At 64.6% G+C, this 57,671-nt stretch carries 46 protein-coding genes, 1 tRNA gene and 1 riboswitch (2 of these 48 running past the window's edge); of the genes, 23 read left to right on the plus strand and 24 right to left on the minus strand.

Going from position 1 to position 57,671, the window contains the following annotated elements; translation table 11 throughout:
- Both ASG57_RS05160 and ASG57_RS05165 read left to right on the plus strand, forming a co-directional pair.
- A protein-coding gene (locus tag ASG57_RS05160) for an ABC transporter permease (RefSeq protein WP_024340259.1) crosses the window boundary here: on the plus strand, positions 1-797 show its 3' portion. 364 nt of this gene lie to the left of the window's left edge; only the last 797 of its 1,161 coding nucleotides appear in the window; the start codon falls outside the window, past its left edge; it ends in the stop codon at positions 795-797.
- Between the two features lie 2 nt (positions 798-799).
- Entirely contained in the window at positions 800-1,966 is a 1,167-nt protein-coding gene (locus ASG57_RS05165) for an ABC transporter permease (RefSeq protein ID WP_024340260.1), read from the plus strand.
- 46 nt (positions 1,967-2,012) lie between these two features.
- Here ASG57_RS05165 and ASG57_RS36500 read toward each other — a convergent pair whose 3' ends face one another.
- From ASG57_RS36500 to ASG57_RS05195, 6 genes are all read right to left on the minus strand, one after another.
- Positions 2,013-2,735, minus strand: a complete 723-nt coding sequence (locus tag ASG57_RS36500) for a hypothetical protein (protein ID WP_155248510.1) — start codon at positions 2,733-2,735, stop codon at positions 2,013-2,015.
- Between the two features lie 758 nt (positions 2,736-3,493).
- A complete protein-coding gene (locus ASG57_RS05175) occupies positions 3,494-4,882 on the minus strand; it encodes a hypothetical protein (protein WP_057195794.1) in 1,389 nt (462 codons plus the stop codon).
- The gene (locus ASG57_RS05180; protein WP_057195795.1) at positions 4,875-6,218 is read right to left on the minus strand and encodes an amino acid adenylation domain-containing protein; all 1,344 of its coding nucleotides are present in this window, start codon (positions 6,216-6,218) and stop codon (positions 4,875-4,877) included. Before ASG57_RS05180 ends, ASG57_RS05175 begins: the two co-directional genes overlap by 8 nt.
- Before the next feature lie 35 nt (positions 6,219-6,253).
- Positions 6,254-7,678, minus strand: a complete 1,425-nt coding sequence (locus ASG57_RS05185; RefSeq protein ID WP_162250037.1) for a condensation domain-containing protein — start codon at positions 7,676-7,678, stop codon at positions 6,254-6,256.
- Positions 7,671-13,946 (minus strand): sulfolipid-1 biosynthesis phthioceranic/hydroxyphthioceranic acid synthase, encoded by a 6,276-nt coding sequence (gene pks2, locus ASG57_RS05190; RefSeq protein WP_200948532.1) that lies wholly within the window; start codon positions 13,944-13,946, stop codon positions 7,671-7,673. Before pks2 ends, ASG57_RS05185 begins: the two co-directional genes overlap by 8 nt.
- Positions 13,947-14,373: 427 nt before the next feature.
- A tRNA-Gln gene (locus ASG57_RS05195) sits at positions 14,374-14,448 on the minus strand.
- Between the two features lie 246 nt (positions 14,449-14,694).
- On the opposite strand from ASG57_RS05195, the gene ASG57_RS05200 reads away from it, so the two are divergent.
- The 8 genes from ASG57_RS05200 (at position 14,695) to ASG57_RS05235 (ending at position 24,849) form a co-directional block, all read left to right on the plus strand.
- Positions 14,695-16,482, plus strand: coding sequence for an acyl-CoA dehydrogenase family protein (locus ASG57_RS05200; protein WP_057195798.1), 1,788 nt, complete (start codon positions 14,695-14,697; stop codon positions 16,480-16,482).
- A gap of 151 nt (positions 16,483-16,633) precedes the next feature.
- The gene (locus ASG57_RS05205; protein ID WP_057195799.1) at positions 16,634-18,295 is read left to right on the plus strand and encodes a bifunctional metallophosphatase/5'-nucleotidase; all 1,662 of its coding nucleotides are present in this window, start codon (positions 16,634-16,636) and stop codon (positions 18,293-18,295) included.
- 122 nt (positions 18,296-18,417) lie between these two features.
- Positions 18,418-19,347, plus strand: a complete 930-nt coding sequence (locus ASG57_RS05210) for a histone deacetylase family protein (protein ID WP_057195800.1) — start codon at positions 18,418-18,420, stop codon at positions 19,345-19,347.
- 72 nt (positions 19,348-19,419) lie between these two features.
- On the plus strand, positions 19,420-19,671 hold the full coding sequence (locus ASG57_RS05215; protein ID WP_008132970.1) for an exodeoxyribonuclease VII small subunit: 252 nt from the start codon (positions 19,420-19,422) through the stop codon (positions 19,669-19,671).
- Positions 19,672-20,270: 599 nt separating this feature from the next.
- Entirely contained in the window at positions 20,271-22,199 is a 1,929-nt protein-coding gene (gene dxs / locus ASG57_RS05220) for a 1-deoxy-D-xylulose-5-phosphate synthase (protein WP_024340268.1), read from the plus strand.
- Positions 22,200-22,294: 95 nt separating this feature from the next.
- Positions 22,295-22,849 carry a nucleoside 2-deoxyribosyltransferase gene (locus ASG57_RS05225; RefSeq protein WP_057195801.1) on the plus strand — a complete coding sequence of 185 codons (555 nt, stop codon included), beginning with the start codon at positions 22,295-22,297 and terminating at the stop codon, positions 22,847-22,849.
- A gap of 25 nt (positions 22,850-22,874) precedes the next feature.
- The gene (locus tag ASG57_RS05230) at positions 22,875-23,609 is read left to right on the plus strand and encodes a TlyA family RNA methyltransferase (protein WP_024340270.1); all 735 of its coding nucleotides are present in this window, start codon (positions 22,875-22,877) and stop codon (positions 23,607-23,609) included.
- Positions 23,602-24,849: a class I SAM-dependent RNA methyltransferase gene (locus ASG57_RS05235; protein ID WP_057195802.1), complete on the plus strand. Its 1,248-nt coding sequence runs from the start codon at positions 23,602-23,604 to the stop codon at positions 24,847-24,849. Before ASG57_RS05230 ends, ASG57_RS05235 begins: the two co-directional genes overlap by 8 nt.
- 23 nt (positions 24,850-24,872) lie before the next feature.
- On the opposite strand, the gene ASG57_RS05240 is transcribed toward ASG57_RS05235, so the two are convergent.
- Positions 24,873-27,347: an autotransporter outer membrane beta-barrel domain-containing protein gene (locus ASG57_RS05240; protein WP_057195803.1), complete on the minus strand. Its 2,475-nt coding sequence runs from the start codon at positions 27,345-27,347 to the stop codon at positions 24,873-24,875.
- 298 nt (positions 27,348-27,645) lie between these two features.
- Here ASG57_RS05240 and ASG57_RS05245 point away from each other — a divergent pair, with 298 nt between their 5' ends.
- Positions 27,646-28,734, plus strand: a complete 1,089-nt coding sequence (locus tag ASG57_RS05245; RefSeq protein ID WP_156402578.1) for an Acg family FMN-binding oxidoreductase — start codon at positions 27,646-27,648, stop codon at positions 28,732-28,734.
- Here ASG57_RS05245 and ASG57_RS05250 read toward each other — a convergent pair.
- The 3 genes from ASG57_RS05250 to ASG57_RS05260 form a co-directional block, all read right to left on the minus strand.
- Positions 28,731-29,333 (minus strand): hypothetical protein, encoded by a 603-nt coding sequence (locus ASG57_RS05250; protein ID WP_057195804.1) that lies wholly within the window; start codon positions 29,331-29,333, stop codon positions 28,731-28,733. The genes ASG57_RS05245 and ASG57_RS05250 overlap by 4 nt on opposite strands.
- Before the next feature lie 355 nt (positions 29,334-29,688).
- Complete coding sequence (locus ASG57_RS05255) at positions 29,689-30,324, minus strand: hypothetical protein (protein ID WP_057195805.1); 636 nt, start codon at positions 30,322-30,324, stop codon at positions 29,689-29,691.
- A 114-nt stretch (positions 30,325-30,438) separates the two neighbouring features.
- Positions 30,439-31,299, minus strand: a complete 861-nt coding sequence (locus ASG57_RS05260) for a DUF1194 domain-containing protein (protein WP_024340276.1) — start codon at positions 31,297-31,299, stop codon at positions 30,439-30,441.
- Between the two features lie 288 nt (positions 31,300-31,587).
- Positions 31,588-31,664: riboswitch (Fluoride riboswitch) on the plus strand.
- 121 nt (positions 31,665-31,785) lie between these two features.
- Between ASG57_RS05260 and ASG57_RS05265 the strand changes: the two genes are divergently transcribed.
- The 3 genes from ASG57_RS05265 (at position 31,786) to clpS (ending at position 33,896) form a co-directional block, all read left to right on the plus strand.
- Entirely contained in the window at positions 31,786-32,988 is a 1,203-nt protein-coding gene (locus ASG57_RS05265) for an MFS transporter (protein WP_057195806.1), read from the plus strand.
- A 28-nt stretch (positions 32,989-33,016) separates the two neighbouring features.
- A complete protein-coding gene (crcB, locus tag ASG57_RS05270) occupies positions 33,017-33,400 on the plus strand; it encodes a fluoride efflux transporter CrcB (RefSeq protein ID WP_057195807.1) in 384 nt (127 codons plus the stop codon).
- 190 nt (positions 33,401-33,590) lie between these two features.
- A complete protein-coding gene (clpS, locus tag ASG57_RS05275) occupies positions 33,591-33,896 on the plus strand; it encodes an ATP-dependent Clp protease adapter ClpS (RefSeq protein WP_024340279.1) in 306 nt (101 codons plus the stop codon).
- On the opposite strand, the gene ASG57_RS05280 is transcribed toward clpS, so the two are convergent.
- The 4 genes from ASG57_RS05280 to fabI form a co-directional block, all read right to left on the minus strand.
- On the minus strand, positions 33,874-35,088 hold the full coding sequence (locus ASG57_RS05280; RefSeq protein WP_057195808.1) for an adenylate/guanylate cyclase domain-containing protein: 1,215 nt from the start codon (positions 35,086-35,088) through the stop codon (positions 33,874-33,876). The two genes, clpS and ASG57_RS05280, sit on opposite strands and share 23 nt — an antisense overlap.
- A gap of 115 nt (positions 35,089-35,203) precedes the next feature.
- A complete protein-coding gene (aroC, locus tag ASG57_RS05285; protein WP_024340281.1) occupies positions 35,204-36,292 on the minus strand; it encodes a chorismate synthase in 1,089 nt (362 codons plus the stop codon).
- 180 nt (positions 36,293-36,472) lie between these two features.
- Positions 36,473-37,072 (minus strand): histidine phosphatase family protein, encoded by a 600-nt coding sequence (locus ASG57_RS05290; RefSeq protein ID WP_057195809.1) that lies wholly within the window; start codon positions 37,070-37,072, stop codon positions 36,473-36,475.
- Positions 37,073-37,085: 13 nt separating this feature from the next.
- The gene (gene fabI, locus ASG57_RS05295) at positions 37,086-37,901 is read right to left on the minus strand and encodes an enoyl-ACP reductase FabI (protein WP_024340283.1); all 816 of its coding nucleotides are present in this window, start codon (positions 37,899-37,901) and stop codon (positions 37,086-37,088) included.
- A gap of 172 nt (positions 37,902-38,073) precedes the next feature.
- Here fabI and ASG57_RS05300 point away from each other — a divergent pair, with 172 nt between their 5' ends.
- Together ASG57_RS05300 and ASG57_RS05305 are read left to right on the plus strand one after the other, a co-directional pair.
- Complete coding sequence (locus ASG57_RS05300; protein ID WP_024340284.1) at positions 38,074-38,562, plus strand: sigma-70 family RNA polymerase sigma factor; 489 nt, start codon at positions 38,074-38,076, stop codon at positions 38,560-38,562.
- A 105-nt stretch (positions 38,563-38,667) separates the two neighbouring features.
- On the plus strand, positions 38,668-39,438 hold the full coding sequence (locus ASG57_RS05305; protein WP_057195810.1) for an anti-sigma factor family protein: 771 nt from the start codon (positions 38,668-38,670) through the stop codon (positions 39,436-39,438).
- Between the two features lie 367 nt (positions 39,439-39,805).
- On the opposite strand, the gene ASG57_RS05310 is transcribed toward ASG57_RS05305, so the two are convergent.
- Complete coding sequence (locus ASG57_RS05310) at positions 39,806-40,768, minus strand: DnaJ C-terminal domain-containing protein (protein ID WP_057195811.1); 963 nt, start codon at positions 40,766-40,768, stop codon at positions 39,806-39,808.
- 108 nt (positions 40,769-40,876) lie between these two features.
- The gene (locus ASG57_RS05315) at positions 40,877-41,284 is read right to left on the minus strand and encodes an RT0821/Lpp0805 family surface protein (RefSeq protein WP_024340287.1); all 408 of its coding nucleotides are present in this window, start codon (positions 41,282-41,284) and stop codon (positions 40,877-40,879) included.
- 113 nt (positions 41,285-41,397) lie between these two features.
- Here ASG57_RS05315 and pdxH point away from each other — a divergent pair, with 113 nt between their 5' ends.
- A complete protein-coding gene (pdxH, locus tag ASG57_RS05320) occupies positions 41,398-42,039 on the plus strand; it encodes a pyridoxamine 5'-phosphate oxidase (RefSeq protein ID WP_024340288.1) in 642 nt (213 codons plus the stop codon).
- A gap of 50 nt (positions 42,040-42,089) precedes the next feature.
- A complete protein-coding gene (locus ASG57_RS05325; RefSeq protein ID WP_024340289.1) occupies positions 42,090-42,842 on the plus strand; it encodes an SDR family NAD(P)-dependent oxidoreductase in 753 nt (250 codons plus the stop codon).
- Between the two features lie 545 nt (positions 42,843-43,387).
- Here the strand turns inward: ASG57_RS05325 and ASG57_RS05335 are convergent.
- Positions 43,388-44,365 carry a magnesium transporter CorA family protein gene (locus tag ASG57_RS05335; RefSeq protein WP_024340291.1) on the minus strand — a complete coding sequence of 326 codons (978 nt, stop codon included), beginning with the start codon at positions 44,363-44,365 and terminating at the stop codon, positions 43,388-43,390.
- 336 nt (positions 44,366-44,701) lie between these two features.
- Between ASG57_RS05335 and ASG57_RS05340 the strand changes: the two genes are divergently transcribed.
- On the plus strand, positions 44,702-45,388 hold the full coding sequence (locus tag ASG57_RS05340; protein WP_024340292.1) for a L,D-transpeptidase: 687 nt from the start codon (positions 44,702-44,704) through the stop codon (positions 45,386-45,388).
- Between the two features lie 33 nt (positions 45,389-45,421).
- Here ASG57_RS05340 and ASG57_RS05345 read toward each other — a convergent pair whose 3' ends face one another.
- The gene (locus ASG57_RS05345; protein WP_057195812.1) at positions 45,422-46,522 is read right to left on the minus strand and encodes an extensin family protein; all 1,101 of its coding nucleotides are present in this window, start codon (positions 46,520-46,522) and stop codon (positions 45,422-45,424) included.
- A gap of 65 nt (positions 46,523-46,587) precedes the next feature.
- Between ASG57_RS05345 and ASG57_RS05350 the strand changes: the two genes are divergently transcribed.
- On the plus strand, positions 46,588-48,216 hold the full coding sequence (locus tag ASG57_RS05350) for a fatty-acid--CoA ligase (protein WP_024340294.1): 1,629 nt from the start codon (positions 46,588-46,590) through the stop codon (positions 48,214-48,216).
- A 203-nt stretch (positions 48,217-48,419) separates the two neighbouring features.
- Positions 48,420-49,274, plus strand: coding sequence for a DUF1499 domain-containing protein (locus ASG57_RS05355; protein ID WP_024340295.1), 855 nt, complete (start codon positions 48,420-48,422; stop codon positions 49,272-49,274).
- Positions 49,275-49,332: 58 nt separating this feature from the next.
- Here ASG57_RS05355 and ASG57_RS05360 read toward each other — a convergent pair whose 3' ends face one another.
- From ASG57_RS05360 to ASG57_RS05375, 4 genes are all read right to left on the minus strand, one after another.
- Positions 49,333-50,250 (minus strand): MBL fold metallo-hydrolase, encoded by a 918-nt coding sequence (locus ASG57_RS05360; protein WP_024340296.1) that lies wholly within the window; start codon positions 50,248-50,250, stop codon positions 49,333-49,335.
- A 173-nt stretch (positions 50,251-50,423) separates the two neighbouring features.
- Positions 50,424-51,638, minus strand: a complete 1,215-nt coding sequence (locus ASG57_RS05365; protein WP_024340297.1) for an acyl-CoA dehydrogenase — start codon at positions 51,636-51,638, stop codon at positions 50,424-50,426.
- A 190-nt stretch (positions 51,639-51,828) separates the two neighbouring features.
- On the minus strand, positions 51,829-52,905 hold the full coding sequence (gene ribB / locus ASG57_RS05370) for a 3,4-dihydroxy-2-butanone-4-phosphate synthase (protein WP_024340298.1): 1,077 nt from the start codon (positions 52,903-52,905) through the stop codon (positions 51,829-51,831).
- A gap of 174 nt (positions 52,906-53,079) precedes the next feature.
- The gene (locus ASG57_RS05375) at positions 53,080-54,810 is read right to left on the minus strand and encodes a cation:proton antiporter (RefSeq protein ID WP_024340299.1); all 1,731 of its coding nucleotides are present in this window, start codon (positions 54,808-54,810) and stop codon (positions 53,080-53,082) included.
- Positions 54,811-54,877: 67 nt separating this feature from the next.
- On the opposite strand from ASG57_RS05375, the gene ASG57_RS05380 reads away from it, so the two are divergent.
- Entirely contained in the window at positions 54,878-55,405 is a 528-nt protein-coding gene (locus ASG57_RS05380; RefSeq protein ID WP_028145928.1) for a DUF3124 domain-containing protein, read from the plus strand.
- Between the two features lie 50 nt (positions 55,406-55,455).
- A complete protein-coding gene (locus ASG57_RS05385; RefSeq protein ID WP_057195813.1) occupies positions 55,456-56,688 on the plus strand; it encodes an aminotransferase-like domain-containing protein in 1,233 nt (410 codons plus the stop codon).
- A 10-nt stretch (positions 56,689-56,698) separates the two neighbouring features.
- Here the strand turns inward: ASG57_RS05385 and hpaD are convergent, their stop codons facing one another.
- Both hpaD and ASG57_RS05395 read right to left on the minus strand, forming a co-directional pair.
- Entirely contained in the window at positions 56,699-57,553 is an 855-nt protein-coding gene (hpaD, locus tag ASG57_RS05390) for a 3,4-dihydroxyphenylacetate 2,3-dioxygenase (RefSeq protein WP_057195949.1), read from the minus strand.
- An 18-nt stretch (positions 57,554-57,571) separates the two neighbouring features.
- A protein-coding gene (locus tag ASG57_RS05395; protein WP_024340303.1) for a helix-turn-helix domain-containing protein crosses the window boundary here: on the minus strand, positions 57,572-57,671 show its final stretch. Its footprint extends 170 nt past the window's final position; the window shows 100 of its 270 coding nt (coding positions 171-270); its start codon lies off the right edge, out of view — the gene reads right to left on this strand; the stop codon is at positions 57,572-57,574.

Raw genomic sequence — 57,671 nt, forward strand, 5'->3', positions numbered from 1 at the left:
ACGAGGTGCGGCGCGCCTTCCTCCGCGACCGCCGCGGCGCAATTGTTGGACGCAGACTCGCCAAGCGCTTCGGCTTCAGGCCGGGCGATGTTGTTCAACTGCGCGGGACGCTTTTCCCCGGCAACTGGGAATTCGTGATCTGCGGCGTCTTCGACGGCCGAGACGCCAAAACCGACACCTCGCAGCTTTTCTTCCGTTGGGACTATTTGAACGAGACGCTACGGGTGCGCTCCAAGGCACAAGCCGACCAGGTCGGCTTCTTCGCCGTGGACGTTGGCAGCATCAATCGGGTCGCGGAAGTCAGTCAGGCGATCGACGAAGTGTTCCGAAACTCGCGCGCCGAGACACTCACCGAGACTGAGCGCGCGTTCCAGATCGGCTTCGTGAAGCAGACCGAGGCGATCCTCATCTCCATTCGCGTGGTCTCGTTCGTGGTCATCTTCATCATCCTGGCGGTCATGGCCAACACCATGGCGATGACGGCGCGCGAGCGACTCCGCGAGTATGCCACGCTGAAGGCCATTGGCTTCAGCCCCGGCTACGTCGCACGCCTGATCCTGGGAGAATCCGTCGCGATCGCATTGGTCGGCGGTGCCATCGCCATCGGGCTGACGCCCCCGGTTGCCTCGCGACTTGCCGAACTCTCCGCGACGCTCTTCCCGTCGCTGATCGTGAGCGTCAACACTGTGTTGCTTCAGGCACTTTCGGCATTGGCGGTCGGGGTCCTCGCGGCGGTCTTGCCGATGCGCCAGGCCGCCCGTGTCAGCATCGTCAACGGTCTTCGGGCGTTGGGCTGATCATGCCGTTGCTGCTCGCCTACAGCCTGCGTAACCTCTACGTCCGCAAACTCACCAATTTGCTCACCGCGGCGGGCATGGCCCTCGTGGTGTTCGTCTACGCCGCCGTGCTCATGCTCGACTCCGGACTCAAGCAGACACTCGTGGCAACCGGCGAGGAAACGAACGTCATCTTCGTACGCCGCTCTGCGGAAGTCGAGATCCAGAGCCTGATCGACCGTCGGCAGGCCAGGATCATCGAAAGCCAGCCCGAGGTCGTCATGGGAGCCGAGGGCGCACCTGTTGTCTCCAAGGAAGCGGCTGTGCTGATCGCCCAGCCCCGGCGCAAGACCAAGCAGGCAAGCAACCTCTTGATCCGGGGCGTTGGTCCAGCCGCTCTGGCCGTCCGCCCGCGGTTGCGGCTGGTCGAGGGACGCATGTTTCGTCTGGGATCGGACGAGATCATCATTGGCCGGGCGCTCGCGGGGCGTTTCGAAGACATCGAGATCGGATCCAGCCTGAAATTTGCGCACCGGGAGTGGAAGATCGTAGGCCGGTTCGACGCGGGCGGCAGCGGGTTCGATTCGGAGATCTGGGCGGACAGCGAACAGCTCATGCAGTCGTTTCGGCGAGACTTCTTCTCTTCCGTCACGGTACGGCTGGCTGATAGCTCAGGCTTCGACGCGCTCAAGGCGCGGCTCGAAGCGGACCCTCGCCTCACCATCGAGGCCAAGCGCGAGCGCGTCTTCTACGAGGAGCAGTCGCGCCTGCTCTCCGGATTCATTCAGCTTCTCGGGATCACGCTCTCGGCGATGTTCTCGCTCGGCGCGGTGATTGGCGCGACGATAACGATGTACGCTGCGGTGGCTAGCCGCATGATGGAGGTGGGGGTTCTGCGCGCACTCGGATTTCGGCGCTCGCGGATCCTCGGTGCTTTCCTCGTAGAGGCGCTGCTGCTCGCGCTCGTCGGCTGGGTCGTTGGGCTTTTGTTCGCATCGCTCATGACGCAGGTGAAGATCACGACGCTGAACTGGACCTCGCTCTCCGAGCTCGCATTCCAGTTCGTGCTGACGCCCGGCATCGTGCTGCGGTCGCTCGTCTTCGCGCTGGTGATGGGCCTCCTCGGGGGTTTTCTGCCGGCGGTACGAGCCGCCCGCATGAACATCGTCGATGCGCTGCGCGTCGCTTGAACGTTCGACAACCGTCTTGGCCGTGCGCTGTGTCGGTCGGTTCTCGTCAACTGAGCGCCCCGCACAGGCCCATATCCGCGAGTGCGTCGCGCACGATCGGTGCCAATTCGGCGCGGGTCGTCACGCGATCTTTGGCGTAGCCGGACACAGTGGCGAACAGCCGTTCGCCGACACGGTGGCACAGGATGAATAGCAGGCCGCCCAGCCGTTCGAGTTCTGCGGCTGTATAGCGCTCCAGAGGGGCAATCTGCAGAAGTGACGCCTCGCCGCAAGGGCGGTGCACGTCGAGCGGCAATTCGCCGGCGAGGCTGCATCCAACAGGCAGGTCCGCCCCGAGTGCCGCCCGCTCCAGATGACGCGCCAGCCACAGCGGCACATACGGAATCAGCGGCAGCACCGGCGACAAGTCATCACCGTGGCGGATCAGCGAGGCCAGGGCAGCCTTCATATCTCGCTGTAAAGCGCGCGGATCGTTGCGGCAGGCATCGGGATCCACCATCACGGTGATCGACCGCAGCGCGTTGCCGCGGCGGTCGCTCGAACGGCGGTCGCTGACCGGCAACACCAGCTTCACGCGCCCCGAAGCATCCACGCGGCCCATCCGGAGAGCGAGCCGTGCCGTGAAGGCCATGATCAGCGTGTTGCTCGCCACACCCAGATCCGACGTTCGCCGTTTCGACGCTGCTGCGTCCATGACCACCCACACAAGCGGCACATCCACTGCCGGCTCAAGCCGGTTGCGACTGCTTCGAGCGCTCGAACGGGACACGCCCGCCCTCCTTTTGTGCGCCCCTCGCAGGAGAGCTACCAGAGCACGCGAGACGTCGGGCAGAGTCCGCAAGCTCTCGACGCTGTCGCACGCCAGCATCACTGGAGACCATCGCCAGGATGGGGCTGGGAATCCATGGTCAAGACATCGACCCGCCACTGCGTCAGCAATGGCCTGACTTGTGGCTTGGGTGTCAGCGATCGTGTGCGAGACCAGCATCATCAGCGCGCAGCCGCCGCCCTCCAGCGGCTGGACTGCCAGTCGCCAGCCTGGTCCGTGCTCGGGATCGAGAGGCAGATCGAGCAGCTCACGTCGCAAATGGGGCAGACGCTCATCCGGGAGCGGGTCACGAAACCACGTCACCGGCCCCGACACAGGATTGGCCACCCAACGGTGCCGCCCCCATGGTAATGGCGAACGCTGCAGGAGACGTCCCAGCAATCCTCTCGTGAGGCGCTCGTTGAACTCCCTCACGGCCGCTTCATCGAGAGCGTGCGGATACAACCAGGTCAGGTGCAGCGCAGGCCCGCGCCCGAGCGCGCGCAATCCGACGAATGAACCCTGGTCCATATAGCACAACACGTCGTCTGCGCCGGGGTCGGTCGCCCCGGAGCAGCGTCGGTAGAGCTTGTTGGCAGACGAATGGCTCACGCTCAAGCCTCCACGATCTTTGCTGCGCGAAGCGACCGTCGCCCCTTGTCCTTCGGCACTTGCAGACGAATGTGGCACGACGCTGAGCGCGGCGCGTTCCCTTGAGATCACGCATCGATGATTGCGTCCAGTCCGAAGTCCGCGAGTGTCCGCGAGACCAGCAGGCGAAGTTCGTCAGGCGTGGTTTGTGTGGGTCCCAGCTGGCAGGCCTCGATGCAGAGGGAAATCGTCTGGCCGTAGCGGGAGGCAACAACCACGAGATGGCCCTGGGAGCGCTCCAGGTCTTGGCGCGTAACGTTGACATCCACAGCTCGTGTCAACACCTGGCGGCACGGCGCGCCGTCGATGCGCGCGAGCCCGTCCGGCAGCATACCAACGTCGGAACAACTCGCCGGCAGCTCACCGGCATAATTGAACAAACGGTCCACGAGCGTCTTCGCGGCGGAGCGCGGCATCCAAGCGATCGCAGGCAGGAACGAAGCCAGTGGACCGGTCTGACTTTTCCTCGCGCCGCGAACCAGTGCCTCCAGCGAGGCATTGACGGGGCGCAGGCTCGTGTCCAAGCCTGCAGGCGCGACATTCATCGTGTGGAAATCAATCGCCAGCGCCCGTTCGTCATCGAGCCCACGCCTCCGGTTTATTGGGACAAGCAGGCTGATGGCGCCGTCGGAGAGACGGCGGCGGCCCAGGCGCGATGCGAGGGACGCGACGAAGCCTGGCAGTAGCGTATTCGAGCTACCGCCAAGCCGCTGCTGGCAGACGAGCCAGGCATCCGATTCAACAGTGACCACAACCGCCGGAAGCTCCACGATCGTCGATGGCTCGTGGCCTGCCTCGGCGACTGCAGCGGCCGACCTCGACACAGGGACTGCGGACTTGTACCAGTTCGCGTGGGCGATCCGGGCGAGCGCGGCGACCGTGCGCGGAGCGTCGGCGAGGACCTGCCACGCGTCCGACACGCACCCGGACAGCCGCCCCCGGGCACCTGCAATTGCGTATGGGCTCGGGAGGCCGATGCCGTTTACGGCCGCCGCGATGGCGCGCACGGCCCCCAGCCCGTCGAGCAGCAGATGCGACCCGACCAGGCTCACGGCCGTGCTGCCGTCGTCGAACGGCTGGATGGCCATTCGCACGGCCGGACCGATCACAGGGTCGATGGGCGCGCGCGCGTGCTGGTTAGCCCAGTGCAGCAGCCGCGATCGTGGCAGCGGGTCCGCACTCTGCTCAAGCGGAATGGCTGTCACGGCCGGCTTCACCCAACGAGGCCTTCCCCACGGCAGGGGCGACGGCTCGATGAGGCGATTGAACGACAGCGCCGCGAACCGCTCCCGTGTTCGCAGTAGCGCGGCGAGGTTCACGTCACGGTCGTAGAGCCACAGGCATTGCATCAATTGGCTTCGACCCGTGGCCCTGAACAATTCGTAAGCCAGTTGGTCCAGCCAGGCGAGGCGGTGCCGCGTGTAGGCGGGGGCGCCGGGCGTGCTCGTCTCAAGCATCGAAGGACTCGCCAACGAGTTCGCAGTCAGCGAAGAGCCGTTCGACGAGCGCGCGAAGATGCTGAGCCTCCGTCACCACGCCAGGCTGATAGGCTACGAAGCTCAGGTTCAGAAAACCGGGTACGGCGCCGGCGAAGACAGTCGCAACACCTTGACGCGCCTCGATCGCGCAGCGCGGGATGGGGCGGTCGATGCCGCGAAAGCAGACTCGATCGGCCGCGCCGCCGTCGATCTGGAGCACGTCCTTCGGCAGGTCGCCCAAATTCGAACAGGTGACCGGCAGGTCGGCGAGCGCGCCAAGTGCCGCATGGTTGGCAGCCGAAGCTGCGCGTCTTGGCACAAACGGCACCAGGGGCAGCAGCGTGGCAAGTCGATTGGGTTCCCGTCTCGTCCGCAGCAGCGTAGCTAGCAGACGCCGCTGCAACGAATGCAGACCTCCGCGCAATTCGTCGACACGCAGCTTCAATGTGGCAAGCGCAACGCCGTTTCCGCCGGTGTGCGACGAACCCTCTCGCTGATTGACGGGAATCAACAAGGTCACCTCTTCGTCGCGGACACGACCGAGTGTCTGGGCAAAAGCCGCGGTTATCGCGGCCAGGAGGGTGATACGGTTTGCACCGAGGCTCTTCGCCCTGGCGTCCCAGACGGACGTGGGTACGCGCATGAAGGCTGACGGAAATACGACTGGCCGGCCATCTGCGCTAGCCTGATTCAACGCGGCGGTGCGGGACGTGGCGCGCGAGGTGTATGCTGTACGGGCCAGCTCGGCGAGCGCCTGGAGCGTTGCCGGCGCGTCCCGCACGATACGTTGCAGTTCGGCACCCAGTGTTGTCGCAGCGCGGAGCGCTGACAAGACTGCCCCTGCGGGATAGGCCGCAGGCCTTCGCTCTCCCCGCACGGCTTCGTTCACGGCTGCTGCGATGGTCAGTCCGTCCGCGATGCAGTGCGACACCACAAGCGAGACCACCGTGGAGTTGTCTGTAAAGGTTTGGATCGTCAATCTCCATGCTGGTCCGCGCACCGGATCTAGTGGAAGCGCCACCTGCGCGTCGGCCCACGCCTGCAGCTGCTCAGGGGCAAGCGGCGCCTCGACGACAGCCAGAGCGGACGAAGGTGGTGGCGCGCTGACCCATTGGTGCCGCGCGAACGGAAGCAGCGCCGGCCGGATCAGCCGCGCCAGATGTCCGTGCGCGAGATTGTCACGGAACCGTGTCAGCGCGTCCAGGTCCACAGGCCGCAGATAGCGCCACAGTACCTGAATGACCGCATGTTGCCCGAGTGAGACATGCGCGAGGTAAATTGCCTGATCCGTAAAGGACAGGAACGGCGGCGACATAGGGTGCGGGTTCTCCGGGTCAGCGATCGCATGCGTCATAGCGAAAGGCCGACATGAGCTTGCGTCGCCATCACTGCGTCGGCCGCCCGGCGGCATGCACCCGCAAAGGCTTTGACATAGCGGTGCATCGAGGCTCGGGCGGTCGCGTTGGCCGGATAAGCCACCGTAAGCGAGAGCCCGCGTTGCGTACGAAACAACCAGAGCGCAACCTGCGCGGCCATGCCTTGGTTAATATAAACGCGCCCATTCGCCTCATGCCATTCGCGCGCAATGTGCGCACTGAGCGGAGGAACGTTCGCATCCATATACGACAGCATGACGCCACCCGTGGCGACGGACCGTACCGCCGGCAGCCCGGCGGCCAGTTCGAGCACGAGCTCGATCGGCACGTTGGCAAGGCAAAGCCGTTCGTCAAAGTTGCGTTGGGCAATGAGGGCAAGTTCGGAAAACGTCAGCTCTTGCACCTCGAAGTCGATGGGCACCACGCCAACGCACCAGCCGGTCGTCCTGAACGCCTGTGGCGATATTCGCGTCGTCGTTGGAGTGACGACGCTGTAGCGCGACCGCCCTGTCATTTCCCGTTCGGTTAGGGCCGCGCAGGCCAAGAGGCCGCCGATTGCCCGCGCGCCGGAAGCATGGCACGCGGACTCGAACGCGGCCATGGCATCATCATCGAAGATGTCGATGTGCACGTACTCGGCCTGATAGCGATCCTCCATCACACCGAGCGGCAACGCGAAAGAGGGCATCCGCCCGCTGTTCCGGTGCAGGAACGCGATCCACTGCTCCACCTCGGGATCCGACAACGTTGTCACGGCGGCCCGCTGGCGCTGACTGGTGCAGTAATCCAGATAGCTGCCCGGCCGTCCGAGTTGAAGCGGCGTCTCCCCGTCGAGCACAGCGCGATACGCCAAGCGGATCTCTGTCATCAGGAACGCGATGACGGTCGCGTCGCCGTGCAAATGGTCAATGCTTGCGAAGCAAGTGAAGCCATTGGTGCGTTGGAGAATGCCGAAGCGAAAGCAATCCCATGCGAACGGTGTCGGGGTTGCGATGATGTGCTTCTGCCAATCCTTAGCGCTCACCTCGCCGAGCGTCGAACACTCCATCTGAATGGCCGCAGGATCGGTCAGTACGTGTCTTACGATCGCTTTGCCGCGCTCCTCGAACCAGCTGTGATAAGTGTCGTGCCTGCGCAGATGCGCGGTCACCACATGGGTCATCGCCCTGAGGTCACATCGCCCGGGTTCATCCCACACAACCACGAGCAGGCGCGCCATCGCCTCTTGCCGCTGCTCGCACGCACGGAAAGCACGCAGATGCTGTTCCTGTTCGTAGCTCGGCAAGGCGGGCGACACCGGCGCGCGTTTGGCGCTTTCTATCGAGGCCGCAGAGGGACACCAGAGAGTCAGCGTCGCAGGAGGCCCTGACCAGTCATGCAGCGGACTCAGATCAGTCACCGGCATCTGCTCCGGCTGGCTGCAATTCTCGCATCGCCTTGCTCAACGTGTCGGCCAGAGCACGCACGGTCGTCACCTCCACGGCGCGCAGCCGGACGCCGGTGTCGGATTCGAGTGCCACCAGCAATTGGAGCGTCCCCAGCGAATCGAGGCCGTAGTCAAAGAATGAGCGGTCGGGATTCACCGTGCGGCGCAAGATGACACCGAGATGCTCGATGATCAGACGCCGCAACAGGGCCGGCCTCTCATCGAGCGGTGCGCGTCTCAGCTCCGCGCGCAGGCGGCGCGCCGGATCGTCCGCGACCGCCGGAGCTTGCGACAAGGCCACAGCGAACGGGCTTCGCGCCGATAGCGACGTCAGCCACGGCGCGCCGCCAAGATCGACATATGCGGCATAGCCGCGGTCGTGCCGCAGCAGCGTCTCGAATGCATAAGCGCCATCGCGTGGGTCAATCATTCGCACATCGCCGCGGGCCGAGAGATGCGCACCCGCGCCGACGTCCGCCCACGCGGCCCAGGCAATTGCCGACGACGGCAGGCCCTGCGCGCGCCGCCACTGCGTGAAGGTGTCAAGCCAACTGTTGGCGGCAGCGTAGGCGGACTGCCCCGGCGAACCAAAGAGCGCTGCGAGCGACGAGAAACAGCAAAACCAGTCGAGCTGTCGCTTCAAGGTTGCCTGATGCAAATGCCAGGCGCCATCCACCTTCGGCGCCCAATTCCGATACAGCCTCTCCTCGGTGACGGAGGGAAGGATACCGTCTGCGACGACGGCTGCGCCGTGCAGGACACCGCGCAGCGAGAGGCCTGTCGCAGTGGCAGCTTCGACAAGGCGCCGCGCGGTCGATGGAGCCGCGATATCCGCACTTATCACCTCGACCTCGGTGCCCCGCGCTCTCATCCCGGCCAACACGCTCGCAGCCGCGTCCGTCGGCCTGGAACGCGCATTGAGGATCACGCGGCCAGCCCCGGCAGCGGACATCGCGTCGGCGATCAGCAGGCCGAGCCCGCCCAGGCCGCCGGTGACGATGTAAGCGCCATCGCTCTTGAACGGCGTGAAGCGCTTCGGCACCTCTGCCACGCGGTAATGGCCGGTCCTTGGAACCGAGAGCACGAGCTTGCCGATGTGACCGGCGCCGCTGACAACGCGAATGGCGCGAGCCGCGTCGGCGAGAGGATAGGCAGCGATGTCTGGCAGGATCCGCCGCTCCTCTCCGGCAAGACGCATGACGCGCGACAGCAATGCCTGCACGCGAGCCGGAGCAGTCATACACATCTGCGCCAGGTCGACCGCGAAGAACGACAGGTTGCGCTTAAACGGAGACAGCTCGACCCACGTGCCCCCATAGATGTCCTTCTTGCCGATCTCGATGAAGCGCCCGCCCGGGGCGAGAAGCTCCAGGCCGGCGCGCTGCGACGCGCCAGTGAGCGAGTTGAGGACGATGTCCACGCCGTAACCCGCCGTGTCTTGCCGGATCTGCTCGGCGAATGCCACGGTTCGGGAGTCGTACACGTGGCCGATGCCGTTGGCGCGCAGCAGTTCTCGCCGCGCCTCGGAGCCCGCGGTCGCGAATATCTCTGCACCGGCCGCGCGCGCAATGGCCACAGCCGCCTGCCCGACTCCACCGGTCGCCGAGTGAATGAGCACCTTGTCGCCGGGACCGATCCGCGCCAGATCCTTGAGGCCGTACCACGCTGTCGCGGTTGTGGCGAGAATGGCGGCGGCTTCGGCATCGGTGAGCGTGCGGGGTATCGCAGCGAGCAGCCGCGCATCGCAAGTGACATACGTGGCCCAAGCTCCCCCGCAGCAGAGCCCGGCCACTCGGTCGCCGACGCGAAACGGCGAAAGGCCCGGCCCGACGGCGGTGACGATGCCGGCAAAGTCCAGGCCGAGATCCTGCGCGCGACCACCGACCGTGGGATAGCGACCAAGGGCAACGAGCACGTCGGCGAAATTGACACTGGTGGCATGGACGGCCACCTCCACCTCGCCCGCGTCCGGCGCGCGCCGCTCGAACGCGGCCATCTCAAGGGTCTGGAGGTCACCCGGCACGCGGATCTCCAGGCGAAGACCATCGCGCGCCGCGTCCCGGTCCACCATGCGGCGATCAGCATGACCAAGCGGACTTCGCTGCAGCCGTGCGACATATGCGCTCGCCCCGCGCAGCGCCGTTTCGTCTTCCTTCGAGCCGCTCAGCAATTGACGCTGAATCAGTGACAGGTCCGCTCGAAGGTCCACGTCGATCTGGGTGGGATGGAGTGCGGGAAACTCGGCGCCGACGGCCCGCAGACACCCACGCACACCGGCGTGCGCGAGTTGGACGGTGTCGTCCGGCAGTACGCGTTGGGCCATGCAGGTGATGACGAAGAGGCGAGGCCGCCGCTCGCACTCCATCAACGCCTTGGTCACGTGCAGCAGGCTGCTTATGTTGGCTCGACCCGCGTCCGGAGACGCTGGCTCGCGGCTGCGCGGCAATACCACAGCCACGGCCGCAGGGCGATGCTGATGCAGAACATCTTCGATCTGCTCGCGCCACATGCCTCCCTTCCCGGCCCCGGCGCTGCTGAGGATGAGAGTCTTGAACCCTTGCTCGCGCAGGCTTCCCTCCAGCCTCATCGTCAACTGGTGTCCGGAATCATCGGCGTCGAGCAGCAACCAGGCGCCATCGCCCGGCTGGACCTTGGCACGGGGGATATCCCATGGCTCCCAGACGACGTCGAGCAGGCGCGAGTTGCAGGCCACGGCGTCAGCGTGCTGTCCGGCCGCACCGCTACCCATTGCCAACCCATCGACACTGAGCAGCACGCGCCCGGAGGCATCGAGCAGATCAATGTCCACCTCGACGTGCAGCGCGTCCATCGCGACAAAGCGAGTGATGCAGTGCGCGGCGTCAGCGTCTGGGTGGTGGAGCCGCAGACTTCTCACCGAGAGCGGCAGTAGCGGACGCCCGTTTGTCCCCGAAACGACCTGAGCGAAAGCGCCAACGGACTGGAAGCACGCGTCGAGCAGCACGGGATGTACTGTGTAGCCGCGCGCGCCCGTTCGGAGCGACGCCGGGAGCCGAAGATCTGCAAAGAGCGAGGCGCCGTCGGCAGATAGCGCCAGGCTGGTGCCCAATGCGCGAAATGATGGTCCGAACTGGATGCGCTGCGAGTCGAACCATCGCCACACTTCATCGGCGGCAACAGGCCCGGCGTGAGCGGCGCGCAGCGCGGCGATGTCGTAAGCTGGAGCCGAGTCTGCAGAGGCACCTGCAAAGAGCCGAGCCCTTGCATGGACCTGCGCTCCGCTGTCTGCCCGGCTCTCGAGCCTGAAGTTCAACTCACCGGGCCGATCCAGCACTGCTGTACAGACGACCGGCATCGACGGCTCCAACCGGAGCGCGTGGTCAAACGTCATCGCCTGCACTTCGACAAGCGATGTACCAAAGGCCATGCGTGCGGCGGCAAGCGCCATCTCGCAGAAGCCAGCGCCCGGGAGAAGCGGCACTTCGTTCACCCGGTGGTCCGCAAGCCAGGGGTGGGCATTGAGCCCAACCTCGGACGACCAGATGTGGCGTTCCGGTTCCTCGTGCAGCGTGCGGTGGACATTCAGAAGCGGATGCGTTGACAGAAGGTGATGCGCACCTGCGGTTGGCACAGCCGGCGCAAGGAACAGGGGATAATGCGTCCAGGCCGGCAGCGGGAGATCGAGCAGTGGGCCATCCGGATACATGGCACCGAAATCGATCGCCGCGCCCGCGACGTAGATGGCGCCAACCAGATCGAGAAGCCCGTTGCGCATGGGCTCGGCGCGCGTCATCGACGGAAGCGCGCGGACGGCGAAGTCCATCGCGGCAGCATTCTCCAACACCGCGCGGGTCACGATCGGATGCGGCGATAGCTCGACGAATACGCGGTGTCCGTCTTCGAGCACCGCGTGCACGGCGGGACGAAAGCGCACTGAATGCCGAAGGTTGTCGACCCAGTAAGCGCCATCGCAGACGGGGGATTCGCGCGGATCAAGCAGGACCGTGGAGTACATCGGCGTCTGCGGCTTGTTCGCAGTCACTCCCGCGAGGCGCTCCGACAATTGCGCAAGGATCGGCTCGACGTGGAAGGTATGAGAAGCCACATCGACCGCGACCTCACGGGCGAACAGGCCTTCGGCCTGCCAAGCAGCGACGAGACGTTGCACGGCTTCGACAGAGCCCCCGACGACGGTGGATGCCGGAGCCGCCAGTACCGCGACCTCCACGTCATTGACCAGCCGGCGCGCCAGATCTTCGCGGACCGCTGCAGGCGCCAGCCCGACGACTGCCATTGCACCGGAGCCAGCGAGCGTCTGGCACAGCATTGCGCGATGACAGATCACCTTTACGCCATCTTCGAGCGAGAGTGCGCCAGCCACGACTGCGGCCGACACTTCGCCCATCGAATGGCCGATCACTGCGGACGGCGCCACACCCTGGGCCTTCAGGGACGCGGCCATCGCGACCTGCACGGCGAAAATGGCGGGCTGGACTCGTTCGATTCCGGAGAGTTGTCCGGGCTGCCGTAGAGTATCGGTCACGGAGAAGCCGCTGACGGCTTGAATCAGAGGCTCAATGGCGGCAATCACATCGGCGAAGACCGCGTCGACATCGAGCAGCGCCGCTCCCATCGTGTCCCATTGCGAGCCGTGTCCAGAGAACACGAAGACGGGCCCGCGGCCGTTGTCATCGACCCACTCCGCATCGATAGAGGCATCGCCTGCGAGCCCATGCAATTGCCCAGTCAGATCGTCGAGCGTTTTCGCAATGAGCGCGTGCCGGACCGGCCTGTGCCCTCGTCTGCACGCCAGGGTTCGCGCGACGTCACTCGGGCCGTGACTGCCGGCGGTCGCGTCTAGCCAGGACGCAAGACGGCCGGCCGACGCGCGAAGCGCCGCTGGCGAGGTGGAAGAAATTGGAAACAGCCACGGCCGTTCGCCTGTTCTACGGCTCTCCAGCGGAAGGGGTGAATCCGCTGCCTGAGGAGCCTGTTCGAGCACCACATGCACATTCGTGCCGGACATGCCGTAAGACGATACGGCTGCACGGCGGAGTCCGTCCGCACCGGTCGAGGGCCAGGGCGCGGTATCCGTCGGGACGAAGAGCCGCGTCTCGATCGTCTGGAGATGCGCGGGCAGCCGATGAAAGTGAAGTGATCGCGGTACGACGCCGTGCGCGAGCGCGAGCGTCGTTTTGATCAGGCCCAGGACGCCCGCCGCCGATTCCGCATGGCCGAGGTTGCTCTTGAGCGACCCCAGTGCGCAGGGCGCCTGTCGTCCATACTGCGTGGAGAGGCTGTGGAACTCCTCGGTGTCGCCCACAGGCGTACCGGTGCCATGCGCCTCGATCATTCCGACGGACGAGGGGTCAACCTGCGCTTCGGAAAGGGCACGATCGATCACCGCGACCTGCGCCGCGCGGGACGGTGCCAGTATGTTGTGCGTGCGTCCGTCCTGGTTGACGGCGCTGCCGCGGATAACGGCAAGCACGCGGTCGTTGTCGCGAAGCGCGTCGATCAGCAGCTTCAGCATCACGACGCCGCAGCCCTCGGCGCGCACGAAGCCATCGGCGCGCTCGTCGAACGCGTGACACCGGCCTGTCGGCGACAGCATGCCGAGTCCCGATGCCGAGGCGTATGTTGCGGGCGAGAACATCAACATTGCCCCGCCGGCAAACGCAATGTGGCACTCGCGCGCAAGCAGGCTCCGCCGAGCCGCATGCACGGCGACGAGGCTGGACGAGCAGGCCGTGTCCATGGTGATCGCCGGGCCCGTGAGGCCCATCGCATGGGCCACCCGCCCCGACGCCATGCTGAAGGGCGTGCCCGTGAAAGCGTAGGCCTGGCCCAGCGCGCCCGCGTCGCGCGTGACCTGCATGTAGTCCTGATGCGAAAGGCCGAAGAACACGCCCGCGTCGGTCCCGCACAGGCACCGCGGATCGCGACCAGAATGTTCGGCGGCCTCCCAGGTGACCTCAAGCAACAGCCGGTGCTGGGGGTCCATGGCGAGAGCCTCAGGTTCGCCGATGCCGAAGAAGCGATGGTCGAAGCCCGATGGGTCGTCCAGGAACGCGCCCCAGCGTGAGACCGAGCTGCCCGGCAGCCCCGCCACGGGCACGTAGTAGTCGTCGGCATTCCAGCGCTGCTGCGGGATATCAGTAACAAGATCGCTGCCCGCCAGGAGCGCGCTCCAGAAGGCGGCCGGCGAGCCGATATGTCCCGGTAGTCTGCAGCCAATGCCGACAACAGCAATCGCAGTCACAATCGAGACCTTTTTTCCGGAGAATGTTTTCGATCCAAATGCAGTACTAAACTATTGATCCTCCCATCAAACGTCTAGCACACCGGTCGCTAGAGGTCAGAAAGCAAGACAATCGGCACAGCACGTGGATGGTCGCACGACGCGACTTACGATCTCGCTTCCGCACTCTGCACGACCATGCCGCTCCGGCAGCGTCATTTCCATGAATGGAGTCGCTATGCTCGCCGCCTGTCGTCAGGCCTTGTCATTCCGGTGACCGCCCTCCGGCGTTCTGCTGGATGATTGCGCCTGCAAGTTTCGGGACAAGCGAACGGCGGTCGGTGCCGCCAGGAGCACACGGCATCCGGGCGAAAGATGTGGGCGGCCTGCAGCAGTGCTCCCCAGCCAGGATGGGTGTCGCGAGTGATTGCAGGCGGGGCGAGCAATCTGGCTGGGGCGGGAGGGATCGAACCTCCGAATGGCGGAATCAAAATCCGCTGCCTTACCGCTTGGCTACGCCCCATCAGGCGACTGTGGGAATGGCGGAAGATAGCGCTACCGCGGATTCTCTCCAGTCGCAGCCGGTCTATAGGGAGCGGGGCGGCATTTCAACCGCCTGGAGGCGTAAAATAGCGCAGGCGCGGGATTGGTTGCGCCCGCCCTTCCGTCGCGTCCCAAGCTGTCGTTCCCGGCCACCCCGCCCCGACCATTGAGACCGCCTTCGTTTCGTGAGAATACGGCGCCAAACATCTGCCCTCGGGAGTGAGCCATGACCTACCGCGCGCCTATTTCTGACATGCTGCTGTCGCTCAACCATGGCGCCGGCCTGAAGGCCGCCGTGGAGGCCGGCCATTACGGCGATTTCGACGCCGACCTTGCGGCCGCCGTGCTGGAAGAAGCCGGCAAATTCGCATCCGACGTGCTGGCGCCCCTCAACAAGGTCGGCGACGAGCACGGTATCAAGCTCGAGGGCGGCAAGGTCACGACCGCGCCGGGCTGGCCTGACGCCTACAAGCGCTGGACCGAGGGCGGCTGGAACGCGGTGTCCGGCCCGGAAGGTTTCGGAGGCCAGGGCCTGCCGCTGGCGATCAACGCCGCCTGTACCGAGATCTGGAGCGCCGCCAACGTCGCTTTCGGTCTCTGCCCGCTGCTGACGGCCTCGGCGATCGAGGCGCTGGACGCGCATGGTAGCTACGAGCTGAAAAGAATCTATCTCGGAAAGCTCGTCTCCGGCGAATGGACCGGCACGATGCAGCTGACCGAGCCGCAGGCCGGCTCCGACGTGGGCGCGCTGCGCACCCGCGCCGAAAAGCAGGCCGACGGCACCTATCGCCTCAAGGGAACTAAGATCTTCATCACCTATGGCGAGCACGACATGACCGACAACATCGTGCATTTCGTGCTCGCGCGCCTGCCCGATGCGCCGGCAGGCACCAAGGGGATCTCGCTGTTCCTGGTGCCGAAGTTCATGGTGAATGCGGACGGCTCGCTCGGGCAGCGCAACGACATCTATGCGAGCGGCGTCGAGCACAAGCTCGGCATGCATGCCTCGCCGACCTGCACCATGACCATGGGCGATCATGGCGGCGCCATCGGTTTCCTCATCGGCGAAGAGAATCAGGGCATGCGCTGCATGTTCACGATGATGAACCAGGCCCGCCTCGGCGTCGGCCTCGAAGGCGTCGGCGTTGCCGACCGCGCCTATCAGCAGGCGCTGTCGTACGCGCAGGAGCGCAGGCAGGGCCGCGCGGTCGGCAGGAAGGGCGACGGCTCGGACGCGATCTTCGTCCATCCCGACGTCAAGCGCATGCTGATGCGGATGCGGGCGCAGACCGCTGCGGCGCGCACGATCTGCTATGCGACCGCGGTCGCGATCGACGTCTCGACCCGCGCCAAGGACGCGAAGGTGCGCGCAGATGCGGCAGCACGCGCGGCACTGCTCACGCCGATGGCCAAGGCCTATTCCACCGACATCGGCAACGAGGTCGCCTATCTCGGCGTGCAGGTGCATGGCGGCATGGGCTTCATCGAGGAGACCGGCGCGGCCCAGCACTATCGCGACGCCCGCATCACCGCGATCTACGAGGGCACCAACGGCATCCAGGCGATCGACCTCGTCACGCGCAAGCTGGCGGCCAATGGCGGCGCGTCTGTGTGGGCGCTGCTCGACGAGCTCTCGGCAACCGTCAGCCAGGTCGAGGCCTCCAACGATCCCGGTTTCGGCACGACGGGCGCCAAGCTGCGCGAGGCGATCGATGCGCTCACACGGACCAGCAAATGGCTGCTGGAGCGCGTTGCCTCCGCACCGAACGAGGCGCTCGCCGGCGCGACGCCCTATTTGCAGCAGTTCGGCTCGACGCTCGGCGGCTGCCTGCTGGCCTCCGAAGCGCTTGCCGCAAAGGCCGACGGCAACGCGGACGCTGCGCGCCATGTCGCGCTCGCGCGCTTCTTTGCCGAGAACATCGCGGTGCAAGCGGGAGCGCTCGAGCGCACCGTGACGGAGAGCGCGGAGTCGGTCGCGTCGGCGGATGCGGTGCTACTGGGGGTGAGCGGCTGAACGCCGCGGTGGCGGCGTTCCACGAACTCGCGAACGGGAGGGACCAGTGAGTGCACGCTCGCTCGTCGTTCCCGGGCGTGACGAAGGCGCCAGCCCGAAAGACGGCGAGAACTTTCGTGAAATCTTCGTGCGGAACGTCTAGTCTCATTCCATGCGATACTCGGTCCTCCTTTCCGCACTCGCACTGACGCTCACTTTCGCCCTTCCCGCGTCGGCCCAGACCGCCGAGCCGGTCGAGCTGCGCGTGCTCGCGATCAACGACTTCCACGGCAATCTGCGCCCACCACCGGGCGGCATTCGCATCGACGATCCCGAGGACAGAACCAGGAAGGTGATGGTGGCCGCTGGTGGCGCCGAATACCTGGCAACGCTGGTCAAGCAGCTGCGCGAAGGGCACAGGAACACCATATTCGTTGCCGCCGGCGATCTGATCGGCGCGAGCCCGTTCCTGTCGGCGATGTTCCACGACGAGCCCTCGATCGAGTCGCTCTCGATGATGGGCCTCGCGATCAGCTCGGTCGGCAATCACGAATTCGATGAGGGCAAGACCGAGCTTCTGCGCATGCAGAACGGCGGTTGCCATCCGGTCGACGGCTGCCAGGGACCGCATCCATTCACAGGCGCCAAGTTCCGGTACCTCGCTGCCTCCACCATCGAGACCTCTACCGGCAAGAGTGTGCTGCCTCCCTACGAGATCCGGGAATTCGACGGCATACCCATCGCCTTCATCGGGCTGACCTTGAAGGAAACGGCGGGCATCGTCTCTCCAGCCGGCATTGCCGGGCTCGAATTCCGCGACGAGGCCGAGACGGTGAACGCGCTGGTACCGCAGCTGAAGGCGCGGGGCGTCGAGGCGATCGTGGTGCTGATCCACCAGGGCGGCGAGCCCGCAGGCGACTACAATGAATGTCCTGCGATTACCGGGCCGATCGTCGAGATCGTGAAGAGGTTCGATCGTGCCGTCGACGTCGTCGTCAGCGGCCACACCCACCAAGCCTACGTCTGCGACATCGACGGGCGGCTCGTCACCAGCGGCGACAAATACGGTACCCTGGTCACCGCGATCGACCTGAAGCTCGATCCGGCCACGCGCGACATCGTCGGGACGAAGGCCGAGAATGTCATCGTCGCCAATGCCTCGCTGGCCCGGGATCCCGAGCAGACCGCATTGATCGACGCCTACGACAGGCTCTCCGCGCCGATCGCGAACCGGCCGGCCGGCTCAGTGACGCAGACGCTGTCACGCGTGCCGAACGACGCCGGCGAAAGCGCGCTTGGTGGTATCATTGCCGACGCGCAATTGGCGGCGACGCGCGATACGAAGGATGGCGGCGCTGTCATCGCGCTCACCAATCCCGGCGGCGTCCGCACCGACATCGCTCCGAAGGAAAATGGCGCGATAACGTTCGGCGATGTCTTCGCCAGCCAGCCGTTCCGCAATCGCCTTGTCACCATGACGCTGACGGGCAGCCAGCTCAAGGACCTGCTTGAGCAGCAATGGCTCGATCCCAAGCGGCCGCGGATCCTCCAGGTGTCGAACGGCTTCAGCTATACCTGGGATGCATCGAAGCCATTCGGGCAGCGCGTCATCTCGGAGAAGATGACGCTCAACGGCAGGCCGATCGAACCTGGAAGCGACTACCGCGTCACGCTCAACGATTACCTCGCAGTCGGCGGAGACGGGTTTACCGTCGCCAAACAGGGTACGGCACCGCGATATGGCGGCTACGACGCGGACGCGCTGTTCGCGTTTTTCCGGGCGAACGGGCCGATCGGTCCGCTGCCGCCCACCCGCATCCTGCGCGTGAATTGATCTCGATCAAACACGCAGCCCTTTGCCATTCCTGGCCAAGCGCCTAGATTGGGTTTTGCATTGCGTTTTGGCGCCGGATGCGTCAACGACGTCGATAGCCCGCATCCCATGAGGCCGACCTGATGAGCACGCTTCTCCTTTCCCACAAGGCCTGCCTCGACCATGTCACGCCGCCGGGACACCCTGAGAGGCCGGATCGCCTGCGCGCGGTGGAGGAAGCACTGTCGCATGAGCGCTTTCAGTTCCTGGCGCGCGAGGAGGCGCCGGAGGGCGATCTCGATCTCGTCACGCTCTGCCACAACGAGCATTACGTTACCGAGCTGCGCCATATCGCGCCGACCAGCGGGCAGGTCTATATCGACGGCGACACCTCGATGTCAGCCGGCACCTGGGAAGCGGTGATGCGCGGCGTCGGCGGCGCGGTGGCGGCAACCGAGGCCGTGATGGCGGGCGAGCATCGCAACGCCTTCGTTGCGGTGCGCCCGCCCGGCCATCACGCCGAGATCAGCAAGCCGATGGGCTTCTGCTTCTTCGACAATGTCGCCATCGCCGCGCGCCACGCCCAGCGCAAATACGGCATCAAGCGCGCCGCCATCGTCGATTTCGACGTGCATCACGGCAACGGCACGCAGGATATCTTCTGGTCCGACCCGACCGTGATGTATTGCTCGACGCACCAGATGCCGCTGTTTCCGGGCACCGGCGCGACGAGCGAGCGCGGCGATCACGACACCATCGTCAATGCGCCTCTGGCCTCCGAGGATGGCGGCCCGGAATTCCGCTCAGCGTTCGAGAATCTGATCTTGCCGCAGCTCCAGAAATTCAGCCCGGAGCTTCTGATCATCTCCGCTGGCTTCGATGCGCATTACCGCGATCCCCTGGCTTCGCTGAACCTGCGCGCGGAAGACTATGCGTGGGTGACTCGCAAACTGATGGATCTCGCCGACAAGACCGCCGGCGGCCGCGTTGTTTCGGTCCTCGAGGGCGGCTATGACCTGCAAGGACTGAAAGAATCTGTTACGGCGCATGTCGGCGCCCTGATGGGCGCTTGACGCACCCGCCACATTACGCCCGCAAAACTCTGTTTTCTCTCCGAGGAAACGAATCGGGCATCGGAAACGGATATGGCCGAAAACACCCAAGTTGACGTCTCCAGGCTGACCTTCGAGCGCGCGATCGAGGAACTCGAGACGATCGTGAAGCGGCTCGAGGACGGCAAGGTGCCGCTGGAGGAATCCGTTACGATTTACGAGCGCGGCGAGGCCCTGAAGCGGCGCTGCGAGGAATTGCTGCGGCAGGCCGAAGCGCGTGTCGACAAGATCACCACGGACGCCAGCGGCCAGGCCACCGGCACGGCGCCGCTCGACGTCCAATAGATCAGCCGGATCTCCAACCCACCCCTCTGGCGTCGTAAGCCCCGCGGGAGCCCCACAGGCCGGGCCCCAGCAGCCCTTTCTACATCCACGCTATTCCTGGCGTGCCGGTTCCATGCCGGCGAAGGGACGCCCTCCCGTACGCGATCGACCGCCGAGGCTGGCAGGATCGCATTTTGGGCAGAAAGGGCCTGCCAAGGAACCGAGCAGCAGCGGAACGTCTCACCGGGGGCCACGGTTAACCACTCTGGCCCGCCGGTTGCACCTGCATACCCCTAGTCGGTCCGGCGGGTTGGCTTTGGCCCAAGGTTTGGTGTAAAGCTGCGCGGAGTGTGGCTTTTTGCAAGCCTTGCGTGGGCACCGATTGCCGACGGCAAGCGCTTCAAACTGCTAATGAAATTGGCTTGGGACGGACGAAGCCGATCTAGGTGACAGGGATCACAGAGACTGAACCGGAGCGCACTTAAGCTTACCTAAGCTTGAAGAGGGGCCTCGCCCCATGCAGGTGGCTCCGACGGTTTGAGGACTCGCGCTGCGCCGATATTGTGCAAACCCATCGCGCACCGGAATGACTTTCCGGGGCTGACAAATTGGAAATCGCCGTGAACGCATACAGCAAGACGCCGCTTCTCGACACCATCCGGACGCCGGAAGACCTGCGCAAGCTCAAGGTCGAGCAGATTCGCCAGGTCGCCGACGAGCTGCGGCAGGAGACCATCGACGCCGTCTCGGTGACCGGCGGTCACTTCGGCGCCGGTCTCGGCGTGGTCGAGCTCACCACCGCGATCCATTACGTCTTCGACACGCCGCGCGACCGGCTGATCTGGGACGTCGGCCACCAGGCCTATCCGCACAAGATCCTCACCGGCCGGCGCGACCGCATCCGCACGCTGCGCACCGGCGGTGGCCTGTCCGGCTTCACCAAGCGCAGCGAGAGCGACTACGATCCGTTCGGCGCGGCACATTCCTCGACCTCGATCTCCGCCGGCCTCGGCATGGCCGTAGCGCGCGACCTCTCCGGCGGCAAGAACAACGTTATCGCCGTGATCGGTGACGGCGCGATGTCGGCGGGCATGGCTTACGAGGCCATGAACAACGCCGGTGCGATGAACTCGCGCCTGATCGTCATCCTCAACGACAACGACATGTCGATCGCGCCGCCGGTCGGCGCCATGAGCGCCTATCTGTCGCGCCTCTACTCCGGCAAGACCTATCGCACGCTGCGCGATGCGGCCAAGCAGATCAACAAGCGCCTGCCCAAGATCATCGCCAACCGCGCCAACCGCGTCGAGGAATATTCCCGCGGCTTCATGATGGACGGCGGCACGCTGTTCGAGGAGCTCGGCTTCTATTATGTGGGCCCGATCGACGGTCACAATCTCGACCATCTTCTGCCCGTGCTGAAGAACGTCCGCGACATGGAGACCGGCCCGATCCTGGTCCACGTCGTGACGCAGAAGGGCAAGGGCTACGGTCCGGCCGAAGCCTCCGCCGACAAGTACCACGCTGTCGTCAAGTTCGACGTCGCCACCGGCACGCAAGCCAAGGCCAAGCCGAATGCGCCGGCGTACCAGAACGTGTTCGGCCAAAGCCTCGTCAAGGAAGCGCAGAAGGACGACAAGATCGTCGCCATCACGGCCGCGATGCCGTCGGGCACCGGCGTCGACATCTTCAACAAGGCCTTCCCCGATCGCACCTTCGACGTCGGCATCGCCGAGCAGCACGCAGTGACGTTTGCCGCCGGTCTTGCTACCGAAGGCTACAAGCCGTTCTGCGCCATCTACTCGACCTTCCTGCAGCGCGGCTACGACCAAATCGTGCACGACGTCGCGATCCAGAGTCTGCCCGTCCGCTTCGCCATCGACCGCGCCGGCCTCGTCGGCGCCGACGGCGCGACCCATGCCGGCTCGTTCGACAACGCCTATCTCGGCTGCCTGCCGAACATGGTGATCATGGCGGCGGCCGACGAGGCCGAGCTCGTGCACATGGTGGCGACCCAGGTTGCGATCGACGATCGCCCGAGCTCGCTGCGCTATCCGCGCGGCGAGGGCCGCGGCGTCGAGATGCCCGACGTCGGCGTGCCGCTCGAGATCGGCAAAGGCCGCATGATCCGTCAGGGCAGCAAGATCGCCCTGCTCTCCTTCGGCACGCGTCTCGCCGAATGCGAGAAGGCGGCCGACGAGCTTGCCGCCCACGGCCTGTCCACCTCGATTGCGGACGCGCGTTTCATGAAGCCGCTCGACACCGAGCTGGTGCTCAAGCTCGCCCGGGACCACGAGATCCTGATCACGATCGAGGAAGGCTCGATCGGCGGCTTCGGCTCGCATGTCGCGCAGTACCTGACCGATCAGGGTGTGCTCGACACCGGCATGGTCAAGTTCCGCTCGATGGTGCTGCCCGACGTGTTCCAGGACCACGATACCCCGGCCGCGATGTACGCCCGCGCCGGCCTCGACGCCAAGGGCATCGTCGCCAAGGTGTTCGAAGCGCTCGGCAAGGACGTGAAGACCGAGACGGTCAAGCTGGCCTGATCGTCGTGCTGGCACTGAGCTCCACCTCTCCCGTAGGGAGAGGTTTGGCACCGCTGGCATGGTGACAACGCTATGCCGCCTCGATCATTGCTTCCATGAACATCTATCTGGCAGGCCCCGACGTGTTCCTGCCGGATGCGATCGAGATCGGCCGGCAGAAGGCCGCGATCTGCGCTGCGCATGGTCTCACCGGCCTCTATCCGCTCGACAATGCGATCGACCTCACCGCGAGCGATGCATCGCGGCAGATCTTTCGCGGAAACGTCGCCATGATGGACGCGGCAGACGCCATCATCGCCAATCTCACGCCGTTTCGTGGGCCGGGCGCCGATCCCGGCACCGTCTACGAGCTCGGCTATATGGCGGGCACGGGTAAGTTCTGCCTCGCCTATTCCAACGAGGACGCGGCGTATGCCGACCGGGCCGGCCGCTTCACGGACGTCACCGCCGAGGATGGACGGCTGGTAGACGCGCAGGGGTTGACCGTCGAGGATTTCGGCCTCGTGGACAATCTCATGATGATCCATGCGCTGGAACTGCATGGCTGCCCGCTGGTGACGCCGTCCAAGCGGCCCGTCGACATCTGGCACGATCTTGCCGCCTTCGAGGCTTGCGTCCGGATGGCGGCCGCGCGATTGATCGCTACATAAGCGCCAGCCCCTCTTGAGTGACCCGATGCCCCCTGCCCGCAAGCGCGCGGATATATTGCTGGTCGAGCGCGGCCTGTTCGAGAGCCGGGCACGAGCGCGCGCGGCGATCGAGGCCGGCCTCGTCATTGCGGACGACAAGCAGGTTTCGAAACCGTCGGAGACGATCGCCGAGGATGCGGTGATCCAGGCCGAGCCGGCGCACCCTTTCGTCTCCCGCGGTGGCGTCAAGCTCGCCGGTGCGCTGGAGCGCTATCCGATCGAGATCGAGGACCACGTCTGCCTCGACGTCGGCGCCTCTACCGGCGGCTTCACCGAGGTGCTGCTGGCGAACGGCGCCAGCCTGGTATTCGCGATCGACGTCGGCACCAGCCAACTGCATCCCTCGCTGCGCGATCATCCCAAGATCGTGTCGATGGAGGAGACCGACATCCGGTCCTACGAAGGCAAACGCCTGCCGGCGCGGCCCGATGTCGTCGTCATCGACGTCAGCTTCATCTCGCTCAAGACGGTGCTGCCGGTGGCCTTGTCATTGGCGGCTGCGCCCATGAACCTGCTGGCGCTGATCAAGCCGCAATTCGAGGCCGACCGGAAACACAACAAGAAGGGCATCATCCGCGACACCGCCGTTCACCGGGAGATCTGCGACGACATCGCGGCCTTTGCCGCGTCGCTCGGCTGCACCGACATCGAGGTGTTCCCCTCGCCGATCACGGGCGGCGACGGCAATATCGAATTCTTCCTCGGGGCCCGCCGTGGTTGAGCGCGTCAGGATCGATCACGTCGGGCATCGCGGCGACGGCGTCTGCCTCGATGCCGGAGAAGCGATCTATGTGCCCTACACGCTCGGCGGCGAGACAGTCGAGGTCGATCACGTCTTGGGCCATCATCCCGACCGCCGCAAGCTGCTCGCGGTGGATGTCGCAAGCCCTGAACGGATCGAGCCGTTCTGTCCGCATTTCGGCGTCTGTGGCGGCTGCGCCATCCAGCATTGGGCGACTGAGCCGTATCGCGCCTGGAAACGCAAAATCGTGGTGGAGACGCTGGCGCAGGCCGGCATTGATTGCGAAGTCGCGTCACTGATCGATGCTCATGGTGCCGGGCGCAGGCGTATCACGCTGCACGGCCGCTTCGGCACGCATGACATCCTCAAGGTCGGGTTCTCCGCCACGAGCTCGCACGAAGTCATCCCGATTCATCGTTGCCCCATCCTCGATCCCGCCCTCGACGGCGCGCTCGACGCGGCCTGGGCGTTGGCTGAGCCGCTGACGTCCAAGATGCCCGTGACGAAGCCGCTCGACATTCAGGTCACCGCCACCGCCAACGGCCTCGACGTCGACGTGCGCGGCTCCGGCCCGCTGCCGACGCCGCTGGTCACCACCCTCTCGCGCGTCGCCGAGCAACACCGGCTGGCGCGACTGACGCGGCACGGCGAGCTGGTGCTGCAACGCCTGCCGCCGACGGTGACGATGGGCCGTGCGGAAGTGACGCTCCCGCCGGGCTCGTTTCTGCAGGCGACGGTAGCGGGCGAAGAGGCGCTTGCAGCGCTCGTGGCGGAGCGCATCGGCAAGGCCAAGGAGGTTCTCGATCTCTTCTGCGGCGTCGGCCCGTTTGCTCTGCGGCTCGCGGAGAAGGCGCGCGTAACCGCCTATGACAGCGACGCTGGCGCCATCGCAGCGCTCGTGAAAGCCGCGCGCACACCCGGGTTGAAACCGATCAAAGCGGAGCCGCGCGATCTATTCCGCCGCCCCTTGGTGCCGCAGGAGCTGTGCGACTTCGACGCCGTGGTGTTCGACCCGCCGCGCCAGGGCGCCCAAGCGCAGGCGCTGAAGCTCGCCGCGAGCAAGGTGCCCGTCGTGGTCGCGGTGTCCTGCAACGTCGCGACCTTCTCCCGCGATGCGCGGCTGCTGATCGACGGTGGCTATCGGCTGAAATCCGTGGTGCCGGTCGATCAGTTCCGGCACACACCGCATGTGGAGCTGGTGGCGAAATTCGAACGGTAGTCGCGCGGGCTGACGTCCCTGCGTCAGAACGCGATCCGCAATCCGCCACGGCCGGAATAGGCGACGCTCGAATCCGACAGCTTGAGATATTCACCGGCGACGAACAGGCTGGCCGGTCCCAACGTGACATCGAGGCCAGCGCCGCCGAACAGACCCCAGACGTCGTTCGCGCCGGGAAGCACGAACGGCAGAGACTGCCCGAGCAGGGTCAAGTTGACGGTCGGATCTCCCAGCCGCTGGAGGCCGACCACGCCAGTTCGCAGACTGCCGTTCAGCCAGGCTGCCCGTTCGATGCGCGTGGTGGCGGAGAGCTTCAACTCGCCGCGCTCCTCCAGTCCGGACAGAGTATAACCTCCGACGGTGGCATTCGCCGTTACTCCGCTCTCGCTGAACCCGCCAAGACGGCCGGCGAGATAACGCACGCGGCCGACAGGCGTCAGCGTCCAGACCGTCCCTCCGGTCCGGCCCAGGCCGATGCGATGCCCAAGGGCGAGTTCTGGGATGGCGTAGGTTCCGGAATTGCTCGCCGTCGCGGTCTCGATGCCGCCGGCAACGAGGTTGTTGGAGATGAGGCGGGAGCCGCGCTGGTCGACGTGGCCGAGCTGCAGCATCATGTCGAGAAAGGTCGCACCGAAGGTACCGCGCGCGAACGCTCCGCCGAACACGATGTCGGCATTCGTGGTCGCGAGGTTGAAGTCCTCGCTGGTCTGCATCGCGCCGCCTCCAATGAACGCACCCACACGCAGATTGGAATTGGCCTGCCAATCGCCACCGATCAGCCCGCCCTGGAAGCGGCTGGTACTGTGCAGCAGCGCCCCACTCGCCGGTTGATCACGTTCCCCGGCAAATCCGCGTGCCCAAACGCTTGTGCCGTCGGCATAGACCGCCGTCGGCCCTTGCGGCGTGATCGCAGCGAAAGCCTCGCGAACATCGCGCTTCGGCCCGGACGGCGCGGCATGGACGAGTGAGTCACTGGTGGGAGAAGCATCCGCATCCGGCAACGCGGAGGACACCGCCGAGATGAAGGCGAGCAGATTACGGTCCGTGGCCCCGAACGGCGTGGAGTCGAACGTGACGACCTGCGAACCGCTCACGACGTAGGGTGCCGCCGAGCTCACGGTTGCCCCTGCAAGCGAATTGAAGGTGTAGTGGAAGTTGCCGCCCCGGAAATTCACCCTGTCCGCGCCACCCCCGAGGTCGATCAGGCCGATAATGCGGGATCCCGGCCGCGAGGTCAGCGTGTCGGTCGAGGCGCCGAGCGACAACGCAAGACTCGCGGTGTCGGCGGCCGCGATCACGCCGGCATTGGTGATGTCGGCGGAGCTGGCGTAGATCGTTGAGGCGCCCGAGGCCTTCACCGAGATCGTGCCGCCGTTGAATAGCGCGAGCTGGTTCGACGTGATGGCGATCACCTCTCCCGTGATCGTGCCGGAATTGTTGATCCTTGTGTTTCCGGAGTCGATTGCGACCGAATTCGACAGGATCGAACCACTGTTCTCGATCACAGCATTGCTGATCGCAAGTGCCGCGAAGCCGCCGAAGATCGTGCCGCTGTTCGATAGCCTGACAGTCCCGAACGATTCGATGCCGTAGCTGCCGCCAGAGATCGATCCGCTGTTGGTGATGTCCCCTGCACCGGTCAGCCTGATCGCGCGGCCTGCACTTCCGGTGATCGTCCCCGAATTGGCGAGGGTTGCGGTGGATGCTTTGATGCCGTCCGAACTGCCGCGGATAAGCCCGGAACTGGTCAGCGTCAGGCTTCCAGCCAAATCGATCGCCGGACCTGCGCTCGCCACGATGGCGCCTGAATTGCCGATCGTCGCCGTCGTGCCGTGTATAGCGGCCGTAACGCCGCTGACGAGACCTGAATTGACGAGACTGGACAGCGTCACGACGTCGATCGCTGTCGCCGTCGCGGAGGTGATGGATCCGGCATTGCTGATCTCCGCGAGCGGAGCAGTGATGGCGGCCGTGTGCCCGTTAATCGCCCCTGTCGCCGTATTGACGAGCGATAAGCGAACTGCCACGTCGATGCTCGTATCTCCGACCCCGTTGATCACTCCGGCATTCGAGATCGCGGCGCCGTCGGCGAAGATTCCGAAGAAGCCGGTGACTGTCCCGAAATTGTCCAGAGTCAGATTGCCGCCGGCGGTCGTGATTCCGATGCCAGTGCCCGCAATGCTGCCGCGGTTGGTCACGGTCGCCGTGCCGGCGTCGATGCCAATGCTGCCCGCGAGCGTGCCCTCGTTGACCACCGTTCCGGCGTTGAGCCCCGCAGCTGAGCCCCCACTGGTCACGGTGCCGCGATTGATCAGGCTGCCGGTATTGAATGCGACCCCGCCTGACAGCGATGCGCCATCGTCAACGGTCACGTTGAGGTTGGAGAAACCGAAACCGCCATAACCGCCAGCCGTTACGCCGGTACAGAGCGCCGAGATGCCGTTTCCCGCAGCGGGCGTACAGGCTGCCTTTGCCGGGCCGCAGGCAATGATCGCCATGCAGGTGCCAGCGATAGCCGACAAGAGAAGTCGAGAGATCGCAGAACCTGTGGTCGACGCCATGAGCGTTGAGCATCCGCCAATTGGACGCGCTCTCAGATCAGGAGCGCTGCAATGCTTCCTACGGCGCGGCGGGAACCGCTGCAATCAGCGGGGATGCTCGGGTTATGCGCCTGCGTTCCGATTGTGGCTGATCCGCCACACTCATGCGGCGAATAGGCGCATCATTCACAAGCAAGAGCCGGCAGAGCACTGCGAGCGTCGCACGGGTACGTGATCTGCAAGCTATAATGTTCGGATGACCGTCAGCAGTTTGCACCGACGACGATTCATCACCGCCGCGCTTGGGCTCTCCGCGGCCGGCACCGGCACCTCTGCAGCCGCTGCAGCGAGCACCTATGACGAGGCGGCGAAAACGTCACGTGCTCCGCTGCAATCGACGCCGAGGGATCGCGAACTGGTGCGCTTTGCCACGCTCGCGGCCAACAGCCACAATACCCAGCCGTGGACCTTCTCGATTCGCGGCAACGTCATCGCGATCGCCCCCGACTTCAAGCGCCGCTGTCCGGCCGTCGATCCGGACGATCATCACCTCTTCGTCAGCCTCGGCTGTGCCGCCGAAAACCTCATCCTCGCTGCATCAACGCTTGGCTGGCACGCCGATCTCGCCCTCGACGGCGACCGCATCGTGATCACGCTCGAGGAGGCCTCGCCGGCAGCATCGACGCTGGCCGCCGCGATTCCGATCAGACAATGCACGCGCGCTGCATTCGACGGCAAGCCGGCCGCACCGGAGACATTGCGCCGGCTCGAGGGCGCTTGTCGCGAATCGAACGTCACGGCGATCCTGATGACCGACCGCGCCGCGATAGCCGGGGTCACCGATTACGTGCTCCAAGGCAATTCGGCGCAGATGCGCGACAAGGCCTTCATGCGCGAGCTCGTGCACTGGATCCGCTTCAACGAGGCGGAGGCGCTCGCGACGATGGACGGGCTGTATGCGCCCGCCTCAGGCAACCCCTCCCTGCCTTCATGGCTGGCGCGGCCGCTGCTGAATCTCTTCTTCACCGAGAGCGGCGAAAACAAGAAGTACCGCGAACAGCTCGAGAGCTCTGCGGGCGTCGTCGTGCTCGCTGCAGACGGAAGCGACAGATCGCATTGGATCGCGGTCGGCCGTGCCTGTCAGCGCTTCGGTCTGCAGGCGACCGCGCTGGGACTCAAGTATGCCTTCATCAACCAGCCGGTCGAGGTCGCGTCGTTGCGGTCGCAATTTGCGGTTTCACTCGGACTCGGCGAACGGCGCCCCTATATCGTGATGCGCTTCGGAACCGGCCCGGATCTGCCGAAATCGCTGCGGCGTCCGCCGGAGCGCGTGATGCAATCCTAGCGCCGCAACCCGCCCAGCGCCGGAGACTCGCCGGGCAACATCGAGGAGTTGATGTCGCTGTCCATGCGTCCCGATTGCTGCTGGGTATAGCCGACGCCGAACGAGAGGCTGAGATTGGAGGTCGGGTTGAACTCGACGCCCGCAAATCCACCGTAGCCGGGCGCGGCGCTGGAGGTGAGTGGCGCCAGTGAGCTGCCAATGCCGTTGCCGAATTTCAGTGTGTTGAATCCAGCGAAGAATGTGACGGGCATGCCGCCAGCCGTCTTCGTGTTGTAGCCGAACTGCGTGCTGTCATAGGACAGCGCACTGAAGCTTCCCGCAGAACCGGCCTGATTGAAGCCGCTCAAGCCAAGATTGCCGCGCTCGCTGCCGACGAAGAAACCGTCGGCATAGTTGGTACGCCAACCCGCCTCGCCGGTATTGAAGCTCGAAAAATTCCCGTAGGTATCGGAACTCTGGCTGGCGCCTCCGCCGAGGCCGAAAGGCCCGCCTGGGATCCAATATCTCAGCGGCGCAACCTGTGCATCAGCCGATGACCCGTTCAGGCAAAGCAATGCCAGCAGAGCGGCAAGGCCACATTGATTGGCGAAGTTGAACATTCAAGCTACCGTCGGAACTCCTGGCGATTATACCCTTGGAAGATCGCCAACGCCAGCGGAGCGACCTCGCCGATCGCGCCTTACGGACACCTGCACCGATATCCCCCGATCCCTTGCTCCGCCGGCTGACTTCCGCTCTCGCCGAAGTCCCGCGCGTTCAGGCCATCGCACTCCGGTGCTAGCGTGCGCGGTACCGCACGTCCGTCCGCTCGCGATCCCACGTTTGATCGAGCGTTCCAATCAAATCTGGCAACTCGTCGGGACGGCGATTTCATGCAGGCCTGCACCATCCTGCGGCAGGTCGATCAAGAATTGAAGGCGCTGACGCAGCCCCGCAGGACACCGCCGTGAACGGCTATGCCGTCTTGTCGACTGAAGAGGACGAATCTGCCGGCGGGTATTTGGTCACTGGTACCATGAAGGATTTGGTGCCGACCTGATAGATGACCTTGCCGTTCTGTCCGTCGTCGGTCGCGATCTGTGTCTGCCCGAACATGATGACGTTCTTGTAGACGTAGCCAGTGCCCTGGCGGGTGACGCCGTCCGTGGTGACGCTGACCTGCGCCTCCTTGCCGTTGACGGCGAGCACCTTGAAGCTCGCGCTCTTGCCGTTGTCGCTGGAATAGCCGCCCCAGCTTCCCATGAGACGGCTGTCGGACGCCGGCGGCGCCTGCTTCTCGAGATTCGCGGTCTGCTTGCCAACGCCGCCCACCGAGAACAGCAGCACCATGTTCTTACCGTCCTTGGTGCCGACGGTGACGCCGCCGAAGGTGATAAGCGTACCCTTGACCTCGCCGAAGCCGCGCTCGGTGCGGCCGTTGTGGGTGTACTCGACCTGCGCCCGGGCTCCACGGATGTTCACGACCTTGAAGCTGACGGGCTGGTTGTTGCCCACCCAATTGCCCTTCCAGTCGCCGACCAGAGCACTCTGGCGATACATCCGCTCGTTGGCGGGCGAGATCTGGTTGGTGCTCGACGTGACGATGGACACTGGTCCGCTCGGAGGTAGGCTGGTTACGGGGATCATCCGATTAGGGTCATGCATCGGTTAACGAGCAGTTAAATCCGACTGCATGCCGGTAAGGCAAAAGGTGTCAGTGTGGTCTTACCGCCCCCACCGATCGGACCAGATCTTCTCCCCGATCAGGCAGTTGACGCGCGGCTCCTTGTCGGCAACCCGCATTACGGGCCGCTCCGGCGTGCGGCCGGCGACCTCCATCAGCAGCTTGGTGCGGATCGCTTCCTTGAATTTGTCGCGCTCCTTGATCGTGATGACGAAGGAGCCAGGCCCTCCGATGACGCAGTCCTCGTAGTAGAAATCGAGATTGTCGATATCCATGGTCGAATAGGACGGCTCCTTGACCATGATCGGCAGACCGTTGATGACGATGCCCTTCTCCAGCGCGGCATCGCGCGCAACCGTGACCGGACCGCCATTGTTGTTGGGGCCGTCACCGGAAATGTCGATGACGCGGCGCAAGCCCCGATAGGGGTCCTCATCAAACAGCGGCATCGCGAAGTTGATCGCGCCCGATATCGATGTGCGCGAAGCGCGCCGGATCGGCGTCTTCATGATCTCGGCGGCCACTGCATCCGCCGTCTCCGGTCCGTCGACCAGCCGCCAGGGAATGATGATCTTCTGGTCGCTGGAGGCGGCCCACTCGAAATAGGTCACCGCGATCCGGCCGTTCGGCCCCAACTTCAGCGCCTGCAGGAACTCCTTCGACTGAATTGCCTGCGCATAGCCCTCGCGCTGCATCGCGAGTTCGTCCATGTCCATGGAGTAGGACACGTCAACCGCGAGGATCAGTTCGACGTCGACCTGCACGTCCTTGTCGGCTGCGAGTCGCTGCGGATGATTCCTGGGCGCTCCAAACTTGGGTCCCGGTGCCGCGATGCCCGCGACGTCCCCTCCGGCAAACATGCCGGCCACCAGCACAGCCCCGATCGAGAACAGCAAACGCATCGCAGTCTCCCGTCGTACGACGCGATGGTGACATGCAAACGCCTTGCCGCAAAGGCCGAAGATCGGTTGTGCTTCACATTCGAGTTAAGAGTTCGCGGGTCGAGAAGTCTCAAGATGAAAACTTGCGAGCTCGGCGCAAAGCTGCCGTCGTCTTGCCGCGGTCGCGCCGCAGGAACCCCGCAGGCCACCTCGCGCCCTTGGGCTCGAATGCGAGCGACCGGACACGACGAGTCGCGGGACAGAGCGCCCGGCCCACTTGTCCGGCACGATTTCCATGCTAGGGTTGCTCACACAGATGGGGATGGAGTCCCCCGACAACCGCCCGGCGGTCGATGACCTCGTGGGCTGATGACTCCTGCTTGAGGAGAGGCAATCTGCGGCCTCTGCCTTGGGCGGGAGCATGGACACACCCGCCGATGGCGGGTTTTTTGTTGCCTGGTGACGAAGGCCAGCAGGCGAAGGCGAGGACACGGCGAAGGCGCGACGATGACGACACCGAATGCTCCGCGCACCTCCCTGCCCAGGGGAATCTGGGTGCTCGGCTTCGTCTCGATGCTGATGGACATCTCCTCCGAGATGATCCACGCGCTGCTGCCGCTCTATCTCGTCACCGTGCTCGGCACCTCCACGCTTACCGTCGGCTTCATCGAGGGCATTGCGGAGGCGACCGCCTCGATCACAAAAATCTTCTCCGGCGCGCTGTCGGATTGGCTCGGTCGCCGCAAGCTGCTGGCCGCATTCGGCTATGGACTTGCCGCCTTCACCAAGCCGCTGTTTCCGCTCGCGCCCAGCGTCGGATGGCTGGTGGCGGCACGCTTCATCGACCGCGTCGGCAAGGGCATTCGCGGTGCGCCGCGCGATGCGCTGATCGCCGATATTGCGCCGATCGGCTTGCGCGGCGCGAGCTTCGGGCTGCGGCAATCGCTCGACACCATCGGGGCCTTCCTCGGACCGCTGGTTGCTATCGCGCTGATGTGGTGGACGGCGGACAATTTCACGATCGTGTTCTGGGTGGCGGTGCTGCCGGCCTTTCTGTCGTTTGGACTGATCACCTTCGGCGTGAATGAGCCTGACCCGGATCCGAGCCGGGTGCCTGTGAAGAATCCGCTCAATCTCGCCGCCATGCGGCAGCTCGGTGCGGTGTACTGGCGCGTCGTCGCGGTCGGGATTGTCTTCACGCTCGCGCGCTTCAGTGAGGCCTTCCTGATCCTGCGCGCACAGAGCATCGGCCTCGACGTGATGTGGGTGCCGGCGGTGCTGGTGCTGATGAACGTCGCCTATGCGCTGTCAGCCTATCCGGCCGGGATCCTCTCGGACCGGATCAACCGGACCGGCCTGCTCGCGCTCGGTCTAGTCCTCCTCGCCGGCGCTGATCTTGCGCTGGCCCTGCTCCCGAGCCTTGCGGGTCTCGCGCTCGGCGTCGTGCTGTGGGGACTGCACATGGGGCTGACGCAAGGACTGCTTTCGGCCCTCGTCGCCGACGCGGCGCCACCAAGCCTGCGCGGCACCGCATTCGGCTATTTCAACCTCTTCACCGGGCTTGCCTTGCTGGCCGCCAGCGTGATCGCGGGCGCTCTTTGGGATGCCTTTGGTCCTCAAGGCACGTTCCTGGCAGGACTCGGCTTTGCGCTGGTTTCGCTTGTGGGACTGCTTGCGGTCGGCAACGGTCTGGCGGCAAGAAACAGATGATGCAGACTGAAAACCGAGGAACGGGACATTGAACATCCAATTCATTTTGGCGGTGGCCGCCGGCGGAGCGCTCGGAGCCGTCATGCGCTATCTCGCTGCAATCGGTTCAGGCCGTGCTTTCGGCACTGACTTTCCCTGGGGCACGCTGATCATCAACGTGACTGGATCGTTCCTGATCGGCATCTTCGCCGCGCTGTTCGCGACGAGATGGAACCTGCCGCAGACCGTCCGGATATTTTTGACAGTGGGGATTTGCGGCGGCTACACGACATTCTCGACGTTCTCGCTGGATACCTGGTATCTGATCGAGCGTGGTCAGACCTTGGCCTCGGCTGCCTACATGATTGCATCGGTGGCGCTGTCCGTAGGCGCCCTGATCGCCGCCATGCAGCTTGTCCGCGCGCTTCCCTAGAGTAGGATGTAGCAGCGTGCAGCGGTTCTCCGAAAGGATAATGCTGACCTGGTGCGGGCAGGCGCGGTCGCCGCATCCCTGCCCATTCGCAGCGGCATGATGGCGGCGTGCCGACCAGCTTGGAGCCGCACGAGTGCCTGCATTATGATGAAACGGCTGGAGCTCATCAGGGCCGGGGTTTCAGGATACGATGAACGACACCGTCAGCAAGCCGAAAACCAAGACAAAGACCAAGGTCGAGCGGCCGCGGCTGCACAAGGTCATCCTGATCAACGATGACTACACGCCTCGCGAATTCGTCACCATGGTGCTGAAGGCCGAATTCCGCATGACCGAGGATCAGGCCTACAAGGTGATGATCACCGCCCACAAGCTTGGCGCCTGCGTCGTCGCGGTATTCACCAAGGACGTGGCCGAGACCAAGGCGACGCGAGCCACCGACGCCGGCCGCGCCAAGGGCTATCCGCTGCTGTTCACGACCGAGCCGGAGGAATAGGCTCAGCCGCCTGCGCGTACGTTTCATCCGCCAGCCCGTACACGCGCTGCGCCTTGGAAAATCCCGCGATCGGAAATTCGCCGAGTTCGAGCCAATCGTGCCGACAAACATTGGCAAAGCCTTCCGAGGCGACGACCGTCCGCCCCAGGCGCCCCGTGATCTTCTCGAGCCTTGCTGCAAGATTGACGGCAGGGCCGATGCAGGTGAAGTCGAGGCGGTTGCCGCCGCCGATATTGCCGTAGAGGATGTTGCCGACGTGGAGCGCGACGCCGAAGCGGAAGCGCTCGACGGCATCGCCGACCGGGATGGCGAGCGCTTCGACGCTGGCGCGGGACTCGCGCGCCGCCTCAAGCACGCCCGCGCAGACATCAGCGGCATCGCCGACATATTCGTCGATCGGAAACACCGCGAGCAGGCCGTCGCCCATGAATTTGAGCACCTCGCCGCCATGGCCGCGGATTGCGGCGACCTGGCAGTCGAAATAGTGGTTGAGGATCGTGACCACTGTCTCTGGTGGCAGCCGGTCCGATAGCGCTGTGAAGCCGCGCAGGTCCGATAGCCAGATCGCCGCCTGCATGGTGTCGTTGTGACCGCGGCGGATTTGGCCGCCGAGAATGCGCGCGCCGGCACGGTTGCCGACATAGGTGTCGAGCAGCATCTCGGCAGTGCGGCGCAGGCTGATGATCTCGCTGACGCGCGCGAGCGGCGCTATGATCGAGCGGATCGCCGCGATGTCGCCATCGCTGAAGCCGCCGGGCTGCTGCGTGATCCAGCTCGTTGCGTGGACGGAGCCGTCGAGAAAGGGCATCGGCACCGCGACATAGTCGGTCGCGCCTTCAGCCCGCATGTCCTCGAGGAACGGAAAGCGCTTGCTGTCGGGATCGCTCGGGCGTCCCCTCACCTCGATGCCCTGCTCGAACACAACGCGAAGCGGGCTGCGGGCGAATTCGGGCGTGTCCAGGATCTCGAAATCAACAGCGCCGATCTCGACTTCCTGACCTCGCCGCCAGATGAAGTTGCGGCCGAAGATTTCGGGATGCAGCGTGCGAATGAATATGCCGAACCGCCACAGCGGCAGACCGGCCGCGACCAGACGTTCGCAGAAGTCGGCGATCATCTCGGCCGGCTCCGCCGCCGACCACGCGCCGTCGATCAGCCAATCGCAGACGCGGCGAAGCTCGGAGCTGTTCATGGCCGCATTTGGGGACGAAAGTTGCGGGGCCGTCAAGCTGCGCCGTCGCCTAGTGCCGTGACAGACGGTTTGGCCGCAAATGCGCTCGCCTCTTCCCGACGGGAAGGGAAGGTCATCAACGTCCGACCTGCCCGCGATCGCGCAGGAAGTGATCGGCAAGCACGCAGGCCATCATGGCCTCGCCGACGGGAACGGCACGAATGCCGACGCAGGGGTCGTGGCGCCCCTTGGTGAAGATCTCGGTATCAGCGCCCTGCCGATCGACGGTGAGACGCGGCTGCAGGATCGACGAGGTCGGCTTCACCGCGAAGCGCACCACGACCGGCTGGCCGGTGGAGATGCCGCCCAGCACGCCGCCGGCATGGTTGGACAGGAAGCGCGTGCCGTCATTGCCGGTGCGCATCTCGTCGGCGTTCTCCTCCCCGGTGAGCTCGGCCGCGCCGAAGCCGGCGCCGATCTCGACGCCCTTCACCGCGTTGATGCTCATCATCGCGGCTGCGAGATCCGAATCGAGCTTGGCGTAGATCGGCGCGCCAAGACCTGCCGGTACACCTTCCGCGACGACCTCGATCACCGCGCCGATCGAGGAGCCGTTCTTGCGGATGCCGTCGAGATAGGTCTCGAAGAACGCGGCCTTGTCCTTGTCGGGACAGAAGAACGGATTGTTGGCGATCTCGTCCCAGTCCCACTTGGCGCGGTCGATCTTGTACGGGCCCATCTGCACCAGAGCGCCGCGCACCCTGACGTCGGGCAGCACTTTTCGCGCGATCGCACCAGCGGCGACGCGCGTTGCGGTCTCGCGCGCGGATGAGCGGCCACCGCCGCGATAGTCGCGCAGGCCGTACTTCGCCTCATAGGTGAAGTCGGCATGACCGGGACGAAACTTGTCCTTGATTTCGGAATAGTCCTTGGAGCGCTGATCGGTGTTCTCGATCAGAAGCCCGATCGGCGTGCCTGTCGTCACCTGCTCGCCGGTCTCCGGATGCGCCATCACGCCGGACAGGATTTTCACCTGGTCCGGCTCCTGGCGCTGAGTGGTGAAGCGCGACTGTCCGGGCCGGCGCCGGTCGAGGTCCTTCTGGATGTCGGCCTCGGTCAGCGGGATCATGGGCGGACAGCCGTCGACCACGCAGCCAATCGCCACCCCATGGCTTTCGCCGAAGGTGGTGACGCGGAACATGTGGCCGAAGGTGTTGAAGGACATGCCGAACTGCCGCCTAGCGTTGACGTTTTACATAAACGTTGTTTGTCAACGTTCGTAGCCCTGAGGGGCATGGCGTTCAACCCCGTTCCCGTCATTCCGGGGCGCCCGGAGGGCGAACCCGGAATCTCGAGATTCCGGGTTCGATGCTCCGCATCGCCCGGAATGGCGAAAAACTCAGGCCTAGCTGAACTTCTCCAGCCGCCCGTCGCGGAACACGTAGACGGCGCCCTGCTCGATGAAGAGCTCGGCGGCACCGGCGGGGGTCTCGAGCCCCAAGGCCACCATCAGGGCCCGGCAGGTCCCGCCATGAGCCACCGCGACGGTATCGACCAGAAGCGACTCGTACCAGTCCAGCATGCGCAGCTGCACCGCCGCGTAGGTCTCGCCACCCGCGGGCGCGACCGTCCATTTGTCGGCGAGACGCTTCGCATAGACGTCCGGATCGGAGGCCTCGCTCTCGGCCAGCGTCAAACCTTCCCAAATGCCGTAGCCGATCTCGCGGAGGCGATCGTCCAGGGAATAGTCGGCAGGCGGCAGCTCAAGCTTGCCGCGCGCGAGCTCCATGGTCTGACGCGCACGTCCGAGCGGGCTCGACACATAGGGCAGCGCGGCACTGTCCTTGCCATCGCGCTTGAACAAATCGGCCAGAACACCGGCAGCGTGCACGGCCTGACTGCGGCCGCGCGCGTTGAGCGGAACGTCCTTGGTGCCCTGCAATCGCCCGAGCGCGTTCCACTCGGTCTCGCCATGGCGCAGGAAGTAGATCGTGGGCACGGCCATTCCAGATTCGAGGCTAGTCCTTCCCGCCCAGCGAGATGTCCGGCGCGTCCGGGCGCTTCATGCCCAGCACGTGATAGCCGGAATCGACGTGATGCACCTCGCCGGTAACGCCGCGTGAGAGGTCGGAGAGGAGATACAGCGCGCTGCCGCCGACGTCTTCGGTCGAGACGTTGCGCCGCATCGGCGCGTTGTATTCGTTCCACTTCAGGATATAGCGGAAATCGCCGATGCCGGACGCGGCGAGCGTCTTGATCGGCCCTGCCGAGATGGCGTTGACGCGGATGTTCTTCTCGCCGAGATCGGCGGCGAGATAGCGCACGCTGGCTTCCAGCGCCGCTTTCGCCACACCCATCACGTTGTAATGCGGCATCCACTTTTCAGCGCCGTAATAGCTCAGCGTGATGAGCGAGCCCCCGTCCGTCATCAGCTTCTCGGCGCGCTGCGCCACCGCCGTGAACGAATAGCAGGAGATCAGCATCGACTTCGAGAAATTCTCCTGCGTGGTGTCGACGTAGCGGCCGTCGAGTTGCTCGCCATAGGCGATCGCGTGCACCAGGAAGTCGATCTTGCCCCACTTCTCCTTCAGCACGGCAAAGGCGGCATCGATGGTCGCGGCATCCGTCACGTCGCAATGGCCGAGCACGAGCCCGCCGATCTCGGCGGCAAGCGGCTCGACGCGCTTCTTCAGCGCATCGCCCTGATAGGTGAAAGCGAGTTCGGCGCCGGCGGCGTGGCAGGCCTTGGCAATGCCCCAGGCGATCGAGCGGTTGTTGGCGACGCCGAGGATGACCCCGCGCTTGCCTTGCATCAGACCTGAATTCTGCGCCATTTTTGAACGTCCCGTCGAGCTCTCGTTGAGGTCTGGAGGTACACCAGCCCTCCCCTGCGGTACAGTCCTAATACGCGGCGTTAACGCTGTTTCGAGCGCCGGAATAGCTGTTCCATTCGGGTGTTATGATCACTGAGGCGCTCGCGCCTGATACCGGGACGTTAAGACCGCAATGAATGCGTTTCGCCAGAATGTGGAAGCCATGATCCCGGCGCTGCGCCGCTATGCCCGCGCGCTGACGCGCGACGCGGATACGGCCGACGATCTGGTCCAGGATACATTGGTCCGCGCGTTGCGTTCGGAGCGGCTGTTTCTCGGAGGCGACGTCAGGAGCTGGCTCTATACGATCCTGACCAACCTCAACAAGAACCGGCGGCGCTCACTGGCGAGGCGGCCTCAATTCATGCCGCTGACGGAGAACAACCCGGACGCCAGCGGGACGGAGGCAGAAGGACGCGACATCGAGAAGGCACTGGCGACGCTGGTCGAGGAGCAACGCTCTGTGCTGCTCCTGGTGATGCTGGAAGGCATGAGCTATCGCGAGGTCGCCGATATCCAGGGGGTGCCGATCGGCACCGTGATGTCGCGGCTGGCCCGCGCAAGGGCCCACGTCAAAGCCTCGCTGGAGGGCGAGCGCCCGGTGCTCAGGCGAGTGAAATGAGGACAGGGTGATGCATTGCGCAAGGTGCGATCGCAGCCTGCCGAGGGCGCGAGCGAAGTTGAACTACGAACGATTTTTTGGGCCGCAGAGCCAGAGACGAGCAATATGAACGACCGCAGGATCGCAGTGACCGAGGACGAACTGCACGCCTATGTCGACGGCGAGTTGCCGGTCGAGCGCCGCCCCGACGTCGAGGCTTGGCTTGCTGCCCATCCCGACGAGGCCGAGCGCGTGCAGTCCTGGCGCACCATGGCCGAGATGCTGCACGCTCGCTACGACGGCATCGCCCACGAGCCGGTACCAGCACGGCTGGAGCTGGAGCGGCTGGAGCGCCGCCCGCGGCAATGGCTTTACGGCGCGGCCGCGGCGGCGTTGGTTGCTTTCGTGGCCGGCGGCACGGCTGGTTGGGTCGCGCATGGTGCCGCCAACGCACCCTCCACGTTCCAGAGTCTTACGGCGGATGCGCTCGACGCCCACCGCCTCTATGTCGTCGAGGTCCGCCACCCCGTCGAAGTCGGCGGCAACGAGCGTGACCATCTGCAGGCCTGGCTGACCCGACGCTGCGGCTGGACCGTACTCGCGCCGAACCTGGAAGCCAGCGGGCTGAAGCTCGTCGGGGGCCGGCTTCTGCCGGGACCGAACGGTCCGGCGTCGTTCCTGATGTATGAGGGCACCTCGGGCGAGCGGTACACGATCTACACGGCCAAGACCGACAACGGCGCGACGCAGATGCGCTACGCCAAGGCGGACAAGGACGGGGCGCTGTTCTGGGCCGAGCGCGGCGTCGGCTATGTCGTCAGCGGCGGCAATGATCGCGACCGGCTGACCAAGGTCGCGCAGGCGGTCTACGACCAGGCCGAAAAGAACGGCAGCTAAATCGGACGGCCGGGCCACCGCCGAAGCAATGCATTGGATCGCCAAGAAGAGGCCGGAAACGTCGCGCCTCGATTCCGTCATTGAAAATTTGGAATGAAGACATCGACGCGTCTCATTATCGCACCGGATGATCACGCGAAAATGAGCGGCGTTCGATCCGCCGATCGACGCGGGCGGCCTCGATTGGGGCTTTGGTACCGCGCTGGTCCCCCTCTCGAGGCCGCACCTTTTTATCGACTGCCCCGCCGGACAGCCGACACGTCATATGCGTTCACGTCGAAGCGCGATGCGCGCTTTCACGCGCAGGTTGAGCATTATCCTTCCGGGAAGAGAATGCTCCACGCGTCGAGGCGGCTCGGATAGCGCCCTAACCGAGCCCACTCCGCGGATTGTAGGGGTCTTGGTCCCGCCACTTTTCCATCAATGCTTCAAGCTCGGCGTCGTTCCCGTCCGGTAGCATAATCCTGACAGTGACGAAGAGATCCCCGGTCCCGCCAGCTTTTGGCAGGCCCTTGCCCTTCAGCCGGAAGGTCCGGCCGCTAGAGGTGTTTTTCGGGACCGAGAGCTCCACGGCGTTGCCGAGGGTCGGCACGCGGACCTTGCCGCCGAGCACCGCCTCGTAGAGCGTGACCGGCAGGTCGATCCGGAGGTCGGCGCCTTCGACCTTGAAGAACGGGTGCGGCGCGATGTTGATGGTGATCAGGAGATCGCCGGGCGGATGGCCCTGTGCGCTCTCACCCTGCCCTCGGAGCCGAATCTGCTGGCCCTCGGAGACACCAGCCGGAATCTTGACGTTGAGCTCCTTGCCCGTCGGCAGCCGGACGCGCTTCTCGCCACCCTTGACCGACTCCTCCAGCGAGACGGACATGGCAACATTCACGTCGAGATCGAGCCCAATGCCGCCGGTATCGAAGTCGAACTGGGCGCCGCCGCCGGCCCCCGGCCGGGCACCGCGCATGCCGCCGCCGAACATGCTGTTGAGGATATCCTCGAACGCACCACCGCCCGGGCCGCCCGCGCCGCCGCTCCGGAACGTATAGCTTTCGAACCCGCCCGGACCCGCACGGCCGCGCGGGCCTCCGCCGCCCGGAAAGCCTTGGAAGCGCGGCTTGCCGTCGGCATCGATCTCGCCGCGGTCAAACTGTTTGCGCTTATCCTCGTCGCCGAGGATCTCGTTGGCCGAGTTGATCTCGGCGAAGCGCTCGGCCGCCTTGGGATCGCCCTTGTTGCTGTCCGGATGGTGCTTCTTGGCCAGCTTGCGATAGGCGCTCTTGATCGCGGCAGCGCTGGCGCTCCGCGGCACCCCCAAGACCTCATAGGGGTCGCGCATTCGTCACATCTCCTTCAAGAAATCGAATTGTCCAAAGGGCTCCCCGCCCCACCTGCCGATCATGTGGGAAGAGAGTGGCATTTTTGCAACTAGGAGCGCGTCCTGAACCTAGCTGCGCCACGGCTTTAGCGTATGAATCTCCCAACGGCCACGGCCGCTTTGGCAGCCGGCGCCCTGCAGCCAACTTTCGGTACTGCCGTTGACGTAGCTTGCCAGAAAGTCGCGGCACTTGCGTCCGTCCTCGGCCGCATAGGACTGCGCGATCGGCGTCACCGAACCGCGCGCGCCCGTTTCCGGATTCTCCCAGTGCTGGCTGGAATCCTTGTCCCCCTTGCTGAGGACATCGGAGGCGGCGTTGCGGGTGAAGGCGAGATCGGTCTCGGTCGGGGACGCGTCCTTCGCCGGCCGCGCGATCGAGCCGGTGAGGTCGCTGTCGTCGACCTTGGCGTAGGCGCTCTGTTCATTGCGGGAAAAGCTGCAGCCGCCGGCACCGAGACCGACGAGAACGACGGTCATGACAAAGCCGGAGGGCCGGATCGCCGATAGGCCAACGCGTTCCCATGCCCTATATAGGGCGTTAGCGGACAACAACGCGTTTTGGGCCGCGGGACGCAACTCGGACTCCAGACATGACCGACACGACCTCGATGAAACACCAGACACCCTTAACATCCGGTGATTTCACCGCCGCCGACGAGCCATTTGCGCTGTTCGAGGCCTGGCTGAACGAGGCGATCAAGAGCGAGCCGAACGATCCCAACGCCATGGCGCTCGCGACGGTGGACTCTGACGGGCTGCCTGACGTGCGCATGGTGCTGATGAAGGGATTCGATACCGAGGGTTTCGTCTTCTACAGCCACATCGCCAGCCAGAAGGGCCGCGAACTCGCCGCAAACCCTAAAGCAGCGTTACTTTTTCACTGGAAGTCGCTGCGCCGTCAGGTCCGCATCCGCGGCAACGTGACGCCGGTGACCGACACTGAAGCCGACGCCTATTTCGCCACCCGCCCCAAGCAGGCCCAGATCGGCGCCTGGGCGAGCAAGCAGTCGCAAGAACTGGAGAGCCGCTTCGCCTTCGAACAAGCCATCGCCAAGGTTGCGGCCAAATACGTCATCGGGGACGTGCCGCGGCCGCCAGGCTGGAGCGGCTGGCGCATCACGCCGTTGCGGATCGAGTTCTGGCACGACCGCCCGTTCCGGCTGCACGACCGCATCGAATTTCGCCGTGACGCGGCCGGCCAGAAATGGTCCAAGACGCGGATGTATCCTTGAGACTCATCTTGAACCTTATCTCGAGACTTGCGCCGACCTGAAAGATGTCCATGCCGCATTCGTCCAATGCGCCGCGTCGCACTCTGCTCCTGACCGGAGCCAGCCGCGGTATCGGCCACGCCACGGTGATCCGTTTCTCTTCTGCAGGCTGGCGGGTGATCACCTGCTCGCGGCATCCATTCCCGGAGGACTGCCCGTGGGACGCCGGCCCTGAAGACCACATCCAGGTCGACCTCGGCAACCCGGCGGACACAACGCGTGCGATCTCCGAAATTCGCGACCGGCTCGAGGGCGGCACGCTGCACGCGCTGGTCAATAATGCCGCGATCTCGCCGAAGGGACCGGGCGGCACGCGGCTCGGCTCGGTCGACACCGACCTCGACACCTGGACGCACGTCTTCCACGTCAACTTCTTCGCGCCGATCATGATGGCCCGCGGACTGATCGAGGAATTGAAGGCGGCCAAGGGCTCGGTGGTGAACGTCACCTCGATCGCGGGCTCGCGCGTGCACCCCTTCGCAGGCGCCGCCTACGCGACCTCGAAGGCCGCCCTTGCCTCGCTGACGCGCGAGATGGCGTCCGACTTCGGCCGCGTCGGCGTGCGCGTCAACGCGATTGCACCTGGCGAGATCGACACCTCGATCCTGTCGCCGGGCACCGAGAAGATCGTCGAGCAGCAGATCCCGATGCATCGCCTCGGCACGCCCGACGAGGTGGCCAAGATCATCTACGTGCTGTGTACGGAAACCAGTTCGTACGTCAACGGCGCCGAAATCCACATCAACGGCGGCCAGCACGTGTAGGCTGTCCTCTATCCATCCGCCATTGCTTCGCTCCTCGCAATGACGAGATCTAGCTCTTGGAGAAGCAAGGCGATCCAGACAACGCCGCCGCAAGACCTGGATCGCCCTTACCTTCCGTTCCTCAATCGAGTCGAATCCGACGTGACCTTTCGCGCGGCCGCGGAGCGGCCGTGCTGAATGCGGTCGAGCAGTCGTCGTCATTCTCACCATCGAGCAGCGGAGCACCACAGTGCCGGCACATGCGTGCCGACATCGACGGCGCCTTGCCGCTCGTCAGGACCTGGCGGTAGTTCGCCAGGTCGATGACGTTGCGGGGCGACGTTATGTGTTTCTCAACCATGGCTGTTCCTCGCGGCTACGCGCTGCTTATCGCAGACAAGTTTCGCGCAAACGTTCAGCCCACCGCTCAAATTTTACCGGAGGAATTGCGGCACGACGCACGCATCACAGCGCCGCCTCAATCCCGATCTATTCTGCGACACGATCGACCGCGTCTATGCGAGCGGCGTAAGGTCCCGGTAGGCATCTTTGCTCGAGCATGACGCCTACAGCCACTTCTTCCACTTGAAGATCCAGTACGGGACGATCGCCGCGATCAGCATCATCACCAGCGCCATCGGATAGCCGTGCACCCATTCGAGTTCCGGCATCACCCTGAAGTTCATGCCGTAGACCGAGGCGATCAGCGTCGGCGGCATCAGGACGACGGCCATCACCGAGAACAGCTTGATGATGTTGTTCTGCTCGAGATTGACGACGCCAAGCATGGCATCGAGCACGAAGGTGATCTTGTTGGAAAGATAGGAGGCATGGTCGGTCAGTGACGCCACGTCGCGCTGCATGGTCTTGAGCTGCTCGCGCATGTCTTTCGACCATTTCACGCCCTCGACCACCGCGGACAGGAACGTCACGACGCGGCCGATCGACACCAGGCTCTCGCGAACCTTCGAGGTCAGATCGCCCTTGCGGCCGATCGAGATCAGGATCTGGGAATATCTCTTTGCCTGCCCGTGACGCTCGCTCTCAGGCTCAAAGATGTCATGGGAGACCTGATCGATGTCGGCGCCGCAACGCTCCAGAATGTCAGCGCAGCGGTCGATCACGGCGTCCAGCAGCTCCATGAGCACCATCTCGCCAGTAACCGCCGGCGTGCAGGAGCGGGCGAGCTTGGCTTCGACCAGGGCGAATGGCTTCGGCAGGTCGTAGCGCACCGTCACCAGCCGGTGGTCGCCGAGGATGAAGGTCACCGGCGTGGTCCGAGGCATGTCGGTATCGGAGTGACACATCAGCGTCGCAGTCATGTAGCGTGCGCCGTTCTCCATATAAAGGCGGCTAGAGATCTCGATCTCCTGCATGTCTTCCCGGGTCGGGATGGCGATGCCCGCGAGCCGCTCCACCGCTTTGTCCTCGGCCGCGCTTGGATTGACGAGGTCGATCCAGACGGCGCTCTCCGGCACTGCCGCAAGGTCCTCGATCACGGCCTTCTTGAGGGCGGACTCGGAGGGAACAAACACCGAAAACATGAAAAGCTCCAGAGATCCTGCCGACAGAATGACAGCCCTTACCGCGATTCTGACAGGTTCACGATGACAACAACATTAACGGGGTGTTCGCATCTATGGCGGCCCAGATGCCGACTGTTGCGCGAAATCGACAGTCTGACGCCTCTGGCTCCAGAAAACCCGTATGGGGCCGCCAAATTTGCGGCATAAAAGTCACAGCTGCCCCCGCACGGCCCGGCAAACGGCCTTCAGTGCTGGAATTGTGGCAGATTTCAACGATAATGGATTAACGGAGTCGAGGAGCTTGGGCGCCAAGCCAAGCCTTCCGCACGGTATTGTTTTGATTGGAACCAAACCATGTCGTCGCTGAAATTTACATTTGGGATTTTGGCCGCTGGCCTGCTGTTGTCGGGCTGTATGCAGGCCACGCGCTATGAGGCGACCGACACCAAGGCATTCAAGCCGAAGGACAAGGAACTCCTCGCCAAGGTCAAATACGAGAATACCCCGGTCGCGGAGCCGTTCCGCCGCGCTATCGTCGAGTTCCATCGCAAGGAAGCGCCTGGCTCGATCGTGGTCGATTCCGACAACCACTATCTCTATTACGTGCTGGAGGGCGGCAAGGCGATCCGCTACGGCATCACCGTCGGCGAAGAGGCCATGGCTTGGTCGGGCATCGCCAAGGTGGGCAGCAAGACCGAGTGGCCTGCCTGGCACCCCACCCCCAGCGAAATTTCGCGCCTGGGCGTGCCGACCTATGTCGCCCCCGGCCCGGACAATCCGATGGGCTCCCGTGCGCTGTACCTCTATTCGGGGGGCAAGGACACGCTGTTCCGCATCCACGGCACCAACCAGCCGGAATACATCGGCGCCTCGATCTCGTCCGGCTGCATCCGCCTGACCAACGAGGACGCGATCGATCTCTATGATCGCGTCAAGGTCGGTACCCTCGTCGTGGTGCTCGAGCCGAAGCACGGCGACTCCCCGCACAACTCGCGACTGGCGCTGGGCAGCAGCCAAACCGGCCAGGCAGCAAGCTACTGATCGCCACAACGGCCGACATCCAAAGCGCCGGTTTCACCGGCGCTTTTTCGTTGCCGGCTTGGACGCTCGGGCCTTCTCGGGCTCCGACTTGTTTTTAGGCGCATGGGATTTCTCCGCCTCGTCATCGGTCCCTTCATTTGCCTCTGGTCTGGCCGCAACCTCTCGCGGCGGCGCTTCCTCGGGACGCTCCGCCGGCAGCAGTGGGGCGACTTGCGGCAGCGGATCCCACACATTCCATTGACAGATCCGGTAGTCGTTGCGCCGCTGCGCCAGATCCAGATGGATGTGGTCCTCGTGGTACCAGTCCGAGCCCGGACCGAGCACGGTGGAAAAGCGCGCGCAGACCGAGTGCAGCACGCGCTCACGCACCTCGCGCGACAGGGTGCGAGCGGTGAGGCCGATCGACTGGCCATTGGCGAGCTTGATGCCACGAATGTCGATCGCATTCGCCTTGCCGTGCTCCGACAGCGTCGCGCCTGCGACCCGGTTGCGGCCCCGGCACTCGAAGGAATCGAAATTGTCGAGCTCGTTGACAGGCGAGCCGAGGCTGCTGGCCAGCGGCACCACGTCCTTGCGCAGCCAATCGGCGATCGCGGACGCCATGGTGCAGCGAAGGATCGCCGCCGGCTTGACCGTCACCTTGCGCTTGTCCGGAAGCACGACGGCCTCCAGCCGAACCAGATCCTCGCCACCACAGGCGCCGGGGCCGCGGATGTCGGGGATTGAAGGCGCAATCGCGATGTCCTCGGTCAGCGCGAGGCGGCAGGGCGAGGCCTGTTTCTGGGGTGGCGATGCCACCTCGGCGGGCTTGTCGGCGCCCGGCTGGTCCGGAGACGGCTTTTCCTCTGCCGCGGGCGGAGGCACGACCGGCGGCTTTTCCGATGCCTGTTCCGGTGCCTTGGGAGCCTCGGCCGGCCGCGGTCTGGGCAGCGGAATCCTGGCAGCATGGACGGCCGCGCGCGGGCGTGCTGTACCAAGGCCGAAGAGATCCAGGGGCGCAGGATATTTCCGGGCCTCGGCTCTCTCTGCGGACACGAGCAACAGGCCCAGCGCAGCGGTAACCATTGCTGCGCCAGCGGACATAAAGCCGCGATAAGACCATTTGCGGCGAAAGTCCGGCACGCTAAAAGTCATGACAATTCTTTGGCCCAACGCTGAGAGCGAACACGCGCCCAGCGACTTCTCGGAGGAACGTCGGAATGCTTGGTTTGATGCAAGATTGGCCCCTGCTCTGCCACAGGATCATCGAACACGCCGCCAGGATTCATGGCAAGCAGGAGGTGGTCACACGCTCGGTCGAGGGACCGATCCATCGCACCAACTACGCCGAGATCCACAAGCGCGCACTGAAGGTCTCGCAGATGCTGGAACGCGGCGGCATCAAGCTGGGCGACCGTGTCGCGACGATCGCCTGGAACACCTGGCGCCATCTCGAAGTCTGGTACGGCATCATGGGAATCGGTGCGATCTGCCATACCGTCAATCCCCGCCTTTTCCCCGAGCAGATCGCCTGGATCATCAATCATGCGCAGGATCGCATCGTGATGACCGACATCACCTTCGTTCCGATCCTGGAGAAGATCGCCGACAAGCTGCCGAGCGTGGAGCGCTACATCGTGCTCACCGACAAGGCGCATATGCCTGAGACCACGCTGAAGAACGTGGTCGCCTACGAGGACTGGATTGCCGAAGCCGACGGAAAATTCAAATGGAAGGAGTTTGACGAGAACACGGCTGCCGCGATGTGTTACACCTCCGGCACGACCGGAGATCCCAAGGGTGTGCTGTATTCGCATCGATCCAACGTGCTGCACGCGCTGATGGCCAACAATGTCGACGCGCTCGGCACGAGTGCGTCCGAGACAATGCTGCCGGTGGTTCCGCTGTTCCATGCCAATAGCTGGGGCATCGCATTTTCCGCACCCTCGCAAGGTACCAAGCTGGTGATGCCCGGCGCCAAGCTCGACGGCGCCTCCGTCTATGAGCTGCTCTCGACCGAAAAGGTGACGCACACCGCGGGCGTGCCGACGGTGTGGCTGATGCTGCTCCAACACATGGCCGCCAACAATCTCAAGCTTCCCGATCTGAAGATGGTGATCTGCGGCGGCTCGGCGATGCCGCGCTCGATGATCAAGGCGTTCCTCGACATGGGCTCCAACGTCCGCCACGCCTGGGGCATGACCGAGATGAGCCCGATCGGCAGCGTCGCGGCGCTGAAGCCGCCGTTCCAGAATGCCACCGGCGAGGCGCGGCTCGACGTGCTCCAGATGCAGGGTTATGCGCCCTTCGCGGTGCAGATGAAGATCACCGACGATGCCGGCAAGGAGCTGCCCTGGGACGGCAAGACCTTCGGCCGCCTGAAGGTCTCCGGCCCCGCCGTCGCCAAGGCCTATTACCGCGTCGACACCAACATCCTCGACGAGGAAGGCTTCTTCGACACCGGCGACGTCTCGACCATCGACGAGGACGGCTACATGCGGATCACCGACCGTTCCAAGGACGTGATCAAGTCCGGCGGCGAGTGGATTTCCTCGATCGACCTCGAGAACCTAGCGGTGGGACATCCGGCCGTGGCGGAAGCCGCAGTGATCGGCGTGTTCCACCCGAAATGGGACGAGCGGCCGCTTCTGATCGTGCAGCTCAAGCAGGGCCAGCAGGCCACGCGCGAGGACATCCTGAAGTTCATGGAAGGCAAGATCGCCAAATGGTGGATGCCCGACGACGTCGCCTTCGTCGAGGGTATTCCGCACACGGCCACCGGCAAGATCCTGAAGACGGCGCTGCGCGACCAGTTCAAGGATTACCGCTTCCCGAACGCGGCGGCGTAGGCATCAGCGTCATTCCAGGCGGCTGAAACAGCGCCGTCCCGGAATGGGCCGACCGGGGTTCGATGCCGCTGGCATCGCCCCGGGCTGCCGGGCCAGTAACAGTCCGGTCTCCCTTGAATTTGCTCCCGGGCCGTGGTCTCAACGGCGCATCGCCGCGCCAGACCGGCCGGCACCGCCCTCAACATCCGGCAGAGCTCACCCCGATGGCCCGCAGGTTTTCCGCTCCCTATCAGTCGGAGCCCGTGTCGAGCCTTGCGATCTGGGCCCGCAATCTGGCCGTGTTCGCGGTCGTGGCGGTGGTGGTCTCGATCATCATCGTCCGCTTCGACTTCCTGGAGCCGAAGCCGGCGCTTGCGACTTTCCTCGGCGGGCTCGCGATCGCCGGCGTCTCGATCCTGTTCGGACTGGCCGGCTTTGCCGCGATCTGGCAGAACGGCTCGCGTGGCATGGCGCGCATCCTGCTCGCCTTCCTGATCGACGGGGCGATCCTCGCCTACCCTGCCTATCTAGGCCTGCAATATCGCAAGCTGCCGCCGATCTACGATATCACCACGGACCCGATCGACCCGCCGCGCTTCGACGCGCTGGCGCGGCTGCGCACGGGCGACGGCACCAATACTGCAGTCTATGCCGGCCTCTACTCGGCAGAACAGCAGCGCCGCTTCTATCCCGAAGTCGAGCCCGTTGAGCTCGAGATTTCGGTCGACCGCGCCTATGCGATCGCGCTCCAGCTCGTCCATAAGCGCAAATGGATCGTGATCGACGAGCGCGCGCCGCAGCCGCCGCGCCGCATCGGCCGCATCGAGGCGGTGGCGCGTACGCCGATCATGGGCTTCCGCGAGGACGTCTCGATCAGGGTCGTGGCAGACGGCGACGATTCTCGCGTCGATATCCGCTCCGCCTCGCGCAATTTCGACAGCGACCTCGGCAGCAACGCCGCGCGCGTCAAGCAGTTCATCGACGATCTCAACGCCGCTGCCGACGCCGACGCGCTCAAGCCCGTGAAGAAGACGCCGATCGCGCCGCCCAAGACGCCGGCAAAGACTGTGAAGAAATAGCGAATGGGGGTGGCGAACAGCGAATGGACAATGCCATTTGCCACTCGCTGGTTCGCTCCTAGGCCATCCGATATGTCCCGCCAATCACGGGATCGCCCTCGGTCGCGACCACGCCGCGCGCGACCAGGTCTTCCAGGTGCGCCAGCACGGAGTAGCCGGCGGCCGTCGTCAGCCTGGGATCAATGCCGATATAGATCGCGCGGACCATCGTCGGAATGTCGGTCTCGCCTTTGGCGAGGCGGTGAAGAATCGAGGCCTCACGGGCCTTGCGGTGTCGGATCAGGAAGCGCGCGAAGCGTGGACCTTCGGAGATCTCGGGCCCGTGACCCGAGAAATAGAGATCCTCATCGCGTGCCGCGAGCCGGTCGAGCGAGTCCATGTAGTCGATCATCGAGCCGTCGGGCGGCGCCACGATGGAGGTCGACCAGCCCATCACATGATCGCCGACGAAGTTGAACTTTCGCTCGGCCCAGGCGAACGCCAGATGATTGGCGGTGTGCCCCGGCGTCGCCACGGCCTCGAGCTGCCAGCCGTCACCCTCGACGACGTCCCCGTGCGCGAGGCTGACATCCGGGGCAAAATCCCGGTCGGCGCCGGATTCCGGATTGTGCTTCTCGCTCTCGAAACGCGGGCGCGATGCACGATGCGGGCCTTCGGCATAGACCGGCGCACCTGTCGCCTGCTTGATGCGCACCGCGTTTGGCGAATGATCGCGATGGGTGTGGGTGACGAAGATGTGGCTCACCGTCTCGCCGCGCACGGCATCGAGCAGCGCAGCCGCATGCCCCTCATCGTCCGGACCGGGATCGATGATCGCAACATTGCCCTTGCCGACGATGTAGCTGACCGTGCCGGTGAAGGTGAACGGGCTCGGATTGTTGCAGAGCACGCGCCGCACACCGGGGCGGACCTCCTCGACAACGCCAGGCTTCAGCGGAAAATCGCGGTTGAACGGGACGTCGTCATTGTCGGACATGGCTTGCTCACACCTTGCTGACTTCGTCACACGGCCGAGTGCCGGGCATCCACGTTCATCGCGCCTAAGACGTGGATGGCCGGGACTTCTGGCGCGAAGATGCACTTCGCGCTCTTGCCCGGCCATGACGCAATTGGAGAGTTTCCGTTGCACTCCATGTCGAGGACGCGACCTCAGAAAAACGCCTGAATGCCAGTGATCGCGCGTCCCAGGATCAGGGCGTGGACGTCATGGGTGCCCTCGTAGGTGTTGACAGTTTCGAGGTTATGGACGTGGCGCATGACGTGATACTCGATCGAGATGCCGTTGCCGCCGTGCATGTCGCGCGCTGTCCGGGCGATATCGAGAGCCTTGCCGCAATTGTTGCGCTTGACGATAGAGATCATCTCGGGCGCGAACTTGCCCTCGTCCATCAGACGGCCGACGCGCAACGAGGCCTGCAGGCCCAGCGCGATCTCGGTCTCCATGTCGGCCAGCTTCTTCTGCACGAGCTGCGTGGCGGCGAGCGGCTTGCCGAACTGCTTGCGGTCGAGCGTGTACTGGCGGGCGCGATGCATGCAGTCCTCGGCGGCCCCCAACGCACCCCATGAGATGCCGTAACGGGCGCGGTTGAGGCAGCCGAACGGGCCCTTCAGGCCGGAGACGTTGGGCAGCAGGGCGTCTTCCGGAACCACGACGCCGTCCATCACCACCTCGCCGGTAATGGACGCACGCAGGGACAGCTTGCCCCCGATCTTCGGCGCGGAGAGGCCCTTCATGCCCTTCTCGAGCACGAAGCCGCGGATCTGGTTATCGTGCGCGGCCGACTTGGCCCAGACCACGAACACGTCCGCGATCGGCGCGTTCGAGATCCACATCTTGCTGCCGGTGAGGCGATAGCCGTCCGACACCTTCTCGGCGCGGGTCTTCATCCCGGCCGGATCGGAGCCGGCGTCGGGCTCGGTCAGGCCGAAGCAGCCAACCCACTCGCCGCTGGCGAGCTTGGGCAAGTACTTCTTGCGCTGGTTCTCGTCGCCATAGGCGTAGATGGGATACATCACCAGCGAGGACTGCACCGAATTCATCGATCGATAGCCGGAATCGACACGCTCGATCTCACGCGCCACGAGGCCATAGGCGACGTAGCTCGCATTGGCGCAGCCATACTCTTCCGGCAGCGTGATGCCGATCAGCCCGAGCTCGCCCATCTCGTTGAAGATCTCGCGGTCGGTCTTCTCTTCAAGATAAGCCTTGGAGACGCGCGGCAGCAGTTTGTCCTGGGCGTAAGCGCGAGCGGTGTCGCGCACCATGCGCTCGTCTTCGGTCAGCTGCTCATCGAGCAGGAACGGATCGTCCCACTGGAAAGAAGCCGCAGCCGGCTTGTCCTTGGCCTGAGGGCGCACGCTCATGAAACGTCCTTTCGAGTCTGGTTCCGTCGATAATTGCCGGACAAACTAGAGCGCCGCGGCAACAAGTTCAATTGCATCCTGGCTTCGGTCGTTCCGGGGCGATCCGAAGCGCCGACCCAAAATCTCGTTTCTACAACATCGAGATCCCGGATCGGGCGCCTGCAGCGCCAGCCCGGAATTACACGGCGAGTCAGCTCTCGAGCTGCTCGTTGGCGACGATCTCGATGCCGAAGCCCGACAAACCCTTGTAGTCGTGCACCGAGGAGGTGAGATGCCGGATCGAGGTCACGCCGAGGTCGCGCAGGATCTGCGCGCCGACGCCGACTTCGCGCCACTGGCGGTTGCGGTCGGCCTCCGTCGACGACTCGTCCGGCAGCGGCGCCACGGGGACACCGGCTGCACCGTCGCGCAAGTAAACCAGCACGCCACGGCCCGATTTCTTGAAATGCTCGAGCACGGCCGCCATGCGCTTGTGTCCGGTAAAGGTATCCTTGACGATGTTCGGCTTGTGGAAGCGCGTCAGCACATTCTTGCCGTCGCCGACGCCGTTATAGACGAAGGCGACGTGAGCGATGGAATCGAACGGTGAACGGTAGGCATAGCCCTGCAAGGGACCGATCGGACTCTCCGTGACGAAGGTCGAGACCCGCTCGATCAGCTTTTCGCGCGCCTGCCGATAGGCAATCATGTCCGCGATGGTGACGTGCTTGAGCTTGTGCTCGGCGGCGAAGCGGGCAACCTGCTCGCCCTTCATCACGCTGCCGTCGTCGTTCATGAGCTCGCTGATCACACCGACCGGCGGCAGCCCGGAAAGCTTGCAGAGGTCGACGGCCGCCTCCGTATGGCCGGAGCGCAGGAGCACGCCGCCGTCCTTGGCGATCAGCGGGAAGATGTGCCCGGGGCGGGCGAAGTCATTGGCGCCGACATTGGGATTGGCGAGCGCGCGGCAGCACGAGGCGCGCTCCTCGGCGGAGATGCCGGTGCCGCCGTCGGGCTTGTAGTCGATCGAGACCGTGAAGGCGGTGGTGTGCGCGGAATCGTTGTGGGCCACCATCGGGTCGAGCCGCAGGCGGCGCGCGTCCTCGGTCGTCACGGGCGCGCAGACGATGCCGGAGGTATGGCGGATGATGAACGCCATCTTCTCGGCGGTGCAGAGCGAGGCGGCGACGATCAGATCGCCCTCGCCCTCGCGGTCCTCGTCGTCGGTGACGACCACGAGCTCACCCCTGGCAAAGGCCTGCAAGACTTCCTGAACGCTATCGGGCATTTCCCAATCTCTATCGGTTATGGCCGGGAGGCTTAGCCGGACTTGGGGCTGGGCGCTAGTCTCCCAAGCGCAACCACATATGCCGGACGGCAGGCCTGCCAATGGGTTTCAGGCTTGCACCGGGCATACCAGCGATATAGGCGCAGACTAACAGCAAGGAAGGCGGCCGGCGCGTCAGGGAAGCACCTCCCGGCGCTCGCCGAGGCGTTGATCGAGCTCGGCGCGCTTGTCGGCAAGCAGGCCCGCCTGGGCGGCTTCGATCACGGTAAACAGCTCGTGGGCATCGCTGAGCCGGGTCACGGTGACATAGCTGGCGCCGGCCTCGTAGAGCGGGGCAACGTCGGCCAACAGGTCCGCGGTCGCAACGATCAGGGCGGTCGGATTGAGCGCGCGGACGTGCCGGACCAGCTTTTCGTTGGTGGCACCCTTCAGCAGCGAATCCGGCACGCTGAGGATGATCATCTCGGACTTGCCAATACCGGCGTGGAGCAGCGTATCGACATTGCTGATGTCGCCATAGATCACGTGCAGGCCACGCGAGAGCAGGGTCTGATACACATTGGGGTTGAAGTCGACGACGGTGATCTGCTCGAGCAGCACCGGTGTCTGCCGTTCGATCTCCGCCAGCAGCGCGCTCGCCGCACGGAAAAAGCCGAGGATGACGATGCGGCGGGCCTCCCCGTGACCGCCCTCGTGCCCTTCCTCGGCATGCCCGTTACCGTGATCGAGATCGCGCAGGCCGATCCGCTTCAAGGGGCCAATCGCCCAGCGGGTGATCTCGTCGCTGCGGGTCATCACGAAGGTCGAGAGTACCGCCAGCACGACGAAGGCAAACGAGGCGGCGTTCGCCGTCTCGGCCGCGATGTGGTGGTCGGCGACGCCGGTCTGGATGACCACCAGCGAGAACTCGGAGATCTGCGCGAGGTTCAGCGCCGGCAACAGACTGGCGCGCAAGCCCTGTTTCATCAGATAGAGCGGAGTGAAGGTGGTGACGAGGCGGCTCACGACCGTGAACGCCGCGATCATCAAGGCAAGGCTGATCACCGAGAGGCCGGGCACGGGAATGGTCATGCCCAGGGCGACGAAGAACAATGTGATGAAGAAGTCGCGGAGCGTGGTGACCTTCGCGGTGACGTCGAGCGCGTAGGGGAAGGTCGAGAGCGAGACGCCTGCAATCAAGGCGCCCATCTCGCGCGACAGCGACAGCCGGTACGCGGTCTCGGCGACCAGAAAGCACCAGGCCAGCGCGCCGAGCAGAATCAGTTCGGGCCGGCGGGCGATCTGGTGGAACACGCGCGGCAGCACATAGCGGCTGACCAGGAGTGTGGCAGCGACCAACACCGCGACGCGGCCTATCGAGAGCAGGATGACGCTGACCTGGAGGTTGGCGAGGCTCGGCTGCACCGCCAGAAACAGGATGGCGAAGATGTCTTGGAGCACCAGGACGCCGAGGGTGATGCGGCCCGGCAGCGTGTCGAGCTCGCGCTTCTCGTAGAGCACCTTGACGATGATCACGGTGCTCGACAGCGCGCAGGCGACACAGAGATAGACCGCATCGAAATGCCCGCTGCCGAGGGACAGGCCGATGCCGACGAAGAAAAGCAGCCCGAGCAGACAGCCTCCGAGCAGCTGGCTGCCCGCCGCGAACAGGATCACCCGCCCTGCCCGCACGATCTTCTTCAGGTCGATCTCGAGCCCGATCATGAACAGCATGAAGATCAGGCCGAGTTCCGAGATGACGCTGATCGATTCCTGAGAGTGGACCCAGCCCGCGCCGAATGGACCTATGCAGAAGCCGGCGATAAGGTAGGCCAGGATCAGCGGTTGCCGGGAGAAATGGGCAAGCAGTCCCAGCATCCAGGCAAACAGAATAGAGAGAGTGATGTCTCGAATGAGCTCGTGCATGCCAAATTGGTCCGTTTTGCCGCACCCTAGAGACGGGTTGCGGTGCGGCAAGCGAGCAATTCGTCACATGCGGAAAGGGCTCGTTGCAGCCATGCTGCTGGGTCCCCTCGCCTTTGCCGTGCCCGCCGCCGCGCAATCCAAGGTCAATATCGAACAAAACTTTGCCGATTCGCTCACCGCGCTGCCGAAGGAGGACCTCGCCGTCTCCGGCGGGTTCTACGTGCCCGCCTATTCCAGCGTCGCGATGAGCCAGGGCAAGTTGCGTGTCGACTTCTCGGTGACGCTAAGCGTGCACAACGCCTCCGAGACCCAGCCACTGGTCGTCAAACGCATCGCCTATTTCGACACCGCAGGCAAGCAGGTCGAGAATTATCTGAAGGCGCCGGTGGCCTTGAGGCCGCTGGCCACGGTTTCGATCTTCATTCCGACCGACGACGTGCGCGGCGGGACCGGAGCCAATTTCCTCGTCGACTGGGCCGCCACAGGCGAGATCGCCGAGCCGGTGGTCGAAGCATTGATGGTTGGCGGCATCGCCAATGCGCATTACGCTTTCATCAGCCAGGGCCGTCCGACCCGGACGGCCGGCAAGAAGTAAGGGGCGGTGCAAAGCCGCCGCTCAACAAGAACAAAACGAGGAACGCCCCCATGACGTCCAGCTTCGATTTCGCGTCCCTGTTTCCGGCGGGGCTGCCGGCCCCTTCTGCGCGGTGGACGGGCCTGGCGAAATACAGCTTTGTCGGGGGAAACAACGACTCCGAACAGGTGCCGCTTGATGACCTGATCGAGGCGACAAATGCGGTGCTACGACGCGAGGGGCGGTCGCTCGCCACTTACGGGCTGGCGCATGGCCCGCAGGGCTACCTCCCCTTGCGCGAATTCCTGGTGACGAAACTCAAGCGCGATGCCGGCATCAGCTGTACGGTCGATGACCTCCTGATCGTGTCCGGCTCGCTCCAGGCGCTTGATCTCGTCAATGCCACGCTGTTGACTCGGGGCGACACAGTGATTTTCGAGCAGGAGAGCTATCAAGGCTCCCTGACCCGCCTGGCGCGGCTCGGCGTCAATGTCGTCGGCATCCCCCTCGACAAGGACGGCATGCGCATGGACGTGCTGGCGATGACGCTGGCCGATCTGAAGAGCCGCGGCATCCGTCCGAAATACATCTACACCATTCCGACGGTTCAGAACCCGACCGGCAGCATCATGCCCGAGAGTCGTCGCGCCGAGCTGGTACGGCTCGCAACCGAATATGGCGTGCCGATTTTCGAGGACGATTGCTATGCCGACCTCGTGTGGTCAGGACAGCGGCCGCCGGCGATCTACGCGATGAGCCCGAATGGCGGCGTGATCCATATCGGCTCGTTCTCCAAGTCGATCGCGCCGGCGCTGCGCGTCGGCTTCGTCGTGGCGCCCTGGGAGGTGATGTCACGGATGCTGGCTCTGAAGACGGACGCGGGCTCCGGTGCGCTGGAGCAGATGGTGCTCGCCGCCTATTGCAAGCCGCATTTCGCGAGCCATGTGCCCGCCCTGACCAAGGCGCTGCGCACCAAGCTCGACACGTTGATGGAAGCGTTGAACGAGCAGTTCGGGACGGCCGCGGAGTTCGAGGAGCCCAAGGGCGGTATCTTCCTGTGGGTCAAGCTGCCAGACCAGGTCGACACGCTGAAACTGTATCAGGCCGCGCTCGCCGCTGGCGTCTCGATCAATCCTGGGCCGGAATGGTCGACCAACAAGGGCCAGTCCAGCTCGCGGCTGCGGCTGTGCTTTGCAAGTCCCACGCATCAGCAGATCCGCGAGGGGATCGCTGTCCTGGCCGAGGTCTGCCGCAAGGAATTCGGGGTGCCGGCCCGTAGTGCCAATGTGGAGAAGCGGGCCTGAGGCTGCTGCCTCACGCCTCGACGTGAAACTCAACGTTGACCTGACCGGAGCCGGACGAGGGAAAATAGTCGCAGAGCTGCTCGGCGGTGCCGTGGTAGTCATGCCAGCCGAGCGCCGCGAACAGCATGATGGTGTCGGCCATGCCGCCCTCGCCGTTGCACTTGGTGGCATAGTCCGGAAGCATATCGAGGAATTCGCGATAGCGGCTGCTCTGCCAGAGCTCGAGCACGCGCAGGTCCACTTGGCGATTGAACTCGCTGGTGACCGACGTCCACGCTTCGGGGCCCAGTTTCTTGTTCGGCCAGAGCCGATGCGAGAGCGACCCGCTGGCGAGAACGGCGACCCGTTCATCCGATGCGTCGATGGCGCGGCGGGTGGCTTCACCGAGTATCCGGCTTTCCTCGAACGAGGTAAACAGCGGCGAGGCGACCGAGACCACCTTCGCGAAGCCGTCGGGGTTCATGTAGTGCATCGGCACGATGGTGCCGTATTCGAGGCCGAGGCTGGGCACCTGGTGGGCGATCACGTTGAGACCCGCATCCCCGGCCCTGTTCGCGATAGCTTCAGCCAGATTCGTATCACCCGGCAGATCGTAGCGCAGATCCTGGATCATCTGCGGCGCCTCGTGGCTCGTGAACGAGCCACGATGCCGCGCATTGGCGTTGATGTGATAGCCGAAATTGGAGAGCCAATGGGTGTCGAACACCACGAAGCAGCTCACGCCGCGCTCTTTTGCCCGCCGGCCGAGTTCGCGCAAGGAGGAGACTGCCGGCTCACGGGCCGCTCGGAGCGGGCTGCCGGGGGTCTCCGACAGCATCAGTGATGGAACGTGGGTGACCTTTGCCGCGAGTACGAGCTGCCCCATGGCGGTCACCTTGAAGCGTCAGGCCTGTGGTTGACTGCCGTGGATGGCGGAAGCGAGCCGCAACAACAGCACGATCGAGACATTGCCCTTGCCGGCCTCGATCTGGGCGATATAGCGC

This window comes from Bradyrhizobium sp. Leaf396, from assembly GCF_001424605.1.
In the GTDB taxonomy this organism is placed as follows: Bacteria; Pseudomonadota; Alphaproteobacteria; order Rhizobiales; family Xanthobacteraceae; genus Bradyrhizobium; species Bradyrhizobium japonicum_C.

Excerpts from the sequence above, each read along its gene's own strand:
- ASG57_RS05215 (WP_008132970.1), top strand. The coding sequence starts at position 19,420 with ATGGCCGAAAACACCCAAGTTGACGTCTCCAGGCTGACCTTCGAGCGC.
- hpaD (WP_057195949.1), bottom strand. The coding sequence starts at position 57,553 with ATGGGGCAGCTCGTACTCGCGGCAAAGGTCACCCACGTTCCATCACTG.
- ASG57_RS05210 (WP_057195800.1), top strand. The coding sequence starts at position 18,418 with ATGAGCACGCTTCTCCTTTCCCACAAGGCCTGCCTCGACCATGTCACG.
- ASG57_RS05360 (WP_024340296.1), bottom strand. The coding sequence starts at position 50,250 with ATGTCCGACAATGACGACGTCCCGTTCAACCGCGATTTTCCGCTGAAG.
- ASG57_RS05385 (WP_057195813.1), top strand. The coding sequence starts at position 55,456 with ATGACGTCCAGCTTCGATTTCGCGTCCCTGTTTCCGGCGGGGCTGCCG.
- ASG57_RS05340 (WP_024340292.1), top strand. The coding sequence starts at position 44,702 with ATGTCGTCGCTGAAATTTACATTTGGGATTTTGGCCGCTGGCCTGCTG.
- ASG57_RS05225 (WP_057195801.1), top strand. The coding sequence starts at position 22,295 with ATGAACATCTATCTGGCAGGCCCCGACGTGTTCCTGCCGGATGCGATC.
- clpS (WP_024340279.1), top strand. The coding sequence starts at position 33,591 with ATGAACGACACCGTCAGCAAGCCGAAAACCAAGACAAAGACCAAGGTC.
- ASG57_RS05250 (WP_057195804.1), bottom strand. The coding sequence starts at position 29,333 with ATGTTCAACTTCGCCAATCAATGTGGCCTTGCCGCTCTGCTGGCATTG.
- ASG57_RS05365 (WP_024340297.1), bottom strand. The coding sequence starts at position 51,638 with ATGAGCGTGCGCCCTCAGGCCAAGGACAAGCCGGCTGCGGCTTCTTTC.
- ASG57_RS05355 (WP_024340295.1), top strand. The coding sequence starts at position 48,420 with ATGGCCCGCAGGTTTTCCGCTCCCTATCAGTCGGAGCCCGTGTCGAGC.
- ASG57_RS05350 (WP_024340294.1), top strand. The coding sequence starts at position 46,588 with ATGCTTGGTTTGATGCAAGATTGGCCCCTGCTCTGCCACAGGATCATC.
- ASG57_RS05260 (WP_024340276.1), bottom strand. The coding sequence starts at position 31,299 with ATGCGTTTGCTGTTCTCGATCGGGGCTGTGCTGGTGGCCGGCATGTTT.
- ASG57_RS05380 (WP_028145928.1), top strand. The coding sequence starts at position 54,878 with ATGCGGAAAGGGCTCGTTGCAGCCATGCTGCTGGGTCCCCTCGCCTTT.
- ASG57_RS05315 (WP_024340287.1), bottom strand. The coding sequence starts at position 41,284 with ATGACCGTCGTTCTCGTCGGTCTCGGTGCCGGCGGCTGCAGCTTTTCC.
- ASG57_RS05375 (WP_024340299.1), bottom strand. The coding sequence starts at position 54,810 with ATGCACGAGCTCATTCGAGACATCACTCTCTCTATTCTGTTTGCCTGG.
- ASG57_RS05265 (WP_057195806.1), top strand. The coding sequence starts at position 31,786 with ATGACGACACCGAATGCTCCGCGCACCTCCCTGCCCAGGGGAATCTGG.
- fabI (WP_024340283.1), bottom strand. The coding sequence starts at position 37,901 with ATGGCGCAGAATTCAGGTCTGATGCAAGGCAAGCGCGGGGTCATCCTC.
- ASG57_RS05180 (WP_057195795.1), bottom strand. The coding sequence starts at position 6,218 with ATGTCGCCGCCGTTCCTGTCCTTTACGGATCAGGCAATTTACCTCGCG.
- ribB (WP_024340298.1), bottom strand. The coding sequence starts at position 52,905 with ATGCCCGATAGCGTTCAGGAAGTCTTGCAGGCCTTTGCCAGGGGTGAG.
- ASG57_RS05230 (WP_024340270.1), top strand. The coding sequence starts at position 22,875 with ATGCCCCCTGCCCGCAAGCGCGCGGATATATTGCTGGTCGAGCGCGGC.
- ASG57_RS05290 (WP_057195809.1), bottom strand. The coding sequence starts at position 37,072 with ATGGCCGTGCCCACGATCTACTTCCTGCGCCATGGCGAGACCGAGTGG.
- ASG57_RS05335 (WP_024340291.1), bottom strand. The coding sequence starts at position 44,365 with ATGTTTTCGGTGTTTGTTCCCTCCGAGTCCGCCCTCAAGAAGGCCGTG.
- ASG57_RS05305 (WP_057195810.1), top strand. The coding sequence starts at position 38,668 with ATGAACGACCGCAGGATCGCAGTGACCGAGGACGAACTGCACGCCTAT.
- ASG57_RS05325 (WP_024340289.1), top strand. The coding sequence starts at position 42,090 with ATGCCGCATTCGTCCAATGCGCCGCGTCGCACTCTGCTCCTGACCGGA.
- pdxH (WP_024340288.1), top strand. The coding sequence starts at position 41,398 with ATGACCGACACGACCTCGATGAAACACCAGACACCCTTAACATCCGGT.
- ASG57_RS05200 (WP_057195798.1), top strand. The coding sequence starts at position 14,695 with ATGACCTACCGCGCGCCTATTTCTGACATGCTGCTGTCGCTCAACCAT.
- ASG57_RS05345 (WP_057195812.1), bottom strand. The coding sequence starts at position 46,522 with ATGACTTTTAGCGTGCCGGACTTTCGCCGCAAATGGTCTTATCGCGGC.
- ASG57_RS05165 (WP_024340260.1), top strand. The coding sequence starts at position 800 with ATGCCGTTGCTGCTCGCCTACAGCCTGCGTAACCTCTACGTCCGCAAA.
- ASG57_RS05280 (WP_057195808.1), bottom strand. The coding sequence starts at position 35,088 with ATGAACAGCTCCGAGCTTCGCCGCGTCTGCGATTGGCTGATCGACGGC.
- ASG57_RS05240 (WP_057195803.1), bottom strand. The coding sequence starts at position 27,347 with ATGGCGATCATTGCCTGCGGCCCGGCAAAGGCAGCCTGTACGCCCGCT.
- ASG57_RS05175 (WP_057195794.1), bottom strand. The coding sequence starts at position 4,882 with ATGCTTGAGACGAGCACGCCCGGCGCCCCCGCCTACACGCGGCACCGC.
- aroC (WP_024340281.1), bottom strand. The coding sequence starts at position 36,292 with ATGTCCTTCAACACCTTCGGCCACATGTTCCGCGTCACCACCTTCGGC.
- ASG57_RS05245 (WP_156402578.1), top strand. The coding sequence starts at position 27,646 with ATGACCGTCAGCAGTTTGCACCGACGACGATTCATCACCGCCGCGCTT.
- ASG57_RS05205 (WP_057195799.1), top strand. The coding sequence starts at position 16,634 with ATGCGATACTCGGTCCTCCTTTCCGCACTCGCACTGACGCTCACTTTC.
- ASG57_RS05310 (WP_057195811.1), bottom strand. The coding sequence starts at position 40,768 with ATGCGCGACCCCTATGAGGTCTTGGGGGTGCCGCGGAGCGCCAGCGCT.
- ASG57_RS05300 (WP_024340284.1), top strand. The coding sequence starts at position 38,074 with ATGAATGCGTTTCGCCAGAATGTGGAAGCCATGATCCCGGCGCTGCGC.